Source organism: Paenibacillus popilliae ATCC 14706 (assembly GCF_000315235.1).
GTDB lineage: Bacteria > Bacillota > Bacilli > Paenibacillales > Paenibacillaceae > Paenibacillus_B > Paenibacillus_B popilliae.
On record NZ_BALG01000222.1, the window covers coordinates 1 to 57671 of the forward strand.

50 protein-coding genes and 3 pseudogenes (1 of these 53 running past the window's edge) are annotated in these 57671 nt (G+C 53.7%); 32 read left to right on the forward strand and 21 right to left on the reverse strand.

Annotated features, from left to right (window positions below):
• Together PPOP_RS13860 and PPOP_RS13865 are read right to left on the reverse strand one after the other, a co-directional pair.
• Nucleotides 1-1569: CotS family spore coat protein (locus PPOP_RS13860; RefSeq protein ID WP_006287128.1), on the reverse strand; the 1569-nt coding region annotated here is incomplete at its 3' end.
• 28 nt (nt 1570-1597) lie between these two features.
• Nucleotides 1598-2890 carry a glycosyltransferase gene (locus PPOP_RS13865; RefSeq protein WP_006287130.1) on the reverse strand — a complete coding sequence of 431 codons (1293 nt, stop codon included), beginning with the start codon at nt 2888-2890 and terminating at the stop codon, nt 1598-1600.
• Nucleotides 2891-3154: 264 nt separating this feature from the next.
• Between PPOP_RS13865 and PPOP_RS13870 the strand changes: the two genes are divergently transcribed.
• Nucleotides 3155-4138, forward strand: coding sequence for a phosphotransferase (locus tag PPOP_RS13870; protein ID WP_006287132.1), 984 nt, complete (start codon nt 3155-3157; stop codon nt 4136-4138).
• A 173-nt stretch (nt 4139-4311) separates the two neighbouring features.
• Nucleotides 4312-5907 carry an S-layer homology domain-containing protein gene (locus PPOP_RS13875; RefSeq protein WP_052516625.1) on the forward strand — a complete coding sequence of 532 codons (1596 nt, stop codon included), beginning with the start codon at nt 4312-4314 and terminating at the stop codon, nt 5905-5907.
• Nucleotides 5908-6125: 218 nt separating this feature from the next.
• On the opposite strand, the gene PPOP_RS13880 is transcribed toward PPOP_RS13875, so the two are convergent.
• Nucleotides 6126-7856 (reverse strand): methyl-accepting chemotaxis protein, encoded by a 1731-nt coding sequence (locus PPOP_RS13880; protein WP_042228926.1) that lies wholly within the window; start codon nt 7854-7856, stop codon nt 6126-6128.
• A 456-nt stretch (nt 7857-8312) separates the two neighbouring features.
• Between PPOP_RS13880 and PPOP_RS13885 the strand changes: the two genes are divergently transcribed.
• Both PPOP_RS13885 and PPOP_RS13890 read left to right on the forward strand, forming a co-directional pair.
• Complete coding sequence (locus PPOP_RS13885) at nt 8313-8759, forward strand: MarR family transcriptional regulator (protein WP_006287137.1); 447 nt, start codon at nt 8313-8315, stop codon at nt 8757-8759.
• Nucleotides 8760-8823: 64 nt separating this feature from the next.
• A complete protein-coding gene (locus tag PPOP_RS13890) occupies nt 8824-9690 on the forward strand; it encodes a YitT family protein (protein WP_042228927.1) in 867 nt (288 codons plus the stop codon).
• A 65-nt stretch (nt 9691-9755) separates the two neighbouring features.
• On the opposite strand, the gene PPOP_RS13895 is transcribed toward PPOP_RS13890, so the two are convergent.
• Nucleotides 9756-10280: a helix-turn-helix domain-containing protein gene (locus PPOP_RS13895; RefSeq protein WP_006287141.1), complete on the reverse strand. Its 525-nt coding sequence runs from the start codon at nt 10278-10280 to the stop codon at nt 9756-9758.
• A 388-nt stretch (nt 10281-10668) separates the two neighbouring features.
• On the opposite strand from PPOP_RS13895, the gene PPOP_RS13900 reads away from it, so the two are divergent.
• Nucleotides 10669-10875 carry a hypothetical protein gene (locus tag PPOP_RS13900; protein WP_006287143.1) on the forward strand — a complete coding sequence of 69 codons (207 nt, stop codon included), beginning with the start codon at nt 10669-10671 and terminating at the stop codon, nt 10873-10875.
• Nucleotides 10876-11086: 211 nt separating this feature from the next.
• On the opposite strand, the gene PPOP_RS13905 is transcribed toward PPOP_RS13900, so the two are convergent.
• On the reverse strand, nt 11087-11971 hold the full coding sequence (locus PPOP_RS13905) for a helix-turn-helix transcriptional regulator (protein WP_006287145.1): 885 nt from the start codon (nt 11969-11971) through the stop codon (nt 11087-11089).
• 161 nt (nt 11972-12132) lie between these two features.
• On the opposite strand from PPOP_RS13905, the gene PPOP_RS13910 reads away from it, so the two are divergent.
• Nucleotides 12133-13512, forward strand: coding sequence for an MATE family efflux transporter (locus PPOP_RS13910; RefSeq protein WP_006287146.1), 1380 nt, complete (start codon nt 12133-12135; stop codon nt 13510-13512).
• A gap of 317 nt (nt 13513-13829) precedes the next feature.
• The gene (locus PPOP_RS13915; RefSeq protein WP_042228928.1) at nt 13830-14903 is read left to right on the forward strand and encodes an FAD:protein FMN transferase; all 1074 of its coding nucleotides are present in this window, start codon (nt 13830-13832) and stop codon (nt 14901-14903) included.
• A 77-nt stretch (nt 14904-14980) separates the two neighbouring features.
• Here PPOP_RS13915 and PPOP_RS13920 read toward each other — a convergent pair whose 3' ends face one another.
• Nucleotides 14981-15331 (reverse strand): DUF1360 domain-containing protein, encoded by a 351-nt coding sequence (locus tag PPOP_RS13920; protein ID WP_006287148.1) that lies wholly within the window; start codon nt 15329-15331, stop codon nt 14981-14983.
• A gap of 102 nt (nt 15332-15433) precedes the next feature.
• Between PPOP_RS13920 and PPOP_RS23455 the strand changes: the two genes are divergently transcribed.
• Nucleotides 15434-15592 carry a hypothetical protein gene (locus PPOP_RS23455; RefSeq protein WP_199898977.1) on the forward strand — a complete coding sequence of 53 codons (159 nt, stop codon included), beginning with the start codon at nt 15434-15436 and terminating at the stop codon, nt 15590-15592.
• A 153-nt stretch (nt 15593-15745) separates the two neighbouring features.
• On the opposite strand, the gene PPOP_RS22825 is transcribed toward PPOP_RS23455, so the two are convergent.
• Nucleotides 15746-15916 carry a hypothetical protein gene (locus PPOP_RS22825; protein WP_159101843.1) on the reverse strand — a complete coding sequence of 57 codons (171 nt, stop codon included), beginning with the start codon at nt 15914-15916 and terminating at the stop codon, nt 15746-15748.
• A 232-nt stretch (nt 15917-16148) separates the two neighbouring features.
• Between PPOP_RS22825 and PPOP_RS13930 the strand changes: the two genes are divergently transcribed.
• Nucleotides 16149-18401, forward strand: coding sequence for a heavy metal translocating P-type ATPase (locus PPOP_RS13930; protein WP_234399844.1), 2253 nt, complete (start codon nt 16149-16151; stop codon nt 18399-18401).
• A 19-nt stretch (nt 18402-18420) separates the two neighbouring features.
• The gene (locus PPOP_RS25160) at nt 18421-18555 is read left to right on the forward strand and encodes a hypothetical protein (RefSeq protein ID WP_267879074.1); all 135 of its coding nucleotides are present in this window, start codon (nt 18421-18423) and stop codon (nt 18553-18555) included.
• 22 nt (nt 18556-18577) lie between these two features.
• Here the strand turns inward: PPOP_RS25160 and PPOP_RS13935 are convergent, their stop codons facing one another.
• From PPOP_RS13935 to PPOP_RS13945, 4 genes are all read right to left on the reverse strand, one after another.
• Nucleotides 18578-19579 (reverse strand): Gfo/Idh/MocA family protein, encoded by a 1002-nt coding sequence (locus tag PPOP_RS13935; protein WP_006287150.1) that lies wholly within the window; start codon nt 19577-19579, stop codon nt 18578-18580.
• Nucleotides 19580-19762: 183 nt separating this feature from the next.
• On the reverse strand, nt 19763-20572 hold the full coding sequence (gene pdaA / locus PPOP_RS13940; protein ID WP_042228930.1) for a delta-lactam-biosynthetic de-N-acetylase: 810 nt from the start codon (nt 20570-20572) through the stop codon (nt 19763-19765).
• A 174-nt stretch (nt 20573-20746) separates the two neighbouring features.
• Nucleotides 20747-20878: a hypothetical protein gene (locus PPOP_RS25165; RefSeq protein WP_267879075.1), complete on the reverse strand. Its 132-nt coding sequence runs from the start codon at nt 20876-20878 to the stop codon at nt 20747-20749.
• Between the two features lie 37 nt (nt 20879-20915).
• Entirely contained in the window at nt 20916-21980 is a 1065-nt protein-coding gene (locus tag PPOP_RS13945; protein WP_006287152.1) for an AI-2E family transporter, read from the reverse strand.
• A gap of 288 nt (nt 21981-22268) precedes the next feature.
• Between PPOP_RS13945 and PPOP_RS25170 the strand changes: the two genes are divergently transcribed.
• Complete coding sequence (locus PPOP_RS25170; RefSeq protein ID WP_267879076.1) at nt 22269-22391, forward strand: hypothetical protein; 123 nt, start codon at nt 22269-22271, stop codon at nt 22389-22391.
• A 25-nt stretch (nt 22392-22416) separates the two neighbouring features.
• Complete coding sequence (locus PPOP_RS13950; RefSeq protein ID WP_006287153.1) at nt 22417-22689, forward strand: hypothetical protein; 273 nt, start codon at nt 22417-22419, stop codon at nt 22687-22689.
• Nucleotides 22690-22917: 228 nt separating this feature from the next.
• Here PPOP_RS13950 and PPOP_RS13955 read toward each other — a convergent pair whose 3' ends face one another.
• From PPOP_RS13955 to PPOP_RS13965, 3 genes are read right to left on the reverse strand one after another with little or no spacing between them, the layout of a single operon-like run.
• The gene (locus PPOP_RS13955) at nt 22918-23616 is read right to left on the reverse strand and encodes a hypothetical protein (RefSeq protein WP_148277950.1); all 699 of its coding nucleotides are present in this window, start codon (nt 23614-23616) and stop codon (nt 22918-22920) included.
• A gap of 27 nt (nt 23617-23643) precedes the next feature.
• Complete coding sequence (gene pruA, locus PPOP_RS13960) at nt 23644-25191, reverse strand: L-glutamate gamma-semialdehyde dehydrogenase (protein ID WP_006287155.1); 1548 nt, start codon at nt 25189-25191, stop codon at nt 23644-23646.
• A gap of 44 nt (nt 25192-25235) precedes the next feature.
• Nucleotides 25236-26156: a proline dehydrogenase family protein gene (locus tag PPOP_RS13965; RefSeq protein ID WP_042228932.1), complete on the reverse strand. Its 921-nt coding sequence runs from the start codon at nt 26154-26156 to the stop codon at nt 25236-25238.
• Between the two features lie 155 nt (nt 26157-26311).
• Here PPOP_RS13965 and PPOP_RS23460 point away from each other — a divergent pair, with 155 nt between their 5' ends.
• The 3 genes from PPOP_RS23460 (at nt 26312) to PPOP_RS24410 (ending at nt 29058) form a co-directional block, all read left to right on the forward strand.
• Nucleotides 26312-27475, forward strand: coding sequence for a GNAT family N-acetyltransferase (locus tag PPOP_RS23460; protein WP_006287157.1), 1164 nt, complete (start codon nt 26312-26314; stop codon nt 27473-27475).
• Nucleotides 27476-27662: 187 nt separating this feature from the next.
• The gene (locus tag PPOP_RS13980) at nt 27663-28481 is read left to right on the forward strand and encodes an alpha/beta hydrolase (protein WP_234399843.1); all 819 of its coding nucleotides are present in this window, start codon (nt 27663-27665) and stop codon (nt 28479-28481) included.
• A 421-nt stretch (nt 28482-28902) separates the two neighbouring features.
• Nucleotides 28903-29058 carry a hypothetical protein gene (locus tag PPOP_RS24410; protein WP_006287159.1) on the forward strand — a complete coding sequence of 52 codons (156 nt, stop codon included), beginning with the start codon at nt 28903-28905 and terminating at the stop codon, nt 29056-29058.
• 759 nt (nt 29059-29817) lie between these two features.
• On the opposite strand, the gene PPOP_RS13985 is transcribed toward PPOP_RS24410, so the two are convergent.
• Nucleotides 29818-30315, reverse strand: a complete 498-nt coding sequence (locus tag PPOP_RS13985; protein ID WP_042228933.1) for a stalk domain-containing protein — start codon at nt 30313-30315, stop codon at nt 29818-29820.
• Nucleotides 30316-30618: 303 nt separating this feature from the next.
• Between PPOP_RS13985 and PPOP_RS13990 the strand changes: the two genes are divergently transcribed.
• A complete protein-coding gene (locus PPOP_RS13990) occupies nt 30619-32262 on the forward strand; it encodes a hydroxysqualene dehydroxylase (protein WP_042228934.1) in 1644 nt (547 codons plus the stop codon).
• Between the two features lie 57 nt (nt 32263-32319).
• Nucleotides 32320-33582, forward strand: coding sequence for a sensor histidine kinase (locus tag PPOP_RS13995; RefSeq protein ID WP_042228935.1), 1263 nt, complete (start codon nt 32320-32322; stop codon nt 33580-33582).
• Between the two features lie 76 nt (nt 33583-33658).
• On the opposite strand, the gene PPOP_RS26325 is transcribed toward PPOP_RS13995, so the two are convergent.
• Nucleotides 33659-34306, reverse strand: coding sequence for a helicase domain-containing protein (locus PPOP_RS26325; RefSeq protein WP_006287163.1), 648 nt, complete (start codon nt 34304-34306; stop codon nt 33659-33661).
• A gap of 59 nt (nt 34307-34365) precedes the next feature.
• Nucleotides 34366-34755: pseudogene (locus PPOP_RS26330) on the reverse strand (UvrD-helicase domain-containing protein); the annotation flags it as partial.
• 297 nt (nt 34756-35052) lie between these two features.
• Here PPOP_RS26330 and PPOP_RS14005 point away from each other — a divergent pair.
• The 4 genes and pseudogenes from PPOP_RS14005 to PPOP_RS14020 all read left to right on the forward strand — a co-directional run bounded on the left by PPOP_RS14005 (nt 35053) and on the right by PPOP_RS14020 (nt 39337).
• Nucleotides 35053-35817, forward strand: a complete 765-nt coding sequence (locus PPOP_RS14005; protein WP_006287165.1) for an ABC transporter ATP-binding protein — start codon at nt 35053-35055, stop codon at nt 35815-35817.
• Nucleotides 35792-37681 (forward strand): ABC transporter permease, encoded by a 1890-nt coding sequence (locus PPOP_RS14010; protein ID WP_006287166.1) that lies wholly within the window; start codon nt 35792-35794, stop codon nt 37679-37681. Before PPOP_RS14005 ends, PPOP_RS14010 begins: the two co-directional genes overlap by 26 nt.
• Nucleotides 37682-37799: 118 nt before the next feature.
• A pseudogene (locus PPOP_RS25335) lies at nt 37800-38060 on the forward strand (transposase); the annotation flags it as partial.
• 239 nt (nt 38061-38299) lie between these two features.
• On the forward strand, nt 38300-39337 hold the full coding sequence (locus tag PPOP_RS14020; protein WP_006287168.1) for a Gfo/Idh/MocA family protein: 1038 nt from the start codon (nt 38300-38302) through the stop codon (nt 39335-39337).
• A gap of 127 nt (nt 39338-39464) precedes the next feature.
• Here PPOP_RS14020 and msrA read toward each other — a convergent pair whose 3' ends face one another.
• Nucleotides 39465-40439 carry a peptide-methionine (S)-S-oxide reductase MsrA gene (gene msrA, locus PPOP_RS14025; protein ID WP_006287169.1) on the reverse strand — a complete coding sequence of 325 codons (975 nt, stop codon included), beginning with the start codon at nt 40437-40439 and terminating at the stop codon, nt 39465-39467.
• A 371-nt stretch (nt 40440-40810) separates the two neighbouring features.
• Here msrA and PPOP_RS14035 point away from each other — a divergent pair, with 371 nt between their 5' ends.
• Complete coding sequence (locus tag PPOP_RS14035; protein ID WP_006287170.1) at nt 40811-41530, forward strand: TerC family protein; 720 nt, start codon at nt 40811-40813, stop codon at nt 41528-41530.
• Between the two features lie 203 nt (nt 41531-41733).
• Here the strand turns inward: PPOP_RS14035 and PPOP_RS20760 are convergent, their stop codons facing one another.
• Nucleotides 41734-41976, reverse strand: a complete 243-nt coding sequence (locus PPOP_RS20760; RefSeq protein ID WP_006287171.1) for a LysR substrate-binding domain-containing protein — start codon at nt 41974-41976, stop codon at nt 41734-41736.
• A 507-nt stretch (nt 41977-42483) separates the two neighbouring features.
• Nucleotides 42484-43488: a LacI family DNA-binding transcriptional regulator gene (locus PPOP_RS14045; RefSeq protein ID WP_006287172.1), complete on the reverse strand. Its 1005-nt coding sequence runs from the start codon at nt 43486-43488 to the stop codon at nt 42484-42486.
• Between the two features lie 571 nt (nt 43489-44059).
• Between PPOP_RS14045 and PPOP_RS14050 the strand changes: the two genes are divergently transcribed.
• From PPOP_RS14050 to PPOP_RS14085, 8 genes and pseudogenes are all read left to right on the forward strand, one after another.
• Nucleotides 44060-44428, forward strand: a complete 369-nt coding sequence (locus tag PPOP_RS14050) for a winged helix-turn-helix transcriptional regulator (RefSeq protein WP_006287173.1) — start codon at nt 44060-44062, stop codon at nt 44426-44428.
• 24 nt (nt 44429-44452) lie between these two features.
• Nucleotides 44453-44751: pseudogene (locus PPOP_RS14055) on the forward strand (IS5/IS1182 family transposase); the annotation flags it as partial.
• A gap of 406 nt (nt 44752-45157) precedes the next feature.
• Complete coding sequence (locus tag PPOP_RS14060; RefSeq protein ID WP_006287174.1) at nt 45158-46018, forward strand: DegV family protein; 861 nt, start codon at nt 45158-45160, stop codon at nt 46016-46018.
• Nucleotides 46019-46522: 504 nt separating this feature from the next.
• Nucleotides 46523-47227, forward strand: a complete 705-nt coding sequence (locus PPOP_RS14065) for a response regulator transcription factor (protein WP_006287175.1) — start codon at nt 46523-46525, stop codon at nt 47225-47227.
• A 2-nt stretch (nt 47228-47229) separates the two neighbouring features.
• Nucleotides 47230-48285 carry a sensor histidine kinase gene (locus PPOP_RS14070; protein ID WP_006287176.1) on the forward strand — a complete coding sequence of 352 codons (1056 nt, stop codon included), beginning with the start codon at nt 47230-47232 and terminating at the stop codon, nt 48283-48285.
• A gap of 132 nt (nt 48286-48417) precedes the next feature.
• A complete protein-coding gene (locus PPOP_RS14075) occupies nt 48418-49197 on the forward strand; it encodes an ABC transporter ATP-binding protein (RefSeq protein ID WP_006287177.1) in 780 nt (259 codons plus the stop codon).
• Nucleotides 49169-51106, forward strand: a complete 1938-nt coding sequence (locus PPOP_RS14080) for an ABC transporter permease (protein ID WP_042228943.1) — start codon at nt 49169-49171, stop codon at nt 51104-51106. Before PPOP_RS14075 ends, PPOP_RS14080 begins: the two co-directional genes overlap by 29 nt.
• Nucleotides 51107-51261: 155 nt before the next feature.
• On the forward strand, nt 51262-52002 hold the full coding sequence (locus tag PPOP_RS14085; protein ID WP_042228945.1) for a hypothetical protein: 741 nt from the start codon (nt 51262-51264) through the stop codon (nt 52000-52002).
• Between the two features lie 127 nt (nt 52003-52129).
• Here the strand turns inward: PPOP_RS14085 and PPOP_RS14090 are convergent, their stop codons facing one another.
• Nucleotides 52130-52840, reverse strand: a complete 711-nt coding sequence (locus PPOP_RS14090) for a Crp/Fnr family transcriptional regulator (protein WP_042228962.1) — start codon at nt 52838-52840, stop codon at nt 52130-52132.
• 388 nt (nt 52841-53228) lie between these two features.
• On the opposite strand from PPOP_RS14090, the gene adhE reads away from it, so the two are divergent.
• Nucleotides 53229-55823, forward strand: a complete 2595-nt coding sequence (gene adhE, locus PPOP_RS14095; RefSeq protein ID WP_006287181.1) for a bifunctional acetaldehyde-CoA/alcohol dehydrogenase — start codon at nt 53229-53231, stop codon at nt 55821-55823.
• A 420-nt stretch (nt 55824-56243) separates the two neighbouring features.
• Nucleotides 56244-57671: the 5' portion of a formate C-acetyltransferase gene (gene pflB, locus PPOP_RS14100; RefSeq protein WP_042228948.1), read on the forward strand. 831 nt of this gene lie beyond the right edge of the window; the window shows 1428 of its 2259 coding nt (coding positions 1-1428); it begins with the start codon at nt 56244-56246; its stop codon lies beyond the right edge, outside the window.

A 57671-nucleotide genomic window follows, 5' to 3' on the forward strand; every position in this document is an offset into this window, starting at 1 on the left:
AGGTGCCACCGCAGCAGGTGCCGCTGGATCAGGTGCCACCGCAGCAGGTGCCGCTGGATCAGGTGCCACCGCAGCAGGTGCCGCTGGATCAGGTACCACCGCAGCAGGTTCCGCTGAATCAGATGCCACCGCAGCAGATGCCGCTGAATCAGATGCCACCGCAGCAGATGCCGCTGAATCAGATGCCACCGCAGCAGGTTCCGCTACAGCAGGTACGGGTTCAGCAAGCGCCGGTTCGGCAGGCATAGCCACAGGGATGGAAGGCTCGCCTGTGGCGGCTTCCTGTGGCTCCGCATGCGACTCTGCCGCATCAGTCCCGCTGACCGCAACCATTGGAGGAAGCTCCGGATGTGGAAAGGCAGGAGCCTCGACGACTTGCAGCGTCGCTCCATTGATGAAGGAATCAGGGAGATCCATTTGCCGCGAAGCCGCAGGAGCAGGCGTGCTGTAATCGCCTGGCGCATATTGCTCCGCGTCAGCGGCCAGATCCGTTAAGGCTTGCCACTTCGAGTTCTCGGTCGCAAGCACTCGCTGCAATATCGGCTCCAGTTCCATGGAGAGGAAGGTCACCGGGTCGAACACGACTTCCTTAACATGCTTGTAAAATTCATTCGGGAAAGCCATATCCAAGCAGAGGAGCTCGAACATCTCCCGATCCACCGGATTCGCCTCGTGGTAGGCGCCGATCATTCCGCGAATCCAGGCCATATCCCATACACCCATATCGTCCATCGTGCTCGTGATCAGCTTCCGCAGATCACGGAACGGAAAATCATAAGCGACACCGTCTAAGTCGATGACCCAGATACCGCCGGGCCCCATTTGACCGTTCGACCATCCATAGTCTTGGTGGACGAGCCCCCAATGCGGCTCTCCCATCGCCGTCATGCTGAAATATTTGGAGGCATGCAGCCGTTCCAACGCTTCGCGCGCTTGTCTCTCGAATTCATCGACGACGCCAAGCAATTGCTGGCTGACAGGGAATTCATTATAGGCGTTGGCAAGATCCCGGAACCATCCGATCTTGGCAATCATTTTTTCATAGTATTTCGGCCAGGTGTACAGCCGGGACGATTTGCCTGCCCGCGCAGGGGGGACATACCCTTTGGACAGACGGTGGAATTCGCCAAGTCCATAACAAAGCGTCGCAGCGCCCTCCAGATCGATTTTGGATACAGGCTGCATCGGCTCGATCCAGTCTGTTACAATCCAGAGCTTGCCCCCGGCTTCCACGTAATTCTCATTTCCCGTCGTTGGAATCAGCGCAGGCACACGCGCTCCTTGCTCGACCAGATACTGCTGTGCGCCGATGCTGAACAGACTGCGGGCAGGCCTGCGGTGCAGCACCTTGAGACTGCGGGGGCCTTTGTCGGTGTCGATTCTCCAGATGGCCCCGCCTTTGTCGGGCTTCGATGTAATCAGCACCATGCTGCTGACCAACATGGCATATTGGCTCATGACATGCCGCGCTACTTCCTCCACTTCAGGGGGCACATATTGTTCCAGTACCGTGCCGGGCGGGACGGTATGAATCAGATGCTCCCAAGGACCAATTTGAACTTGTTCCATCGGCTTTCCCTCCATAATCGTTAGTAAGTCACATCACAGACAGAACCAGATGGCGGTAAAGATCCAGCATCCGGCTTGCGGTTTGGGAGACATGGAATCGCTCCGTCACGAAGGACCTGCCGGACAGCACCAACTTGCTAATCTCTGCGCTTCCCATCTGCCGAATCTGCTGAATATGGTTCATTAGCAGTTCTTGCGATACGGGCTGATCTGCATGGTGATCGCCGAACCAGCAATCCCACGCTTGATCATATTTGCTGGCGTCGATAACACCGAGGACCCCTCTGCTTCCTGCGGATATAAGGGGGCGTAGGCAGGCCATGGCTTCCAGCCCGATACGGCCGGTTCCAATTACGCAATCGCTGATGGCGTAGCAAGCTCTCATATTCAATACTTCTCCCGGAAAAATGATAAACGATTCTCCAGCCAACTGCTGCTCTCGCTCTACGAGCTCCGCCACCTTTTCCTGGTCTCGACCGCCTCCCACAATCATGAGAATGAAAGGCAAGTTCCCGAATCTGCGCAGCGTGGCTACCGTGCGAATCGATTCCCCGCATAATTCCGCCTTCTCCCAGGATAGACGGCTGGCATATAATACGACAAAGGCATGATTCGGTATCCCCAGCTTGCTGCGTAAGTATTGCTGGTATATTGGAGTGTAGGCGTCATACTCGGCCACATCGACCCCGTTGGGGATGAGCTGCGACTCGATACCATGAAGGCGCAGCATGCGTTCCACCACGGGGCTGACACTAATGAAGGTCGTGCCGGGTTGCAGCTTCTCAATCACAGGGCCATCGTAATAGCATCCATGAACGGTAAAGACAAAAGGGATATTCATGTGCTCAGCCGCCTTCCTTGCCAGCTCGCCGGAAGGAATCTGATGGGCATGCACAACATGGATTCGTTCGGCAAGGATCACCATTTTCAGCACGTTCAAATGCTGGATCTGGTTTGCCACGTCAGGCGTGAAATTATCCTGCACGAAATCAATCTCATAGTACGGACATCCGAGACCGATAAACGAATCTAACAGCTTCCCTCTTTTGCCGGCAACAGCCACGAACGCACCCCGACGGATGAGCTCTCTTGTCAACGACAGCGTATACGTCTCAGTTCCTCCAATATTGAACTGATCGATGACCATCAAGATACGTAGCAGCCGTAGGGCAGGGGAAAGAACGGGAGAGAAATCGGCAGGTACTGGACGTAGGCTAGCAGGGCTGCCCATTCCTGTCCGTTTGTGGGTTCGCTTCATCAAGGTGTAGGCACGTCTTCCCGTTTTTTTCTTATCGGTCAGCGCCTGTTTCGTTTTCTGCATCGATTCACGCCCTTTATAGAGGGGTTAGCATATATTTTATTCATATGTCATAGGACCAAAAGTGACATGTACACTCGTGTATTTTTGAGGATGCTATTTCTTTTCCGCCATTGACTACCTATTTTTCGGGGGAGGATGAATATATTGCATCAGAGTCTGCCGGGCAGAGGGATCACCGATTCTGCCGACGCGCTATAAGGCTGGATCGGATGATATGATTATGCAATATTAGGAGAATGAATTGATCAAAAAGGAGTGGTTAAGATGGGGGCATCCCTCGGTGTCGGTGTGAACGATGCCTTCCGAACTTCTGTGGAACGGGTTTGCCGTCACTTTTCGCTAGGCGAGCTGCTGGGGGAAGCGATCAAACTTCGGGGATCTTTTAATATCAATGTCAAAATCAGAACGACAAAAGGATGCTATGTCATTCGATTTGCTAATTCTACGGTTCGTGAAGAACATCTTCAATATGTGTCAAGCTTGCTGGATGCCTTGCCGGAGGTAGAGATTCCCGTGCTGCGGCCGCTTAAGGATGAGCAGGGCGCCAGCACAATTTATGATGTGGGTCAGCAAATTCAAGTGACCCCTTTTGTATGGGGGAGAAGCTTCCAGTGCCGGGAGCAGCAAGTGCGGGCGAGTGCAGGCATGCTGCGGAAGTTCCACCACTTGTTGCGGAATATGAAACCGGGGCCGATTCCAGACTGGTCATTTTATCGATCGACCGATGATTTGATCAATACATTCCGTCATCTTGGAACGCTGCCGGGAATATCGGCTGAGGAGTTATCTTGCATATCTTATTTTATGGAGCGGACTCTCAAGCAGTATGGTGAAGCGGAACCGATGCTGCCACGTTCCATTATTCATGGCGACTGGCATTTTTGGAATCAGCGGTATCTGTTCGACAATGTCAATTGCGTGATGGACTTCGATTTCGTTCAGCATGCCGTCCCATTGTTCGACGTTGCCTATGCGCTATGGGTTATCTATTTGCTGCTCCCGCAATATGCGGAGACATTCGATGCCGCCTTTTTATCAGGCTATGGGGAACTGACCGACGAAGAGATTCGTGCTCTTCCTGCAGCGCTCTCTCGAGTAAGCTTGTTCTTCCTCTGTCAGGCGGCTTACGCGCCCGATCCAGAACAAAAGTGGAACCAGCAGTTCAAATGGCAAATGCCTTTTCTGGAATGGATGGAGGGGGAAGGGCGCCGCCGCGTCAGCGAACTGGCACGTATGGCAAGAGGGTAGATCAATTGTTACTTACTTTGTCATAGAATGGAGAGAGCCGGGAATCCCGGCTCTTTTGGCGTGCCTATCGCAAGCGTTGATTACCAATACTTTAACATCTACGGATTTTCTCTTTTTTGCTAGAATGAGGAGGAGCGTAATCTATCATCTCTAGTAAAGGAAGGATATCCGAATTGAGTTTTCGACGCAAATTCGTTATTTTGGCGACGGCAGCCGCCATGTTCATTACAGGAAGTCTGGCATGGGGAGAATCGAAGAGCGCCCCGCTGCCCTTCGACGACATCGAGGGCCTCTATGGCCAGGAAGATATTGTCGCCCTCTATAACAAAGGGATTGTGACCGGCTTCGGCAACCGGACCTATGAACCGGAGAAACCGGTGACGCGGGCCGAGTTCATCTCGATGGTGAACCGTCTGCTCCAGGTGCAAGCCGTGGCCAGTGATATTCCTGCATTCGATGACGTGCCGCGCAAGGCGTGGTACTACGGTGCGGTGCAGGCGGGATTGCTGCTCCAATTGGTGGATGGAACGGGAGATCGTTCCTTTGAGCCGCAGCGGTCAATCACCCGTCAAGAAGCGGCGGCTATTATTATGCGGGCATTCAAGCAAGCGAAGGAGTCGGCAACCGGCGGGCTGACTTACAAGGACGCGTCCCTTATCGCGGAGTGGGCTGTTCCGTATGTCAGCATAATGCAGCAGCAGAATCTGATGAACGGGGATGGAGGCAAGTTCCGTCCGAACGACCCCATGACTCGTCAAGAAACGGCTGTCGTACTGCATCGCGCCCTTCAGCGGCCGGATTGGTCGAACGCGTTGGATGCGCCTTCGCCGCAGCGCATTGAACTGGGATGGCAGTATGAATTGACGACGCAGCAGTACCTAGCACGCATTGCTTCTAGCTCTGTCAATACATTGGCGCCACGATGGTATTTTCTTGATTCTTCCCAGACCGTCGCTAATTATACTGACATGACGATCATCAACTGGGCGAAGCAGAATGGCAAGCAAGTGTGGCCATTGGTGGGCAACCGGTTCGATGCGGATCTGACACATCAAATTCTAACCGATCCGGCACGGAAGAACGCCGTCATATCGAAGCTGACAGGCTATGTCAAGCAGTATGGGCTCGATGGCTTGAATCTTGATTTTGAAAATGTATATGCGAAGGATCGGGAAGCGCTCACCGCCTTCGTCACCGAGTTGGCCGACGAACTGCACCGAGTGAAGGCCGTGCTGTCTGTAGATGTGTCACCAGATCTGGAGACGGATTGGACCGAGGCCTTCGATTATGCTGCCTTGGGAGAAGCGGCGGATTATATCGTGCTGATGGGATATGACGAGCATTGGAATGGCGCCCCGACAGCCGGATCGGTATCGTCGCTGCCGTGGGTTCAGCGCGCGGTGGATAAGCTGCTGATGTCGGTTCCTTCCGACAAGGTGATTGCTGCTCTTCCCTTCTATACGAGAGAGTGGAGCATGCAGGGGGAGAAGCTGTCTTCCCGCGATGTGACGTTGATTGAACAAGGAGAGCTGTTGCGCTCACGCAAGCTTAAATGGGACAGCAAGACGGCTCAGTATGTGGCGGATTTCACGGCCAGCGGTGTTCGGCATCTGGTATGGGCAGAGGACAGCCGTTCCCTCGCCGCGAAATATGCGATGGCGGCGAACCGTGATCTCGCGGGCTTCGCCTACTGGTATACGGGGGCCGAGACCGATGATATTTGGGATGCGCTGGAGAATGCATGGAGATATGCTTCACTTCGGTTCTAGCGCGGCAGGGATCGATGCCCCATGATCAGGGGGGTGAACATGACGAGGGACACCCCCTTTCTAGTATGAAGATGGATATGCCTTGTCGGTAAGGAGTCAGACGTTGCTCAAGTGACAGGGATGAAGTCAAAAGGTCGAGTACGGGAGCCAATATCCCCCCTTACTCGACCTTTTTCGAATCTTATGGGCATCACACAGGAAATAAAAACTACTAGCTTTTATAATTTGAATTGCTGAACGATGGCTTGCAATTCCTTGGACATTTCTCTCAACTGCTCCGTAGAAGCGGAAATTGTCTGGACGGAAGCAAGCTGTGTTTCGGATGCCGATACGACCGTTTGTACGGTCTGGGAAGCTTCTTCCGCGATCGAAGCCACTTCCTGTACAGAGGCCGAGATTTCTTCTGTCCCTGCCGACATTTCCTCGGTAGAAGCAGACGTTTCCTGTATTTCGAAGGTGACTTTTTGGACCGTATCCAAAATGCTCTCGAAAGTCTGTCCGGCCTTGTCTACGATGTCCATACCGGATAATACATCCTCCTGCACAAGCTTCATTGATTTTGTCGTCTGCTGCATGCTGCCCTGAATTTCCTCGATTAAGCTTGCGATTTGCTTCGCGGAATCCGCGGACTGTTCCGCTAATTTGCGAACCTCCGCCGCGACTACAGTGAACCCTCTACCGCTTTCTCCCGCTCTGGCCGCTTCGATGGATGCATTCAGGGCTAGAAGATTGGTCTGGCTGGCGATATTGGTGATGACATCAATGATCTTCCCGATTTGCTCTGAGGCTTCATTTAGTTGTTCAATGGAGGCCCCCGTCGTCTTGACTGAATCATGAATGGTCTTCATTTGGCTGGCCGCCTCATTCAAAATCGCATTGCCCTGTCCTGCCTGCTCGGTGGAGTAGCCCGACAATTCGGTTACGCTTGTCGCTCGATCCACGATCACTTCGATGCCTTTGGCCATCTCCTCGAGTGCGATCGCGTTTTGCTTGGACGCCATCTGCTGGCTTGTCGATCCGGCGGCAACTTGCTCCATGGAAGCGGCGATTTGCTCCGATGTGAGCGCGGTCTCTTTGGCGTTATCAGCTACGAGACTCGAGCTCTCATATAGCACCTTGGCCTGTTTATCTACGGTTCTCATAATCGCGGAAAGGCCGTCTATCATCTGATTGAAATCATTCATAACCTGTCCGACTTCGTTTCTCGATTTATAGGTACCGCGGACCGTAAGATCGCCTTGCTGCGCCTTGTTCATCAGTCGCTGCATCTCCTTGAGCGGAGGCACAATGGCTTTATGGATGAACAGGCCAATCGCGACACTTATAAACAGGGCCAGCCCGCCAATCATAAAGTTTCTGTTGATGGCGCTCTTCCCTACCGCCATCTGCATTTGCTCTTCCTTAGCCGCCGCGCTCAGGTTCTGATCAATCAGTTTCGTGATCTGGTTTTGAATCTCCGTGCGGGCCTTTGTCACCTTTTCATTATACAAAGTAGCTGCTTCCGCCCTTTTATTTTGCATGGCCAGCGCAATCACGTCGTCGATTTGTTGTACATAAGGCGGAATTAACTCGAGGTACTGGTCGAATATCGCTTGTTCCTCTTCATCATCCACAATGAGAGGAGCAAAACTTGCGCGAAATTGTTTGTTTTCATCTAGTAAACGTTCCACCTCCTGTTGCAAACGTTTCTTCTCCTCCGTATCGACACTGTTGATAAGCGTAGATATAACGGTATCTGTTGCACGATTATTTACCTGAATTTGATTCAGCCATTCGATGGGCCTCAGATTTCGGCTAAAAACAAGCTGGGTATTTTGATTGATGTCATGAATGGAAATATAGGAGTTGAACGTACTGATTCCTAACAACAACACGCTAACCCCAACCAAAATATAAATTTTAGTCGCTATTTTTACATTCCGAAAAAGTAATAGAAATCTGTTATTCATGTTGAATTCCGCCCTTTGTCTCAATAAATTTGAATGGAGTGCTTAGTTTGTGACTAACTATATGTGAGCATATGACTACTTATATGAGACTTTAGATTTATGTATTTGACCTGCTTTTCAAGTTTCTTGCTCCCTCCTTATGAAATGGTTGCTTTCGAATGGGGAAACCTCATGTAGTTGCAGGAATCATGCCGAGCAAATCAGGGTAACTATATAATTATCGACATATTTCGATATATTTTTATAGATATCGCCCAAAAAAAATTAGGTACTATTTAGGGGATATATGTGAAGTTCTTAAATCAACTAGGTAAATCAACCTACTTGACTCAATCTTTTTTTGCCTATATAATATTTAAATCATTTAAATAATTGATAACTTAATTAATGAATCATTTAATCATCTTTTTAGGAATGAGATATGCTCATCTCGGTGCCGAAGGAAGGAGTGGAACGATGGAGCGCATGTCATTGTGGGTGGATCGCTATGAACAGGCGATGACGATATTGGCACGCACGCTATGGCATGATATGACGAACGTGAAGGAGTTGGGGCTGACGATGGCGCAGTATTCGCTGCTGAACGTAATTGAGCGGCGGGGACCGGGCAAGGTATCCATGCTCGCCGAACAATTAGGCGTAACTTCGAGCGCGGTTACCGTGATGATTGATCGGCTGCTCGACAGCGGGTTGGTCGATCGCTACCCCGACAAGTCCGATCGGCGGGTCGTGCTCGTCTCGATTACCGAGGCCGGCCTCCGTCTGCTGCGGCAGGCGCAGGACAGGTCGAGGCGGACGTTGACTGCCTATTTGTCCTTGCTGGAAGAGGACGAGCTGGAGCAGATGGTCAGCCTGAGTGAGAAGTTGGCGGCGCAAGCGCTCGTGTATAAGGGCGGCGAATAAAGGGCGGGGGCTGCCGATTCCGCATCAATGGCTACCGATTATTTTTATCGTTTGGAGGAGATTTATGACTCGCACTCATAAGAAAAGAAGGCTGCTGGATCTTATCAACCGAGTTATATTTATTACGATAGGCGCTGTCATGATGGGCGTAGCCCTGGAAATGTTTCTGGTGCCTAACAACATTATTGACGGGGGAATTGCGGGAATATCGATTATTTTGTCCAAGACGACCTCGCTGAAGCTCGGGTTGTTCCTGTTCCTTCTCAACGTGCCGTTTCTAATGCTTGGGTATAAGCAGATCGGCAAGACGTTCGCCCTTTCCACCTTGTACGGCATCGCCGTTATGTCGGTGACGACCGCATTGCTCCATCATGCGGAGGCGTTCACGAACGAGACGCTGCTGGCCGTTCTGTTCGGCGGCATGATGCTCGGCGCGGGCGTCGGTCTCGTCATTCGCTTCGGCGGATCGCTGGATGGAACGGAGATTGTCTCCATTCTGGTATCCAAGAAAATCAACGTTCCCGTCGGACAAATCATCATGATCATTAATGTATTTATTTTTATCGCTGCCGGCTTCGTGTTCGGATGGGATTCGGCCATGTACTCTATCTTCACGTACTATATTGCCTTCAAGATGATCGATATCGTCGTCGAAGGCCTGAACGAATCCAAGTCGGCTACGATCATATCGTCGGAGTATGAAGAAATCTCGCAGGCCATTATCGATCGGCTTGGCCGCAACACGACGTTCATCTATGCCAAAGGCGGTTACATGCGCGAGGATACGCAAATGATCTATTGCGTGCTCACGCGCCTGGAAGTGGCGAAGCTGAAGGCGATTGTGCAGGATATCGATCCGAAAGCCTTTATCGTCGTCGAGTCCGTAACGGACGTGCTGGGCGGCAATTTCAGCAAGGCGAATATTCATTAACAAAAGCGGCCCTTCCCGGGTGAATGCGGGAGGGGCCGCCGCTGCTTTTAGACAAGCGCCGCATGTCAGCGCTCCTCCTTCGGCGCATTCGGAGCGGGACGTCGGCCGGGGAACAGCACCTCGAGCATGGCAAGAACGCGTTCCCGCTCCTCCCGGCTCAACGGCTGTCCATAATAATGGACAGGGCCGCTGTCGTTCAACACCTCCGTCAATTCATAGATCAGTTTTTTCTCCTTGACGCCGTGGGGCGCAAGCTTATTCCCGCCGGCCCGGTAATTCCAGCCTGGGCCGTCCATGCCGTCCATTTGTCTCGCCGGATGCGGCCACTCCCCGTTCTCGTGTGCGGGAACCGAAGGGTCTTCCTTCAGATTCATGTAGCCGGCGGCGCTCATAAGCCACTCGTACGGAACGGAATAGACATGGGCCAGCTTCTTCAGCGTCTCGGGCGTCGGCTTGCGCTCCTTGCCCGTGCGCGGGTCGCGTCCTTTCTCCAGACTGCTTAAATAAGTATGGCTGACTCCAGATTCACGTTCAATCTCCCGCAATGATCGCTTGCCCCGAAGCTCCTTCAATATTCTCTCGATGCTCATCGGCCAGACCTCCTTTCCCATCTTTTTTCGCGTTTCATGACTTGCAAACAGCATAACATTGAGGTATAGTAATAGCAAGCGTTGCTATTCTTGGATACCGTACAAGGGGAGAACAGTCCCTAACACGCACGGACACCGGACAGATGCCTTTGTATGGGCCGAGATTGGCGCGCGCATAGGCTTGGAGGCAGTGCATTTCAGGAATATGCAGGGATTAGAGGGGGGCAGGAGAGGGCCGTTCCCGCAGAGAGAGGAGGGGCAGCATGAAAAACACGGCAGAAAACCATTCATTGAGCGCTATTCATGAATAGCAATAATGACACACATCGCTTGATCAAAAGCGCAGAAACGGAGAGCATACTATGGATGAAGAAGGTGGGGAAGTGAGATGAACATTCATCACCTGGTGCACTGCAGCCAGCTCAAGACAGGTCTGCTGGAGATTGCCTGCCTGCTGGACGACGACGAGCAGTACACGCGGCCGATGGCCGTCCAGGATCTGAAGAAGCTGATCGAGCAGGCCGTGCTGTTGGAGAATGCATGCCAGGGAGAACGGTGCCCGATTTGCCACCGCATGCATGAATGCGGGCATTGAAGCGGGTCTGAACGGCACGGGCCCGATGGAGCAAGCAGAGCCGGACAGCCTGCGGGTGGTTGACGCGCGGGAGCGGCGGGTGTCGCCATGACAACAGGGAGTGGCAGGAAGCGATTCGGCTGGCATACCGCCAAGCCTACGGGCTGGACAAGGCAATCGTCCCGACCGGATGATCCGGCACAGGATCCCAGCCCCGTGCCGGAACAACGCCTTAATCGCAGAAAAACTGCTGCCGGTACCGGCGCGGTGACATACCTTCATACCGGGAGAAGCAGGCGGCGAAGTAAGCCGCTTGGTGGAAGCCGACCTCCTCGGCGATGCGCGAGATTGGCAGATCCGTCTGGTGCAGCAGCAGCTTCGCCTGCTCGATGCGGCAGCGCGTTAAATATTCGATTGGGGAGCATCCGAATTGCTTCTGCATGCAGCGGGCGATATAGACCGGATGGAAGTTCAGGCTGTTACCGAGCGCTTGAACCTTAATATCTTCGCGGTAATGGCGCCGGAAGTAAGCGGCTGCCCGCTCCGCGCACGCGGCGGCGGGGGATAGATCCGTCGGATCCGCCGATACCGACAGGAGATGGAACAGCTGTTGGAACAGCATCTGCTCCTTCCAGGGGGTGTTCGGCTCGGGTATCCCTTCCTGGAACTCCTGGAGCTGAAGCAGCACTTCACGCAGGCGATCCGGCTGCAGCGGCTTGCCGAACTGCGGCAAGGTCACGAGGAACGGCCGCGGGGCGAAGGACGACGGGGAGGCCATGGCTGCCTCGCAACCGTCGAAGGCGTGGGAAGATGGGACGTCCTCGAGAGCCTCCCACGCTCCCTCCGTCTGGAAATGCAGCCAGAAGTACGTTGTCGGCTTCCCGCATTCCTTCGTTCCTCCGTGGGTTTGATCCGGCCGCAGAATAAGGACATGATCCGGATGGACCGCATATTCCCGCTTCTCCTCGTGCATATGAAGACAGCCTCCGGTCACGAACAGCATGTCGAACACTTCGATATTCCGGCGGCTCGCATGCTTCTGCCCGGGTTCCATCATACCCGCTCCGCTGTAAATGTAATAGGGCAATGGCGGTAATGTGAACTGCAGCGCTTTCATTGGGAGATCCTCCTTTATTCGAATTGAACAGGTTGGCATCTTACTAGTTCAAGTTGATATGTTGACACATCTAGATGAGTATACCATCTATAATGATTACGTTCTATCCGTTGTGCAAGAGGATATACAGCCAACATCAGAAGATAACGGAGGTTTCATTTGTGAAAAGAGAATGGAATCGGTATGCATTGGGAGTGCTGGCATGGCCGATTTTTATTGAATTGTTCCTGCAGTTTCTGCTGGGGGCGGCGGATACGCTGATGGTGAGCCGCATCTCCGATGATGCGGTCGCGGTTGTCGGCTTCTCCAACCAGCTGTTCCAGGCGCTAACGACCCTCTTCATGACCGTCGCGAGCGGGTCCGGCATCTTGATCGCGCAGAAGTTCGGTTCGCGGAGGGAGGAGGAGGCGCGTTCCGTGGCGATGATGGCGGTGGCGGCGAGCGCGATGATCGGACTAGCGCTCAGCTTCGTACTCTACGCGAAGCCGCGCGCGATCGCGGCGGTGCTGCAGCTACCGGATAGCCTGCTGCCGTTGGCGGACACTTATATTTCGATTGTCGGCGGCGGCATGGTGCTGACGGCGCTCACATCGACGCTCAGCACGGTTATCCGGAATACCGGGAATACGAAGGGGCCGATGATCATCGCGATCGGGATGAACGTTATCCATGTCGCCATGAACTACGGGTTCATCTTCGGCTCCTTCGGCTTCCCGCAGTGGGGGCTGACCGGGGTCGCCCTATCGACCGTCATCAGCCGGCTGTTGGCGACGGCCGTGCTGGCTTATGTGTTCGTCCAATCGTTCGGACATCGCATCCGCCTGCGGGAGATGTTCGCCTTCGACGGGGCCCGCTTCAAGGAGATCCTGCATATCGGCTGGCCGCTCGGCGTCAACATGTCCTGCTGGGTCTTCTCCCAACTTGTCATATTCGCCTTCATCGCGATGCTGGGGCCGCAGGAGCTGGCGGCGCGGACGTACATGAATACGCTGGAATCGTTCTGCTTCTTGCTCGGATCTTCGATCGCGATGGCGTTGCAGATTCAGGTCGCCCATCTGTTCGGGGCAGGCCGGATGGAGGAGGCCTACACCGGGGCCTATCGCGCGCTGTTGTACGGATTGCCGCTCGTCACGGTCAATGCGCTCGTGCTGCTATTCGCGGGCCGGGCGCTGCTTGGGCTGTTCACGGTCGATCCGGAGATTGTGGCGCTCGGCGTCTCGCTGCTCGGACTCAATCTGCTGTTGCAGCCCGGCAAAATGCTGAACATGGCAATGGGCAACGCCCTCAATGCGATAGGCGATACCCGCTTCGTCATGCTGACGGCCGTATTCTCGATGTGGCTGGTCGCCACGGGCTTGTCCTACTTGACGGGCATTCATTGGGGTTGGGGGCTTGTCGGCATCTACGCCTGCATGATCGCGGATGAATACATTCGTGGCATCCTCGTGCTGTTCCGCTGGAAGGGGCGTCGATTCCTGAAGCGATCCGAAGCGGCGGAGACAGGCGATACAAGGGTAAGGCCCATCTCGGAGCGCGCCTAGAATAATTGCATAATCAATCGTGACATCGGTAGAGGGAGGCGCTGAGGCCGTCACTTTTTTCCGGCTTTCCGTGAAGCGAAGAGCTGGTATAATTATGGCATAGCCGGGCGGGACTCCGCAGTGCGCGGCCCGCCGATACGAACGAAGAGGAGACCGGAGCAACAGGTGGCGAAGGGCGGATGAGACAGAAGGAATGGATATATAATATCGGCCAATACAGCCCGTAAGATGATATAGATCACATACATCCAGATGCCTTATCGAAGCTTATTTTTCATGATTTTTATGGCAAGACGTTGTGAGGGGGTTATCAGTGAATGACGAACAAGACAAAGGTGAAAATCATAGGGGTGGCATTTCTGCTGTTCCTCCTATCTGGTATTGGGTATTTTCTTTGGGCCACCGCGTCCGATTCTGACAAGGAAGATCCGCTTGTGACCAAGACCTTTCTTAAATTCAATACGGTGATTCAATTGAAGTTGTATGGTGATGAAGCGTCGGAGAAGCATCTTGACGAAATCGAGAAGCTGCTGGATCGAATCGATCAGCAAATCAATATGAGCAATCCTGAGAGCGAAATATCCGGGGTGAATTCAGCCGCAGGAAAAGAAGCGGTAAACGTTTCGCAAGATACCTTCGATTTGGTGAAAAAGTCCGTAGAGTACGCCCAAGTTACGGGGGGAACTTTCGATCCGAGCATCGGATCGCTGGTCAAGCTGTGGAGGATCGGAGCTGGCGGGGAGCATCCCCCTGCTGACCATTTCATTGAGCAGGCCAAGTCGCTTGTTAATTACAGGGACATTGAACTGGATGAGAAAAATAGGACGATCAAGCTGGCAAAGGCCGGCATGTCCATCGATCTTGGAGCGATTGGCAAAGGGTACGCGGGAGAGCTGGTGTCTGACTACCTGCGTCAGGAGAAGGTTGGCAGTGCGATTATCGATCTGGGCGGCAGCACGATTATCGCGGTGGGCAGCAAGCCTGGAGGAGAGGTATGGCGCATTGGGCTGCAAGACCCGGACCGGAAGCGAGGGGAACAAATTGCCATCGTTCAGCTTCGAGATGAGACGATCGGCACATCCGGCGTCTATGAACGCTATTTTATTGACAACGGGATCCGATATCATCATATACTGGATCCAACAACGGGAGCACCGGCACAGAACGGGATCAAGAGCGTGACCATCATCGGTCGAACCGCCACAGCCGGCGATGCGCTTTCAACGGCAGCGATTGTGAAGGGTTTGCAGGAGGGACTGGCATATTTGGAGCAGACCCCTGATGTTGAAGCCATGTTCATTATGGAGGATAACAAGGTGTACGTGACTTCGGGATTGAATGGGAAGATGAAGCTCACGAACTCACAATATACCCTTGTTGAAGCGGAATGATCCGACTTGTTGTGCTGGCATAAAAAAACCGGTCCATGACCGGTTGGAGCAAGTACTGCGGGTTGTATTGCTATCATCTACAGTCTATTAAGCACGAACTGCTCGATCAGGGCGGCGATTCCGGCGACGGCCAACATCAGCAGCAGAGGGAACGATGCCGGCACGTACCAGTACAGGGCAGTGAGGAAAGACGCACACCATATGCCGGTACACCAATGACAGCTCAGCAGCGTTCCCATCCAATGCCGGAAGCCCGCCCCCCGGATATCGACTTGCCGGATGACGGTTCCATTGTCTTGGGGGGTGTAGGTGACGGTCATAAAGGGCGTTCGCAGCGGCCAGGTAATATCGTCATAGACGATAAGATGGGTCAGACGGAACGATGCCAGCGCCAGAATGACCAACTGAATCCAGGTCAATTCCTCCATGTCAGCTCCTCCTTCATGAATGCGTGATACCAGCATGTCCAGTCCTTCTCTCTTCCAACGGCATATAATAGATCGAGGTAAGAGAAATGGAGGTGACTGCTGATGTGTTTCTGCAATTCGGTGAATCGGCTCAATTCCAAGCCAGGCAGAACGATAGAGGTCGTGAATAATACGAGAGTACCGTCTCCGCCACAGCAAATTGTCGTTACGGCCCGCAATATCGAAGGCGTGGCAAGCCCGCAAGCTCCATGGCAAAAATAAGAGTACTGTCCCTGCGGAGAGATATCCGTATACCGTATGCTATGTAGCGGTTCCCTTGTTGGTTCACAGCGGGAGCACAAGTGAGGTCAGAAGCGGAAGCCCAAAAGGACCAGACTTGTCCATCTGTTTTTTTGGGGCTGTCTGTCGAAGAGACTACAGCGGCGTGAACATCGCGGCGAGCTTGTGGGCAACGGATCCGACGACGCTCGCAAAGGGGCCACCGCGCATGCATTCCGACTGCTTGCCTGAGATTGCACCAACCTCATATTGCACTTGCGGAAGCCGGTCAGCCTGACCGGCTTCTTTGGCATGCGTCCGATTCAAGCTCCCCACTTGGCGGCATGAACCGATACGCCACTTTCCTTTCCGACTATGGCTGGATTCCGTAAGGCAGAAGTTATCGCGGATAGCCCCTCGGGCCATCCTATTTTGAACGGGACGTGCATAGGTTCTAGTAATGGGGGACAATGGCTTGGGCTCGCCCCAGCAGAACAGTTCGCAGCTAAGGATCGGAATCGGCAGGCACAATTCGAAAATGTACGTACATAGGGATGGGGTGAACTCGTTGGCGAATCGTTCCTCCGGCACATGGAATCGGCATACGCTGCATATTACGGGCATGAACTGTGCCGCCTGTGCGGTTCGAATCGAAAAGGCATTGCGGCGCATGAAGGGGATCGGCAGAGTGTCCGTCAATTTCGCTGTCGAGCGGGCTTCAATTGAGCTGGACCCGGTCCGCCTGCACCTGCGGCAGATCGAGGACAAAGTCGTGCAGCTTGGCTTCGGCATTCGGAAGGATATGGATGCCGGCACTTATCTTGGCACGGATGTGACAGGGCTGTGGATCCGCTTCATCGCTTCGGCCCTGCTCACGCTGCCCCTGCTGTGGACGATGTTCTCCCACTACTGGCTTACCTCCTCGATATGGGTTCCAGAGCTGTTCTTCCAGCCCTGGTTCCAGCTTGCCTTGGCTACGCCGGTACAGTTCATCATCGGCATGCCGTTCTGCTTCGGCGCTTTCCACGCGCTGCGGAACCGGGGGGCGAATATGGATGTGCTGGTGGCGCTCGGCACCTCGTCGGCATATTTCTACAGCCATTATTTGGCCATGAAGGCGATCCGGTCTCCTCCTGCCGAAGGACAGCATATTCCGCTCTATTTCGAGACCGGATCGATGATCATTACGGTCGTGCTGCTTGGCAAGCTGCTCGAAGGGGTGGCCCGCCAACGCACGATGAACGCGATGCGCGGCCTTCAGGAGATGCGGGCAGACTATGTCCATGTTATCCGGATGCAGCGGGAAACGCGGATTCCGATAGAGGAGATGCAAGTCGGCGATCAGGTCGTCATTCGCCCAGGCGAGCGGATTCCGGTGGATGGCGTTATCGTGCGCGGTCATTCGGCGGTCGACGAGTCGATGATTACCGGGGAGGGAATGCCGCAAGACAAGAGCGCCGGGGGCCAGGTGATGAGCGGGACGATAAACCAGCACGGGACCCTCGCCGTGGAAGCGCAGCGGATCGGTTCCGATTCCACGCTGGCGCAGTTGATCCGCTTGATGGAGGACGCCCAATATTCGAAGCCGCCGATTCAGTGCCTCGCGGACACGATCGCGAGCTACTTCGTCCCGGTCGTCGTCGCCATAGCCGGCCTCACCTTCGCCGCCTGGTATGCGCTGCTGCAGCCCGGCGACTTCGGCCATGCGCTCGGGTGCGCGGTCTCTGTGCTTGTCATTGCCTGTCCGTGTGCCATCGGGCTGGCGACTCCGATATCGATTCTGGTCGGTACCGGGCGGGCGGCCCAGCAGGGAATTCTGTTCAAGGAAGGCCGCTTCATGGAACAGCTCCATCATACGGACGTCGTGCTGCTGGACAAGACGGGCACATTGACCGAGGGGAGGCCGGAGTTGACGGATGTTATTCCGCTGGGCGGATACTCGGTACGAAGACTGCTTCGCTGGGCGGCTGCTGCCGAGCAGTCCTCGGAGCATCCGATCTCGCGCGCGATCGCGGCGGCGGCAGAACGGCAGCGGCTGATCGTGCCCGAGGCGAAGCGCTTCTCCGGTATTCCGGGCTGTGGCATTTGGGCGGAGGTGGAAGGGAAGCGCCTCTTCCTCGGTGCGTATGCCAGGCTGAAGGCGCAGGGGATTCGGGCCGAGGGCACCGAAGAGGGCGTAATCGCGGATATGGAACGGGAAGGAAAGACGGTCATCGGCATAGCGGTCGACAACCGGCTCGCCGGCTTGCTCGCCATCCGCGATTCGCTGCGCCAGACCTCGGTCGGGGCGGTGCGGCAGATGAAGCGGCTGGGTCTGGAGGTGATGATGATGACCGGCGATCAGCGCATGACGGCCGAGGCGATCGCGAGAGAGGCCGGGATCGTGCATATCGCCGCCGGAGTGCTGCCACAGGAGAAGGTGGAATGGGTGAGGCGGCTGCAGCGGGAAGGGCGGACGGTGACGATGGTGGGAGACGGCATCAATGACGCGCCCGCGCTGGCCGCCGCCGATATCGGCATCGCGATGGGACAGGGGAGCGATATTGCCGGTGAAGCCGGGGATATTCATCTATTGCGAAGCGATTTGAGCTCCATCCCGAAGGCGATACAGATTAGCCGTCGGACGATGTCCAATATTCGCCAAAATCTGTCCTTCGCCCTCGTCTACAACATCATCGCCATTCCTTTCGCGGTCATGGGCTGGCTCGAGCCATGGATGGCTGGAACGGCGATGGCGCTCAGCTCGGTCTCCGTTGTCGGCAACGCCTTGCGTCTGCAGCGATCAGGCCCGCGTAAGGAGGCGGTCTCGTGATTCGGCAGCAGCCCCATATATGCGGATGGATGCCTTCGGCGGAACATCGGGACAGCAACAACAGGGCAGGCGCCCGGAAGCGCGCTGCCCTGTCGTCATTGCAGTCTATCATCCCCGTCCGTCGTTATGGCTGACGACCATGTACACCTTGTAGTTCTTCTTCGCCTAATGGCGGATTAGGGCTGAAGCTCGTCCAGACGGAATGGCCGGCTATGCCGGACCGACTGATTGGCCGCTTCCATCATCCGTGTCAGCTCAAGGGCCATATGTATGTTGGCATCGGCGGTCGTTCCTTGCTGGATATGGCTCACCCATTGATGGAAGGCGCTTGGCCGGCTGGCTGGAAGGTTGCGTTCGACCCAGCCGCTGCCGCCCTGCGATTCCAAGCGGCTGCTCCGCACGAGCACCCGGCTCTCCGGCGTACCGTACAGCAGCGTTCCGTCGGTACCCTGCAGCTCGATAGTGAACGGGGAACAGCTGTTCACGAAGCCTGCTTCCACGAGCCCGAGGGCGCCGTTATCATATTGGAGTACGGCGACGGCATTATCTTCGACGTCCTTGCCGGTGACATAGCCGTAGTGGGCGCTGATCCGATCCGGCTCTCCCAGGAACAGCCGCGTCAGATACATCGGGTGGCATCCCAGATCAATCAGCGCCCCGCCCTGACACTGCTCAGCATTGAAAAAATGCTCCGGCAGCCAGCCGGCGAACGCTCCGTTATGGGACAGGCGGACCCGAACGAGCGTCAGCTTCCCAAGCAGCCCCTCTGCCAGCACCTGTTGAATCGTCTCGGTGTAACCGTCATTTAGCCGTGGAAGCGAGACGGTTAGAACGATACCAGCCTTCTTCGCCGCGTCCACGATTTCATTCGCTTCATGAAGCGTCGCCGCCAAGACCTTTTCCGTGAAAATATGCTTGCCTGCCGCTGCCGCCTTTACCATCACCTCGCGGTGCATATGGGTCGGCGCGTCCACGATGACGGCATCGATGCCGTCCTGCTTCAGCAGTTCACCCAGCGATTCGTAGAAAGGGACGCCACGCACCTCCGCTTCCTTGCGGCCCCGTTCAGGAATCTCGTCCCATACGGCCGCGATCTCCGTATCGGGATGCTCCTCCGCCTGGCAGGCATAATCATTGGCATGCACATGCCAGAAGCTGACCATTGCTACTCGAATCATCGTCACCCTTCCTTCCCTGTCCTAAGGATAAGAGCTATCTAGAACCACACTCTTACCTTATCAAATCATGGACAAGGTCGCCAGCCTGAATTCGAGCGGCGGAAGGATATGGCGTGTGCGCGGATTGCCTGCTTCTGCCTGCCTCATGAAGCCGGCAGTGCATCGGACTTGGTTCGTCCATTCCTATGTTCCAGGCTTCGACAGCGGACCCGGAGCCGGGGCCGGCTGGCGCTGGAGCCGATCCAGCGGCAGAAATTCGTATCCCTGCTGCCTGGCCGCATCGATGATCGAACCAAGCGCCTCCGCATTGTCCTTCGAGATCGAGTGCAGCAGAATGATCGCACCCGGGTGAAGCTGGCTTGTTACCTTATCATAGGCATAGCGCGCCCCCTTCTGGACACTTACATCCCAGTCCACGTAAGCAAGCGACCAGAAGACGTTCGTGTAGCCCATGTCGCGGGTCAGCTTCAACGTCCGGTCGCTGAAAATGCCGCGCGGGGGCCGCAAGTACGCCATCTCCTTTTGGTGGGTGATGCGGGCAACTTCAGACTTTACTTTATCCAGTTCCTGCCGGAGTTGTTCGGAAGACACCGTCGTCATATCCGGGTGGCTCCAGGAGTGGTTCCCGATAAGATGACCTTCATTGACCATGCGCTTCAGCAGATCCGGCGTGCTTCTCACATAGTGTCCGGTTACGAAGAAAACGGCAGGTACCTTCTTTTCCTTCAGCGTATCCAGAATATGTGGGGTGTATCCGTTCTCATAGCCGTTGTCGAAGGTGAGATACAGCACTTTTTTGCTCGTATCGCCCAGGAAGATAGCGCCGTGCTTATCGACGATATCTTTGAAGCCTTCCTCGTTAATGGACGGCAGTTGGCCGTTCACGCTTTTCTTGAATCCGAAATGAAAGGCAGGCCCGTCTGCGGCAGCCGGCCAGGCATGAATCTGAACCAGCAGGGCGAGGGCGAGCCCGATACGGATGAGTCGCTTCATGTTCATACAGCTCCTTATTACAATCATTTCTTGATTACGGTCATATACTGAAAATTATCCCTCATTCTGCAAATATTATCCCGGCCCGGATCACACGGCTTGTCACGGCGAATGGCCGTACGAATAGACCCGTCTGCGTTCATTTGGAAAAATGCGAATAAGGGCAATCCGCGATCAGCCGCCCCAGCTCCGATGCGGTCCGCAGGATGACCTGATGACCGTGACCGGCATATCTAGGGCCGCCAGGATTCCCTGCTCGCTGCGCTGGCGAAGCGGCGCTTCTACTTCCTCGATATAGATGGCCATCGCAGCTATCTACTCCCCGGACAGCGGGATCTGTTGTTCATGCCTTCGTCTCCTGATTCTGCTCCGCCTTCACCTTCGGCTGCTTGGAGAACACGTTGACCTCCAGCAGATCCAGCAGGAACATAAAGATCGGAATGCCGAGAATAAGCCCCCACACACCCATGAAATGCTCGGATACGATTAGGACGGCAAAGGTATAGAATATCGGCAGATGTACCTTCGAGGACATGAGTTTCGGATTCAAAATATACGATTCAATGGCATGGATGACCATAATCATGATGATGACCATAACTACCGTGCTCAGCCCGCCGACGCTGAAGGCGAGTGCGCAGAGGGGAATTAGCGAGATGATAACGCCCATAACCGGGATGAGACCAAGCACGAAGATCATAATAGCCAGTCCGAACAATTGCGGAAAGCCCATAATCCACAGGGCCAGCGTGGACAGAATACTGTTGATGAGTGCGATCAGGAATTGCGCTTCGATAACTTTGCCGAAGGAGTACAGGAACTTTCTGCCGAAGTACTCCAACTCGTTGTAGAACGAACCGACCTTGCTTTCTCTGAACTTGTTGGTGAACTCTTGCACCCGCTTCTTGTCCAGAATGAAGAATAAGCTCAGTACGAGCGCGATAACCAGATGGGTCCCCCATTGGCTGATGTCCGTAATGGACCTGATCAGGAAGCCGAAGCCCTGATTCAGGTAGTTGCCCAGATCAATCTTCTGCAGTGATTCCATAATGTAGTCCATTATCGGATTGTCATAGACATCCGATTCATCGTAAAATTTGATAATAATTTTGACCAATTGGTTGATCTGGGTGATGACTTTGGGCAAAAAGTTATAGGTTCCCGCCCCTATTATCGTTAACAGTGCCACATAGAGAAGAATGACGGTCACGCGGAAATCGAAGTTGACATATTTCCGGAGACGCGTATAGAGAAAGGTATGAAGCCGGTCGATCAGGAAGGTCAAAATAAAGGTGAGCAAGATAAGATTAAGAATGCTTCTCACTGAAAATAGCAGGACGATAAGAAAGAGAAGGGTTGCTATTCTTCTTACGCCCGGTCCTTTGAAAAAATCTTTCAACATCTGCATCCAACGCATGGCTCCTTTAATGTATGCTGTGAAAATGTCTACTCTACTACTAACCTATTTCAAGGATATGATACCTCATACTTCAAAGCAAGCTTTCTGAGAGGAGTATTTTCCTAGAGTTCCCGTTTTCTTTTCGAGATGACGGGCGGAAGGAATAGAACTGCTTTATAAATGGATAATATGGAAATAAATAGATACATCCGTTCCATCCGCGTAAAAAGGCAAGGTCGTACTCCATCCTTCGCTCCTCGTCTGCCAACCGCGTGGGCCGTGGAATGGCATTCGAGGATGAATTCGTTCTATAATGGAGAGAGCAGAATCTGCAACGGGCTGTTCATCGGTATGGCGGACAAGCTGATCGCCGGGCATGGCAGCGGCAACGCACCGTCAGCGTCTGGGAACGCGAAGTGAACGATACGACAAAGGGGAGAGAGACATGAACGTAACGATTGTACAGGCAGATATGAAGAAGGATGAGGACGGATCCTACCTGGGACATGTGGCGTTCCGGCCGGAAGGGTTCCAGTCTGCCTATGAGGTGACCTTGTTCAGCAAGAAGGGCAAGGAATGGGATTACAGTCTGAGCTTCGCCGGATCATCTGGCAGCGAAGAAGAGATCGTGGTGTTGGACGACAGGCTGGAGGAAGATGACAACCTGTTCGAGGAGCTGCTGGAAGCGGCATGGCGGACGCTGCCGGAAGATGCATAGTGCATTCGTCCCTTCGCTCCATGAGCGCTGGGATCCCTTGGCATCCGCATCTCAGAAGCCCGGGAAGACCCTTATTTCCGAGTTTGGCAGTCGTTGTCCGCTTCAAGTCTACCACAACAACAAAACATAGCAAAAAAGCTACCCTATAGGGTAGCTTTATGCACCATTGTATATTGACTTGTTTTGTCGTATCACTTCTCAAAACTCATAGAATGGGGTATACTTTATTCATCTGATTTCCCGCACTCGTCTTGGGCCCCCAAGCCCGGCGGGTGTTTTTATTTTATTTTTATCCATGAGTTCTTTTTCCTTTTCTATACATTCTCCTAGATATCTTACCTCTCTTGCTCTCGTTATCTTAAGTGCTTCGCGCTCCGCTTGCATCGTATGCAAAACATTCATGTCATCCGTAGTCTTACGCTTTTCTGATAACAAAAATTTAAGCATTTGCAAGTCCATATAACGTTTTCGCTTACGACGTAAATCAGCCGGAAAATCCTTTTCCGTTTCCTCTTCATAGTCCCCACACATGACCACAAACCGCTTGAGGGATTCTATCAAAACATCAGCATCTGGAGGCAACTCTTCATTAAGTACAAGCATCTGTAGACGTCCTCGTATCTGTGCAACCTCTCGACGCTTTTCCGTGTCAATGTCCCTCAACCTAAAAAGATAGTTCTTACACTGCACAAACTTATCCGGGTCACCTTGCTGCAAAACCCGCCAAAATGCAGAGTCATGTACAAAGCGTGTAACCAAGTGCGTCCAGAGCATTGACAAGCCATCATAACGCAAAAGGTAGTTCATGGAGTCAAAAACCCTTGTTTCTCCTGTAGCTCCATTTGCAAAGTCCCGCATGTAATCGCGATGAACCTCAAACTCTACGTTCCAAATTTTATCCGGGTTCATGCCACGCCGTTTGTACAACTCACGAAAGTAATCCTTACGTTTATATTACCATTTCTCCGATACGAGCTTCGCCTGAGTGAACAAGAGCAAATAATCGCGTCCGCCCGCCTTGGAGTCGGTGCCCGACATGTTGAAGCCGCCGAACGGGTGCGCCCCGACGAGCGCGCCGGTGCATTTGCGGTTGAAGTACAGATTGCCACAGTGCATATGACGGCGAGCATATTCAAGATGCTCGCGGTTCCGGCTGAATACTGAACCGGTCAGCCCGTATTCGGTGTTGTTGAAAATATCGATCGCCTTCTTGAACTCATCCGCCTTGCAGACGGCAAGCACCGGGCCGAATATTTCCTCGAGCATGATGCGCGCTTCCGGCAGAACATCCGCGAACACGGTTGGCTGCAAGTAATAGCCTTCGCCTGTGGCGATATCTCCTCCGGCCACAAGGCGCCCTTCCGCCGCGCCGATCGCCATATACTCCCGAATTTTGTTATACGCGTTCTCATCGATCACCGGTCCGATCGGATAGTTCTCTTCCGGTAGGCCGACAGTCAGTTGCTTCGTCTTCTCGATAATGTGGCCAAGCACTTCTTCATAGATGTCCTGATGAATGATGGCGCGGGAGCCCGCGGAGCATTTCTGCCCCTGGAAGCCGAAGGCGGACGCGACAATCGCATCTGCTGCTTCGGCTGGATCGGCGCTGCTATCCACGACGATGCCGTCCTTGCCGCCCATCTCGGCGATAAGACGCTTCATCCAGATCTGTCCTGGCGCCGGACGCGCGATCCGCTCGTTAATCCGCAGGCCGACATCGCGGGAGCCCGTGAACGAGACGAAGCGGGTGTGCGGATGATCGACGAGCAGATCGCCAATCTCGCTGCCCGAACCGGGTACGAAGTTCAGCACGCCGGCCGGCAATCCGGCTTCTTCCACCAGCTCGACGAATCGCGCCGCGATGACCGGTGAAGTCGAGGCCGGCTTGAGCACGACCGTGTTCCCCGCGACGAGGGCAGCGCAGGTCATCCCAGCCATGATGGCGAACGGGAAGTTCCACGGCGGGATGACGACGCCGACGCCGAGCGGGATATACGTAAGCCGGTTGTCTTCGCCCGGCAGCGGAGTCAACGGCTGCGGTCCCGCGAGCCGGATCATTTCCCGGCCATAGAATTCCAGGAAGTCAATTGCTTCGGCGACATCGGCATCCGCCTCAATCCAGTTCTTCCCGACTTCATAGACGAGCCAGGCGGAGAACTCGAACTTGCGTCGGCGAATGGTGGCCGCTACCTTGAACAGGTAGCCCGCCCGGACTTCGGGATCGACATGCTGCCAATCCCGGAATGCGGCATCCGCAGCGGTAATCGCTTGCTGGGCCAGCTTGGCATCGGCCTGGGCAACATAGCCGACAACCTGCTTCAATTGACCGGGGTTAATGGAAGCGAAGCGTCTGTCGGTTGCGATCTCCTGACCGTTGATCTTGAGTGGATAGGTGCGCCCCAGTTGGGCGCGGACATGCTCCAGCGCGGCGAGCATCGCCTGGCGGTTATGCTCCTGCTTGAAATCGGTAAACGGCTCATTGCGGTATTTCACCATCGTCATAATAACGCCTCCTAAATATATATGAATATGAAATGATATAACTCCTACGATTTGAAAAGAGACTTCAGTACAAATCCGACGTTCGCCGGCCGTTCCGCCAGGCGGCGCATGAAATAGCCGTACCAATCATTGCCGAACGGGACATAAATCCGCATCGTATAGCCTTCATTGGCCAGATCGTGCTGGGCCTGGGTGCGAATGCCGTAAAGCATCTGGAATTCGAATTGGCTGCGCGGGATATTGTGCTTGATTACGAATTGCTTGACATGTTGGATGATTTTATCGTCATGGGTGGCAATGGCGGCGTAGTTGCCATTTCTGAGGTGTTGTTCGATGATGTGAATGAAGTTGCGGTCCACGTCTTCCTTTTTCGGGTAAGCGATGTCGGGCGCTTCCTTGTAGGCGCCCTTCACGAATCGAAGATTCGGCTGGAACCGGTGAAGGTTGTCGATATCGTCGGTGCTCTTGTACAGATAAGCTTGAATGACGAGGCCGACTGTGTCCCCGTATTCCTCGCGAAGCTCGCAGAAAATATCGATGGTGGGTTCGTTGTGCGCATAATCCTCCATGTCGATGCGGACGAAATTGCCGCAAGCGGCGGCGGTGTCCAGAATGGCCCGCATGTTGCATATGCACAGCTCGCGGGACAGACCCAATCCTAACTGGGTCATCTTGAGCGAGAGATTCGAGCGGACACCGCTCTTTTCTATCCCCTGTAGCGTGCGAATGCAGAATTGGGTTGATTCCAGTGCCTCTTCCTCCGTAAGTATGAATTCGCCCAGATGATCCAAGGTCGCCACGATGCCGACTTCATTCAGTACCCGGACCGCCGCGATGGCATCCGCGATCTGCTCTCCGGCTACGAAGCGGCGGGCGCCGAAGCGAAGGCCGTACTTCTTCGCGGCGCGGTAGGCCACTCGATTCTTCGACAGAAATAATAGACCTTTTCTCATTAAGCTTTCCATCCGCGATTCTTCCCTTCTTCTGAAGAAAAAGTGTTCAAAAAACAGACATATATTCTATTTATGATTAAATATAATCAAAAATATCAGGAATGTAAACACATTCATTTAAATCAAATGGAAATTGTTCCAAATGGGAGCTTGAGGGGGTACGGACAATGTCTATCCTGATGGAAGAGCCTCTCCATATCGAAGCGTTAACGTGCAATCAGCCGTTTTTCGCCGGCGTCTTCCTCGTACGGGAGAACCGCGTTGTCATGACACTCCATGCGGACATGGATACCGGGGATGGCCAGGCTGCGGTGTCCGATCGCATCCTGCGCATCGGGTGCGTCGGAGGCGGGCAGGAGCCGGGAGAGACGATGCCCGCCTGCGCGCTGCGGGAAGCAAGGGAGGGGCTGGCGATCGAACAGGTACGGTTGAAGTCCTCGCCAGTAACGTATTTTCACGACATGGACGCTGGAGAAATACGACCGGTTATGGTACGCGACGAATTGGCGCCGTTCCTGCTTCAGCAGGCGACGAAGCCGACGCCGTATAAGCCGGATCTGCCTGTCAGCCCCTATATCTATTACGGTATATATACGGCCGAAGCGGACGAGTCCGAGCCGCATGCGCCTGGGGACGATATCGCGGCGCTGCTGTCCATCCCGATCGAGAGCTGGGATAAGATTGAGCAGGGAGTGACGCTGTCCGAAGCGCTGGCGCATGGCTGCATCATTACGGAAGCGGTCTCGCTGCAGCGGGATACCCGACTGTATGTGCCAGACTACGAATCGATGCGCATAATCATGCAGCTGTATCCCCAGTTCATAGAGACTTCAGGCATCGAGCTTCGGCCGCTGGCGCTCACGGATGGCAGCGATATTTACGAGATGCTGCAAAAGATGGGGCCTGGGGAGAACGGGTTCTTCAACAGCGGATACGACATTGGCCCGACACAGTTCAGATCCTATCTGAAATCATGCACACAGATGTCGCAAGGGCGCCGCCTACCTGTGCATCTCGTTCCCCAGAACGTATACTGGCTGTATGTCCAAGGTTGGCCGGTTGGCATCGGCAAGTTGCGGCATGCGCTGACCGATGCGCTGCGGGAACTGGGTGGTCATATCGGCTATGCGATTCGTCCTGAAGCACGCCGGCGCGGGTACGGTACGATCATGCTACGTCTGCTGCTTGCCGAGGCGAGACGGTTCGGCCTGCGTGAAGTGCTCCTTACCTGCGATGAAGACAACACGGCTTCCAGACGCGTTATCCAGAAGAACGGTGGCCGGTTGACCGGGACTGCAGACGGCATCTGCAAATATTGGATTGTCCTGTGAGAATAGAAGATCATAAGGGCGGCAAGGACGGGATTTCCCGCTGCAATCTGGTATGGCGGTGGGATGCGTCGTGCTCCTCGTTATCGCAAGTGCAAATTTGTTGGGAAGCCATGTGTTCCGTCGCATGACGCTGGGCAGGCGCTCGCTTCCGGAAGAGGCGTTAGCCATAGTATAAGGCATGGGATTGATGTCTAGGGGCGAATTCGAAGCACTGTCGAAGGAGGAAGCCTCCATCTTATCGAAGGATGGGTTCCGGCTGCAGGGATATTATATCGAGCCACACCCCGGCGGACGGAAGGTTGTCATTATCGTACACGGATATACGGCAAATCACGGCTTTGCGACCCAATTCATCCGGCTGTTCGCAGACGAAGGCTTCAACGTGCTGCTTATTGACCAGCGCAGCCACGGATGTAGCGAAGGACGCTACGCCACCTACGGCTATTATGAACGGGAGGATCTTGATGCCTGGATCGATTGGGTCCGGCGCCGTGTGGGCGAGGACACCTATATCGGCCTGCACGGGCAATCGATGGGCGGGGGTACCGTGCTTATGCATGCCGGGATGGACCCAGGTATCCGCTTCATCATTGCCGACTGTCCGTACTCGGACCTGGAGAAGCTGATGCGATACCAGTTGAAGGATTTGAACCGGGTGCCGCTGTTTCCCTTCATGGGAATGCTCGATCGGAAGCTGCGGCGCCGGGCAGCCTTCTCCATGCGCGATGTCAAGCCTGTAGACCGGATTCGGGAGAAGGACGTTCCGCTGCTGCTCATCCATGGAGGCAAGGATGATTTCGTGCCCACCTCGATGAGTGTAAAATTGTATCACGCAAAGGGGAAGGGGATTAGACGGCTGCATATCGTCGCCGATGCCGTGCATGCGACGGCCTATCCCACCGATCCGTTGGGGTATCGGGGGGCCGTGTACCAATTCCTCGCCGAGGTGCGGGAGCAAGAGTGCAGAGAACGGCTTCCGGAGAACGCTGCTGCGGTGGAAGGTTGAGATTCGCGGCCGCTTGGCTCCGACTGGGAGCGGAGCAGCATCATCTCGATTCCCGAAGAATTGGAGCAATGGTGCGAGGGAGTGAAGGCAGGTGCCGAAGCGGCGTATTTGTCATACGGTGCGGATAAGCCTTGGAAGCAATCGGGTATGTCGGGACCGGAACAATAACCGCCAGACCAGCGTCGCTGTCATACACCGGGCACGAACAGTAAGCGCTGCGGAGCACCGAACGGGGGCCAACCGATCCCAAGGGGAGGAATTCGGTCGTGAACCGCTCTCTCGGGGAAATACAGGCATTGAAGGAGATTGACGAACATGGCATCCATGCAGGATAGACTGGAAATGCATATCGAATTTATTAAAGAAGTGGATAAGTTGAAATCGGTCTTCCGGCAATCGTATTTGTTGAATCGGAGCCGGCATGACGACCGAAGGGGAATCATGGCAGGAGCATGGGATTACCAGCGATCGGGTGCTGGCCCGCATTGGCGGAATCAAGGAAGGATCACAGCAGTTGGGCAGGTTCGCGGAAAAACTGGTTCAGCAGGCGGTAGAGCGTGGCTATCTGGCCAAATAAGCGGTCCTGCCGCTTCATCATATGAATTTGGGGGATGTATGCATGGGCAACATCGTCATCGGCATCGGCATCGATGGAGGGGGAACGACGACGCGGGTCATGGCAGCTTCTTTGGATGCGACGGCCGCCCGCTTTTTATCTATGATCGTGTGCGACGTGTGAGCAGGCGTCCCAGCTGACGATCGAGCAAATGACTTTGACAACGATGCGTATTCTCGTTCTAGACGGCCGATCAACAGACCTGCTCGAGGCTTCCTATCATTTCATACGCCAGATAAGGACATCGGAAGTATGTTCCTTTTTTTGCAGATTTTCTTGCTGAGTAACGGTATAATGAAAGAGACTTACGGAGAACGTGTATTGGGAGAGAAGAAAGGTTGACTTCATGAAAAGAAAACATGCTGACTGAAGTGACTGGAAACGGATCGAATCACGTGATTTTGCTATTATGTATCAGGAAATCGAAGATTTCTCAGGTTATGAGCGGATGGTGGCTCTGGAGGACGATCTGTACGCGCTGGAGCGCCCCGTGCAAGCACACCGTTAAGCGGCGGCCCTGCCCTGTACCTGGGGAGCGGAACAGCCGCTTGGATCGGGGGAAATAAAATAATTCTCGAACCTCGTAGTAGGCTTCCCCGTCCGGAGCAGCGGCAGAAGTTGGCCTTTCGGTGCATGTCAGGCGAAAAACGTGCAAAAAACGAGACCGGAAGATTCCGGCCCCGTTCGGCGTATGCTACCCTGCTGACGGTGGCATATGGACTATTCGTAATAATAAGGCTGCGGCTCATACCAGAGCGTAACGGTTCTTGACTTGCCTTCCCAGGTGAAGTCGAACAAAAATACGTCGTGCAGCAGTTGAATCGGCACATAGGTTTTGCCTTTGATAACTTTGGGAAGCGTGATCAGCTTCGTATCCTTGCCGTTTACTTTCATCTTATTAGTAAGCGAGTTCCAGGCGATATCATCCTCAGGACCATCGATATATACGGTATGGCTAATGGCTTCCCACCGGACCTTGAACTGGAATGCTTCGCCAATATCCATGATGGGCACGAAGGTCTTGCTGTCGATCAGAAGTCCGTTCTCTGTTATCGGTTCGCCGTCCTTGTCGACGACCAGAACGATGATTGGATCGGGCGTGAGCTTCGCGGCCCGTGACTTGCCTTCCTCCCTGGCGGCCGATGCCGGAAGGCTGAGCGACGCCACCAGAGCTCCTATTACCATTATCATGCCCAATGTACGAAGAGTAGCTTGCATTGAACCGACAACCTCCTTTACTACTAGTTTATAACGCGGAAAACCCGAAAAAGTTACATGTTTCTTCAATTTTTTTCCTTTTTCCAAAAAAAATGTCGCCTCCGGAGCATCGATTGAGACTGCCCTGGGAGAGATTTTCGGCTTTTTAAGAGAACTGGCAATAGGTGGTGTGCAGCGCGATGCACGCTATATATTTTTTTTTACGAGAATGTGGAAATATGTTGAAAAATAAGATTTCTATAGTAATATGATAAATAGTTGTTTTTTTCTATAACTTTTGAGAACAGGAGTGCAGAAGCTTAGATGGTTACATCAGTTCTTCCTTCAGTTGTCGTTCTGGGCGGCGGAATCGCCGGCATGAGTGCCGCGCATGAGCTGATGGAGCGCGGATTTCACGTTACGGTATTGGAGTCGCGTCGGATTCCCGGAGGGAAGGCGCGCAGCATGCCCGTACAGGGGACAGGGACAGAGGGACGCCGGGATTTGCCGGCTGAACACGGATTCCGCTTCTTCCCCAAGTTCTACAAGCATGTCACGGACACAATGAAGCGCATCCCTTATCAGGGAGGGCGCTGCAGCGTCTATGATAACCTCATCGAAGGAACGAATTTGGGACTTGCGTTTTTCGATCGGCCGATGCAGCCTTTTCTGACCGAATTCCCCCAATCCATTAGCGGATGGAGAACCTTACTCAAATCTCTCTTCAGGAACAATCTCAGACTTAGCGAGCAGGATATCGACCACTATGTGTCTGCGTTATGGAAGGTGTTGACCAGTTGTGACGAGCGCAGATTGCTCGACTATCAGCGTATCTCCTGGTGGGATTTTTTGCAGGCAGAGAAGCAGTCTCCGGAATTCCGACAAATCTTTACCGGCTTGACGCGCATTCTTGTCGCAGCCAGAGCCAGAGAAGTAAACGCTTGTACCGTCGGCACGGTTGGAGCGACGATTATGCTGGACATGGTACTGCCGGGAGGCAGTGCCGATCGGCTATTGAACGGGCCGACGAATGAGGTATGGATTAACCCGTGGCTGAACTATTTGTGCCAGGGAGGCGTCGATTACCGCTTCGGCGCCAAGGTGGAGCATATTCACTGCGAAGACAGCAGGATCCAGGGGATTACGGTAACCGAGAACGGCCAGTCCAGGCGGGTGAGCGCGGACTATTACATTGCAGCACTGCCGGTGGAAGTGATGGTCGGATTGCTGAATGACGGACTACTTGCCGGCGATCCGCTCCTAAGAGGGTTAATCGAGTTGGCTGCGCATGTCGAGTGGATGAACGGCGTCCAATTTTATCTCAATGAAGATGTACCGATCATCCATGGCCATGTTATCTACATGGACAGCCCTTGGGCGCTGACCTCAGTATCGCAGGCCCAGTTCTGGCCCGAATTTCGGTTACACGATTATGGCGACGGCCAGGTCCGGGGGATTATCTCGATTGATGTGTCCGATTGGAAGGCTCCGGGCATCTTGTACGGGAAGTCGGCGATGGAATGCTCGCGGGACGAGATTAAGGTCGAGGTGTGGGAACAGATTAAGCGCAGTCTGAATCAGGACAAGATCGTGCTGTCCGACGATATGCTCGTGGAGTGGAATCTGGATGAAGACATTCAATTTGAAGAGGGGCGGGCGACCAATGCGGAGCCGCTGCTTGTGAACCATGTGAACACCTGGAATCTGCGGCCGAACACCTACACGGCGATTCCGAATTTGTTCCTGGCCTCCGATTATATCCGGACGAATACAGATTTGGCCACGATGGAAAGTGCGAACGAAGCCGCCCGCCGTGCCGTCAACTGTATTCTGGAGCAAGCCGGATCCGATGCGCCCCCATGCAAAATATGGGACATGTATGACTACCCGATTCTGTCGGCCTGGCGTTCTAATGATCGAGCCCGCTTCCACAAAGGCTTGCCCTGGAACGGGAAAATAATCGGTTAACTCGCTTTTTGCGTGTACGGTGAATGGCTAATACGTTTCGGAAAGGAACGGTTAACTTTGATCGATTCTATACTATCCCAGGAATTTAGGGGACTGCTGTATATTATGTCCGCCTGTCTGATGTTCTTGCTGATTACGCCGCAGTTCATGTTTACTAATTACCGGAGAAAGATACTGTTCATCGGCATCCTTCTGGTGCTTACGTTTTTCTATATTTGTTATGAAAAGATACATCCGTTCGTGTACGGCATTCATCTCACGCCGATCTCGCTAACGCTGGCGGCGCTATTCGAAGGTTTATTGCCGGGCATCGTCACCTGGCTTGCCTTCAATTTGTGCACCGTGATGATGGTGGGAGGGAATGTGCTGGCGACTGCAGTCGGCTCGACTCTGCTGCTCATAATGGGCCTTTTTTTCCATTACCGGCATATGCTTCAGAGCACCTATTGGCAGATTTGCATGCTGGCCGTTACTTTGACGACGACCTATTTACTCGGGTTTTTGCTATGTTTGACCCGATGGGACAAAATGGAGGGCGTTGATGCGGGAGTGGCGGTCGTTGGCACGTATTTGTCGGTGATGTACGTCAGTTATATTTATCATCATGTCAAGAACCAGGAAAAAATGCGGGAGGAGCTGTTCCGTGCCGAGAAGTACCAGGTCGTAGGCCAACTGGCCGCTTCCATCTCCCATGAGATTCGCAACCCGCTCACAACATCCCAAGGCTTTCTCCAACTGATGACGAAGGAGAATCTCACCCCCGAGCAATTCGAGAACTATCACCGCCATGCCGTAGGGGGAATCGAGCAGGCGAATGCGATCATCACCGATTATTTGAACTATGCCAAGCCTGTCGTCGAGCTGGCGCAGCCGCTTCACGTTCAGAAGGAGGTGGATGATGTCGTCGCCATGATCGCCCCGCTGTGCGCCTTGTCCGAGGTGAAGGTGAACACGCAGCATCTGACCAAATCTCCGCGCTACGTATCGGGGGAATCGAAGAGGCTGCAGCAATGTCTGCTGAACATTTTGAAGAACGCCGTCGAATCGATGCCAAGTGGCGGCGATCTGACCGTGACGACATGGTCTGACAACGAGGGCGTCCATATCCATATCAAGGATACCGGGGTCGGCATGAGCGAGAGTCAGATCAAGCGCATCGGCATGCCGTTCTACACGACGAAGGAGAAGGGGACCGGCTTGGGCCTGATGGTTGTCATCGGATTGATGAAGGCGATGAACGGCAAGGTATCCTATTATAGCCGGCCGGAGGAAGGGACGACCTGCGTACTGCAGTTCAAGCAGGTGAGGCTGTTCCGGTAGCGCCAATTCTCCGGCTCCACTTTACGCCAACAGCCAAGAGTACAGTACTCTTGGCTGTTGGCGGCATATCTCGTGATCATGATATGCCGTCCCGATGAGAGAAACTGGGCCTTTGTTCTGTATTACGAATGCTCGTGCACGGTCCGTTCATCATCCGTCTGCAGGAGCAGTGGGCTGATGGCGTCGCGCATCTCCTGCCAGTCTTCGATGCCGACATAGGCATGAATGCCTTGGGACAGGTCCCGCAATATCGTGACGAGTGGCTCTTCGCGATCCGGTCGAGCAGGGCGACTTGAAGCGGGGAGAAGTGCTGCGCTTCGTCGATGACGACATGAACGAACCGCTGGGCGGAAGTTACGCCATGAAGCAGCAGGTGCAGATAGACGAGCGTGGCCACATCCTCCTGCTTCACGATGCCGCGCTTCAAGCTCGCCAACGTCTGCTTCCTTACGGATGACGGAAGATGTCCGGCATACGCCTCGTCCAGCAGCAACTGCTTGTACACTTCCATGACCCCCGCTCTGGACCAGCGCTTCAGAACCGATTTCAATTTGGCGGTGCCTCTGCGCTTCTTCTCCTGCTGGCGGGACTTGCTCAATTCCTGCTTCAGCTCCATCTCCAGCCAACGCTGCATGCGGGCCGCCACGCGCTCCAGCCGCTTGGCCGGCTCATAGGAGCGGTACTCCTGCCGGAACCAGTGCGCGATCGTCGCGTGCGGAAGCAAGCCGCCATCCCACGGGCAAGCTGTACGCGCTCTTCCAGTCCGGTCAGCTCCAGCGCTCAATCAGCGAAGGTGCGCTGCTGGATATTGCCGACCCCCAACTCGGGCAGCACGTCCCCGATATAGTCGAGGAACATGCGGTTCGGTGCAAAAATAATCATGCGCTCGGCGTGAATCTGTTCTTGATATTGATAGAGCAAATAGGCGAGGCGATGCAGGGCGACGGTCGTCTTGCCGCTGCCGGCGACCCCTTGGATGAACAGCGCCTTGTTCTTCGGCGCGCGGATGATTGCGTCCTGCTCCGATTGGATGGTCGAGACAATGTCGCGCAGCTTGCTGTCTTTGTTCTCCCCTAAGCGATAGACGAGGAATTCATCGGTTGCGTTCTCCTCACCCTGCTTGCGGTCGAACGTATCGACCACCCGCAGGAGCTGTTCGTTGCGGATGACGAGCGGATAAGGATCCGGCCCTGACTTGGAGGCTTCCTGCCAGGGGGGATTGAGAAGTAGCAGAGGCACCGGCTCCACAGATGCGCGAAAAATAATGCTGTGGGGGCACTAGGTAGGCCTATTTGACGATTACGCAGGAACAGACAGTAAAGTACACATAGGATTTAATCGCGCAAGCCCATGTTTGCGGTGCAGTGTTACAATAACGAAAGCTTGGTGTAAGGTAGAAGAATAGCCCCATTCCCCGTTTCGGTTTACAGTTATAACGACAAAATATTGCGAAGGAGCGTGCAAGTTACAATGTTAGAAGTACGGAACGTATCCAAAGTATATGAAGGCAAGCAGTCCTATCAGGCGCTGACCCATTTGAATCTGAAGGTGAACACGGGGGAATTCGTCGGCGTGATGGGGCCGTCCGGCAGCGGCAAGACGACGCTGATGAATGTCGTCTCCACGATAGACAAGCCGACCTCCGGAGAAGTCTATGTCGGCAATGAACAGATGAACAAGCTGAGCAAGCGGAAGCTGGCGCTGTTCCGCCGGCGCGAGCTTGGCTTCGTGTTCCAGGATTTCAACCTGCTGCAGACGCTGACAGTCAAGGAGAACATTATTTTCCCGCTCGCCTTGGACGGTATCGGCATTAAGGAGCAGGATGCACGGGTACATGCGATTGCCGAGAAGCTGGGGATTACAAGCATCCTCAATAAGCGGACCTACGAGATCTCCGGCGGCCAATGCCAGCGCACGGCGATTGCGCGGGCAGTCATCCACCAGCCGAAGCTGATACTGGCCGATGAGCCGACAGGGAACCTCGACTCCAAATCCGCCCAGGACGTGCTGCTGACGCTGGAAAGATTGAACAAGGAAGAAAGCGTGACGATGATGATGGTTACGCATGATGCACAGGCGGCAAGCTACTGCGACCGGGTCATCTTCATCAAGGACGGCATGCTGTATCAGGAACTACACAAGACGGGAAGCCGCCAGATCTTTTTCCAAGGCATCATGGATATCCTATCGTCAATAGGAGGCACGCGGGATGAATATTCGCCAGTTCGCGCTTAAAAACGTATTTCGCAACAAACGGCTGTACGCCGGTTATTTTTTCAGCTGTGCGTTCTCCGTCATGATCTTTTTCGTCTATTCGATGCTGGCGCTGCATCCGACGCTCGATTTCAGCGGTAACGGCCCTTACGGCAAAGGCGCGCAAGCAGGCATGGATGTCGCCCAATACATCATCTATCTGTTTACGTTTTTCTTCATTTTATATTCAATGAGTTCGTTCCTGAAATCTCGCAAAAAAGAATTCGGCATCTGTATTATGCACGGCATGTCTGATATGCAGCTGAGACGACTCGTATTTACGGAGAATATTGTCATCGGCCTGGCAGCAACCGTATCCGGCATCGGAGCGGGGCTCGCCCTGTCGAAATGGCTGCTCATGATGAGCTCTTTCGTTCTTAATCTGGAGCAGGCGCTGCCGTTCTACTTCCCAGTAAAGGCGATGGCGTTGTCAGGCGGGGCGTTCGTGCTGCTGTTCCTGATCATCTCGCTGTTCACCGCGACGATTTTGCGCAGCAGCTCGCTTATCGATCTGTTGAAGGGAACGGTGAAGCCGAAGCCGGAGCCGAAGGCGTCCCGCTGGCTTGCCTTCCTGGCGGTCTTCCTGCTCGCTTTAGGCTACGGCGTTGCGTTCTGGGTACGGGGAGGGCTGGTCATTTTCGCGCTGCTGCCTGTCGCCACGGTCGTCAGTATCGGGACTTACTTTCTGTTCACGCAGCTTAGCGTATACATCATTAACAGACTGAAGGCGAAGAAATTGTACCGCCGCAGCACCAATCTGATTACATTGTCGGATCTGGCTTACCGAATGAAGGACAATGCCCGCATGTTCTTCCTCGTCACGATTATCTCAACGGTCGCGTTCACGGCCATCGGCACGCTGGTCGGCCTGAAGGCGGTAATCACCAAAACAGTGACATCCACTGCTCCGGTCATGAGATACGAATCCCACGCAGGCAACAAGCTGGAGGCGAAGCATGCCGAGCTTATTGAGCAGTCCCTGAACAAGGCGGGGATAAGCTTTGAGCCTATCGTATTCCCGACGAAGCTCGTTCAGGATGCGAAGACGGAGAAGTCCTATCAGGTTATTCGTGTGTCCGACTACAATCAACTGATGAAGACAAGCATAGCCTTGCATGGTGATGAAGCACTGTTATTCTATCAAGTTAATCCTATGGTTGTCGGCCAGGAAAATTCGATGGAACAGGCAACGGCGGTTGAATTCGCCACGGAATCGCTCGCGGTTACATCCAATAAGGAGATGCCGGAGACCATCGTCCAGAATGTAGGCGGCCAGCAAGTCGTCGTCGTGTCTGATGCGGCGTTCCAGCGCTTGCCTGCATCCGAGAGAGACGATATGATCTATACGTATTTGATCGAGGACTGGAAGCCGACGCTGGCCGTGGCGAAGCAGGTAAACGAGCAATTAGGCGACCCGGACGGCAATTATTTATTCGGTTCCAGAGCGCTGATGCTGAACGATATGAATCAGGGCTTCGGCCAGATTTATTTGTCCGGACTGTTCATTGGCGCCGTATTTTTCGTCGCGGCCGGAAGCTTCCTGTACTTGCGCTTGTATTCCGATCTGGATCAGGATACGGTACAGTATCGGTCCATCAGCAAGCTGGGACTGACGGAAGGGGAGTTGTCGAAGATCGTCTCTACCCAGATCGGGCTCTTGTTCTTCATTCCGATTGTCGTCGCTATCGTACATGGCGCGGTCGCGTTGAACTCGCTGCAGAACACTTTCATCATGAGTCTGGTGAAGGAATCCGCGATGGTCCTTGGATCGTTCGTGGCGATTCAGGTTATCTATTTCATCTTTATCCGTGCGAATTACGTACGCAAGCTCAAAAAAGTGATCTAATCCTATCCGACAGGAGCAGGCCGGTTTTCCGGTTTGCTCTTTTTTGCTGTATGGGCTCCCGGCAGGCCTGGAGGACGGGCCCCAATCGATGGCTACGGCAACTAGCGCCACTTCTTAGAATGCGTTTGACCGTTTTTTCAAGAAACAAAATGATACACCACGCTTCAAGTCTAAAATCAGTGAAGTTAGAATGGATGTCGGACTGAAAGATTTCGCCATCCTTTCCACAGGTCAAGTATTTGGCAACCCCAAGTTTTTTCGCACATTGGAAAAGAAATTAGCTAATGCCCAGCGTATTCTTTCAAGACGTAAAGAACGAGCCTTGAAACGGAAATGCAAACGAGATGAAGCAAAAAACTATCAGAAACAAAAAAGAAAAGCAGGCGTATTTGCAGTTTTCATCGGTGCTGTGCGGAACTAGGCACGTCCTCAATGCCGGCAGGAACAGGAACTCCCTATGACCGATACATCGCAGGACTAGGGATTTCGAGGACTAAAAGGGCGGTTTGCACATTTCGACGATAGCACAGCGACATTGGATCCATGAATCTATTCGCTGTGGAACGGGATTGGGGTATAATCGTAACAAATCCTGTGGAATAAGGAGCGTGTCCCATTATGACAACATGGAAGGTCGTTGTGGCCGGATGCGGCCAAATGGCCAATACGTGGATCGAGTATGCCAGGCAGCGTGATGATACGGCGATCGTCGGCCTCGTCGATATTCGACCGGAAGCCGCCTTGCAGATGGCGGAGAGGTACGGCCTAACTTGCGGGCTGTATTCGGATCTGCGTGAAGCGATCCGGCGAAGTGGGGCCAATCTCGTCTTCGACGTGACGACGCCGAATGCGCATTGCACAACCTCGGGCATGGCATTGGAGATGGGCTGTCATGTGATAGCGGAAAAGCCGATGGCATCCAACCTCGCCGCGGCGATAGAGTTGGCCGAGCTATCTCGGAAGACAGGATTGTCCCTGGCCATTATGCAGAACCGCCGTTACTTGCGGAGGGTTCGGGCGTTCCGTGACCTGGTGCAGTCGGGCGTCATCGGTTCGATCGGCTTCGTCGGGGCGGATTTCTTCCTGGCGCCCCGGTTCGGGGGCTTCCGCGAGCAGATGGCAAGTCCGTTGATTCTGGATATGGCGATCCATACATTTGATCAAGCGCGCTTCATCACTGGGGCAGATCCGGTATCCGTGACCTGCCACGAATGGAATCTTCCCGGATCCTGGTATAAAGGCCATGCCAGCGCGGTCTGCACTTTCGAGATGAGTGACGGGTCCGTGTTCAACTATCGTGGCTCCTGGAGCGCTCAAGGCTTCCCGACATCATGGGAGGCGGCTTGGCGCGTGGCGGGGAGCCAAGGCACCGCTCTATGGGACGGCGTAGACCGGCTCGAAGCCGAATCTTTCAATGATGCCGGGGAAGCAATACGTACGGAGGCGTCGATCGATTGGAGCGGCCGGGAGGGACATATCGGCTGCCTCGATGCTATTTTCGCCGCAATGGCGGAAGGCCGACCGGCAGAGACTTGTGCCGCCGACAACGTGAAGAGCATGGCGATGGTGTTCGGCGCCATGGAGAGCTTCCGCCGTCAAGAGACGGTGCGGATGAACCCGCTGCTGCAGGACTACGCTCCTTATCGGAAGCTGTAATACGTTAAAGTATGGAATTGCGAAAGGCTACCATGATTCAGACCAGCGGGCGCCGATTCCAGCCAAGCGGCAGCCGGCCCTTGAGCGGAAGCGCTCTGCAGCGTTGGACCGAGGGCCGGCTAGACAATCAATCGGCAAATAAGATGGCATATTCGCCGTAGCCTTCCTCTTCCAGCTTCTCTTTCGGGATGAAGCGAAGAGCGGCGGAATTGATACAGTAGCGCAGTCCGTTCGGGCCAGGACCGTCGTCGAACACATGCCCGAGATGAGAGGCGCCGTATCGGCTGCGCACTTCGGTGCGCACGATGCCATGGGACAGGTCAAGCTTCTCTTCGATATGATAAGTCCGGATTGGTCTCGTGAAGCTTGGCCATCCGCAGCCTGCATCATATTTGTCGCGCGAGCTGAACAGGGGTTCGTCCGAGACGATGTCGACATAGATGCCGTCTTCCGTATGGTTCCAGAATTCATTCTGGAACGGAGGCTCAGTCCCGTTCTTTTGCGTGACATGGAACTGCATCGGGGTGAGCTGTTCTTTCAGTAGAGCTGTGTTCTGCTTGGTTACGCTCCAATGCTTGGCGATGAAAGTGTCGCGGCCAGAGTCGGTGCGATAATGCTTGTAATGGGCCGGCTGCTTGCGATGATAGTCCTGGTGGTATTCCTCCGCTGGGTAGAAGGCCGTCGCCGGGACAATTTCGGTCGCGATCGGCTTGTCGAAGCGCCCGCTACGCTCCAGCTCCCGCTTAGATTCCTCTGCTTCTTCCCGCTGCTCCTCGTTATGATAGAAGATCGCTGTCCGGTAGGACGAGCCCCGATCATAGAATTGTCCGCCCGGATCGGTCGGATCGATCTGCTGCCAGAACAGATCCAGCAGCTTCTTATAAGGAAATACGGCGGGATCAAACGTAATTTGCACGGCCTCTGCATGTCCGGTTCGGTCGGTACACACCTCTTCATAGGTCGGGTGTTCCGTATGCCCGCCGGTATAGCCGGAGACGATCGAATGGATGCCGGGTAGCTCCTCGAACGGAGTGACCATGCACCAGAAGCAGCCGCCTGCGAATGTCGCTTTTTCCAGAGAAGGTTGGGTATGATCGCTCATTGGATATCAGCTCCTTTGCATAGCCATATCATAACCAATTGGAGGCTGCGTGACAACACAGGCCGCATGCAATCATGGGCGGCCCCGCTGAAAAATGAGGGTTGTATCTGCTGCCGAACCGTGCTAGTATGAAATATATCGAAAACGATACTCCACAAAGGGGAGTAGCTAGCACAGTATTCGTCGTCATTACGGGCTCGAGTCACCTCGTCCTCGGCGGTACTGGCAACGTACACGTTGTTTGCGAGACCTTTGCCACGAGTTGCGATGGTAAAGGTCTTTTGTTGATCCGTTAGGGCCGTCACCTCGTGGTGACGGCTTGTTTTATTTTCCGAAGCATTACGCATATTATAGTATGGGAGGAAGTCATTGTGGAACTATTCTCAATTGAATTCTGGACGGCATTGTTGTCGATCGTGGTCATCGATCTGGTACTGGCAGGAGACAATGCGATTGTCATTGGCCTTGCTGCACGTAATGTTCCGAAGCAGGACCAGAAAAAAGTGATTATTTTGGGAACTGGCGGAGCGATTGTGGTCCGCGTGATCGCTACCTTTCTCGTCATCTACCTGCTGATGGTTCCCGGACTTCAATTATTCGGCGGTCTTCTTCTGCTCTGGATTGCGGTGAAGCTGATGATTGAAGAGAAGGAGCATAACATCAAGGCCGGCAGCAGTATCGGTGCGGCCGTCGGCACCATCATCGTCGCTGACGCGGCCATGGGGATCGATAACGTGCTGGCTGTGGCGGGCGCCGCCAAGGGACACTTGTTTCTGGTCATTCTCGGATTGATGATCTCGCTTCCGATCATCGTCTGGGGAAGCACGATTGTGCTCAAGTTTATCGAGCGGTATCCGGTAATTATCGTGCTGGGCTCCGCTGTGCTTGCCTGGACCGCCTCAAAAATGCTCGTGGCCGAAAAATTTGTCGCCCCGTATGTCACCAATCCGTTCATCAAATACGGATTCGAGGCGCTCATCGTGCTGGGTACCGTTGCCACCGGGCTTATCATCAAGCGGAATCGGGAACAGCGGGCTCGGGAAGCGGCCGATCATGCGAAACTTCATCACCATCGTGCCCAGGGCGAGTAATCGCCCGAGCATGGCAAAAGCCGAAGGCAGAGCCTTCGGCTTTTGCCATGAAGGAATATACACGGAGATCCGCGATAGGGAGTGATGCCTCCCCAACAGAGTGCCCGTTGGTATCATCCTATAAAGGGAACGGCCGATTGGTGCCATTCCTCCCGCGCGAATTGTTCAAGAGAGCTGCCGGACCTGCTGGATCAGCATTTTCATCACCATGGTCGACTGTGAATGACCCAACGGGACAGCAGAGTGATGCCAAGACCAGCGAGAACGGCCTCCTTCCCCCCTTGGCTGCTGTTGAACACATAGGTGCGCTTCGGCTCCACACCGAGTTCGCGAATAAATTGCTCGCTGTAGGAGCGGGTTCCCGAACCGCTCTCACGCAGAATCCAAGAGCAAGCCTTTGCTTTATCCTGCTCGGGATGAGGCTGAACCTGACGGATATTGTCCATGCGGGGCCGAAAGTATTCCTGATTGCGTTTATCGTCATTATATTCACCATGAGGCGACAATGATTACGATCGATGCCGCCGTGAGTAGGGACTGGCAACGGGCCTAATGGCACCGCGCCAGTCCTTTACCCGATAGGTTTTCTTTCGCTGGATCAAGCAGCATTTACATATTTCTACGTTATTTGGCACGACAGAAAATCCGTCCATGGGCCACGGTTTGCGGCGCTGATGGTCTTTGTGCTGCTCCAATGGCTGTTTGATGCTGCCAAGCATGCATTGCCCCGCTATGCGATGCTCTCTATTGTACGGTTTGCTCGCTTGTTGGTTCTCCATCGACTCCTCACGAAGTGGATACTGCGAATTCAGAACGTGCTCTAACCTTCATACCCACCTAATGTAACGATATAGCTGTGGAAATACCGGTTCAAGGGCGTTGCAGGACGTAGAGTCGGGGACATGGGTTATGTCCTTCCTCCAATGTGCTGTGCAGCACATTGGTGACAAATCTTATATTCTCCCCACGGATTGCCGCATTAAGATATCGCAAGGGAGAACAATGTGGCACGGATTATCTTCCCGGTTTTTCATCCGGCCCAGCAGCAACTGCATGCCTTTCTTTCCGAATTCGTAAGCTGGCTGGGAGGCGACGGAGAAGAACGGGTTCGCTTCCTCCACCCATCCGAAGTCATCGAAGCAGGCAATCGACAGATCCACCGGCACGCGTAGGCCCAGGCTGCGAATCGATTTCAGCACGGACAGCGCCAGCATATTATTGGCCGCAAAGATGGCGGTCGGCCGGGCTTCTGGAGCGAGATCCATCCAGGGCGCGACGGACAAGTCCTGCTCGCGCGGATAGCTCGTCTTCATAACCAGCGACTCGTCGAATTCGATGCCGGCTTCCTGCAAGGCATCGATATAGCCGGCTTGCCGCTCGCGGGCGGTCGATACATCCTGAGCGCCGTTCACGAGGGCGATGCGGCGGTGTCCGTACCGGATCATCTCCGCCACCATCCGCTTCGCCCCGTCGCGGCTATCTCCCAGCACGGCGTCGCAGTTGATACCGGGTACCTCGCGATCCAGCAGCACGAAAGGCACATTTTGACGCTGCAGCCACTCCAGATGCTCCATGGACTGATCCCCGCTTGGCGCGAACAGCACGCCATCCACGCGCATGGACAGAATCATTTCCACGTAATCTTTTTCCTTCGAGAAGCTCTCGTCACTATTCCCGAACATGAGCCGATAGCCATGCCGCATGGCGGCATCCTCGGCGCCTCGCGCCATCGTAGTGAAGAACGGGTTCGTAATATCCGAAATGAGGAGCGACACGATCTTGCTCTCTTGTGTGACGAGGCAGCGGGCGACCGAGTTCGGGATGTACCGCATTTCCTTCATCACCTGCTTGACCTTGTCACGTGTCTTTTCGCTCACTCTTCCGGTATTGTTGATGACTCGGGATACGGTCATTGCCGAGACGTTGGCTTTCTTCGCGATATCATAAATGGTAGCCATTGGCGTTATCTCCTACAATGATTTAATGGGCACCTGCGGCACAGGATGCAAGCAGCTTCAACGAACAAAGCGCCGCTGGAAGGCGGCATCCGGGGCTGATGCCGGGACAGCGAGCCGTTCGCGGGCCGGGCGCCCGCTGCGGCGGAACCAACCGACGCAGCGAGGCTGAAGAAGCATGTACTTTTTTCAATGAAGAGGTGGTTCACAAAGTCAGATTTTGGTTATGAAGCGTAATAGAAACTGACCCGGTGTCTAGTCTTGCACTTCCTCCCGAAGTCCTAATTATACCAGTTTCGCCAGAACTTAAAAATAGATGACTCCGATTATATTTTATGCTATATCGAACATTGACATCAAGAGGGAACGCAAGATATTGTAAAGATATCGATAATAGTTCCAATAATGTTATCTTAACACAGAGAAATTTAGTTTCAGGAAATGAGTTTCAAAATATTTGAAATATACTATAAATTTTGTTACAAGACATACTTCTTTCCCATTTTCTTTTTGAAAACGCTATGGTAAAATAAACTTGCTTACATTTTGTAAGCTATGAAGGAGGGATGATGAGATGGAATCCCATCATTTGGGGATGTGTCCCCGTTTTGAATCCGCGTTCTGTATATTAGGGAAGCGGTGGAACGGGCTTCTCATTCAGGTTCTGCTAAGCGGGCCAAAGCGGTTCAAAGATATTTCCGCGCTCATTCCTGCGATGAGCGACAAAATGCTAAGTGAACGAATGAAAGATTTGGAGGCAGCCGGCATTGTCGTGCGCAGCGTCTATCCGGAGACTCCGGTGCGCATTGAGTACGAGCTGACCGACAAGGGGCGGGCACTGCAGCCGGTCATGGAAGCCATTCAACACTGGGCGGAGAGATGGGTAAGCGAGCCGTCGGACTGCGGACAGTCGGATGAATCGGCTGCTTCCGGTGATTCCTGACAAGGTAGCGATTGGGTGTTAGTGTACACTAAAAGCAATAACATTGAGCTCATTGCCAAGCTGAATCCGCAGATTACACAAGGGGGCCGAAAGAAAGAAGACGAATGCCAATTCAATAAGGATGCGGGCATGTATGTGTGTAAGGGAGGCCATATGGCGATCCGGAAAGCGAGTACTTTAAGGAAAAGGCGCAGGAACGCTATAAGATTGAAGCAAAGAACAGCGAACTCAAACACAGGCACGGTTATGACGCAGCGTCATCTTCGGGTCTTGTTGGCATGGAGTTACAAGGTGCGATGGCTATCTTTGCTGTAAATATATAGAGAATATTAAAACAGATGAAGTAAGAGACTCGTCGTAAAAGAGCTCGTATAGCCCTCCCTGAACAGCCAAAGACGACCCCATCCTACAAAATCGGGAGAAAATTTTGTAGGATTATTTAATGGATTAATACGAGTAGGAAAAAAAGTTCGAGAAGTGTCGAAGGGGGCGATGCGGGACGACGCCCTTTTTTACCGTTGTCAACCTTCCCGGTAAACCTTATAATTAAGCGGAATGATTGGGGTAAACACGTACTCAAGAGGTTGTCCAAATCGTCGTTTTTTGATCATGAAGCAGAAGGGAAGGCATATTCGACATCGAAACTTGCGTTCACCTTCGAAGAGCGTATGCTTCCGACGATTTGAACACGCATCATCATCACATTTCACTATAAGACAGGAGACTGACATGACCATTCACATCATCACGGACGGTAGCTCGGACTTGACGCCGGAGCTGGTAGAGCAGTACGGTATCCACGTCGTGCCGCTGTACGTTCGATTCGGGCAAGACGTATTGACATCCGATATGAATACGGATTCCTTCTACGAACGGATGCGAGAGAAGCACGATCTGCCGAATACAGCGAGTCCATCGCCTGCCGACTTCTATCATATGTACAGATCTCTCGGAACCGACCGGGATATTCTCGTCTTATCGCTGACCTCTCAGCTGAGCAGCACCTACAATCACGCGCTGATGGCCAAGACCATGTATGAGGAAGAGGGGCATCCGAACCGGATCGAGGTGTTGGATACGAAGACGGCGTCCATGGGGCTTGGACTGCTGGCCGTGCGGGCGGCCCAATTGGCCCGTGCGGGGGAAGAGCTACAGGACCTGATGGCGAAGATGGTTTATTTTATTAAGCATACACGGACTTATTTTACATTGGATACGCTGGAAAATGTCATCCGCGGCGGCCGGTTGAGCCGGATTAAGGGGACGGTCGCCTCGATGCTGAATATTAAGCTGCTGATGGAAGCCAGCGAAGAAGGCTCGATTGAAGTGCTGGAAAAAGTCCGAGGCACCCAAAAGACGCTGCGGCGGCTGCTCGACAAGGTGGGCGACGCGTGGCATCAGGTCGACAAGAACTGGGTTGCGCTCGCTCATTCCAACTGCGAGGAGCGCGCCAAAGTGTTTCTCCGCGATTTGCTGGACAAGTATCCGTTCGATCAGGTGCTGTTCGTCAACATGGGGCCGGTGATCGGAACCTATGCGGGGGAAGGCGGTGTCCTGATTTCTTACCAGGAAGCGCCTGGACTGTCGTAGATTTGTCTATTTTCCGGTGATCGTAATCACTCTCTTGTCTCATGCCCGGGCGTATGATCGGGTTACAGCGCAAGCTTGGCTGCGACGCAGCCGTGCCGAAACGCTGGATGAGGAAGGGAGAGGTGTTACATGTTTACAGAGGAAATGGCGGTGCGCGATTTATTCAAACGGTTGACTTTCGAACATGTACATTTAGAAAATAATGTTTTGTTCCCGCGTATTGCCGGTTGACGGACATATGACATATGGCATAGGACAGCCCCCCGCGTCAATCGATGACGGTGGGGCTGCTTCGCGTGGAGCGGTCGCGCTGCCGGTTACATATGAATGCCGGTGTTGGCTTTGACCAAGCCGTATTGAAGCCCAGGAACGAAGACGCGGACGTATAATCCCCACCAATAGTCAGCAGAATCAAAAAAATCCGGCGGTTTGTCCGGCGGTTTGTGATATGATGAAAAATATGGCTATGCATTGGTATACAGACAGAGTCGGGGGATGATAACAATGTATCGGATTATGATCGTTGAAGATGATGACAAGATTGCTTCCATTCTGCAATCTTCGCTCGAGAAGTATGATTATAAAGTGACGCGGGCCACCGATTTCAAGGCGCTGAAGGAAGAACTGCTAGCACTCAACCCGGATTTGATTTTACTCGATATTCATTTGCCGTCCTATGACGGATTCTATTGGTGCCGTCAGTTCCGGATGGTGACCAATGCCCCAATTATTTTTGTATCTGCGCGCACCGGAGAGATGGAGCAGGTGATGGCGATTGAGAACGGGGGCGACGATTTCATCACGAAGCCGTTCCATCTGGAAGTGCTGCTGGCGAAGGTCAAGGGCGTTCTGCGTCGAACATATGGGGAGTATGCTTCCAGCAGCGGCGGCGAGGAGTTGGTTGTGCATGGCTTGAGCCTGCACCGCTCCCGGAATACGCTGGAATGGAAGGGAAGCCGCGTCGATCTAACGAAGAACGAGGCGCTGCTGCTCGCTGTGCTCATGGAGCGCGCCGGTCATATCGTATCCCGGGAGACGCTGCTGGAGACGCTGTGGGATGATGTCGACTTCGTGGACGACAACACGCTCACCGTAAATGTGACCCGCGTGCGCAAGAAGCTGGAGGAGATTGGCATTCATAAAGCGATCGAGACGATGCGCGGACAAGGATACCGCTTGCAAGCCTCGTGGACGGAAGACGGGGATTAGGCATGACCTTTTGGCGCTTTGTGAAGGATCGGCTTCTCCTTGTGCTGACCTGCTTCGCCGCCCTGTTCGTCGCCCTGCTTGTCGTATGGCTGGATCTCGGGATCGGGCAGCGCTATCTGTACAGCGGGAGCCTGACCTACGTATTCGTGCTGGGCGGGGCCGTCATCCTCGGCGGCTTATTCTATGACTATTCGCGGCAGCGGCGCTGGTTCCGCGAGATGAAGAATGCGGAGGAGAATGCGAGCAGCAATGATTTCACGCTCTGTCTTCACCATCCGCAGACGCAGGAGCAGGAGCGGGTTCACGGCTTGATCAGCCGCCAGTATCGCTCCTATATGGACGAACTGCTGACGATGGAGAAGAATAGGGAGCAGCATCTTCATTTTACGAACCAATGGGTCCATCATATGAAGACGCCGGTGTCGGTGCTGCATCTAATCTCGCAGCAGACACCTCAGCCGCTGGCGCTGGAGGAGACGGAGCAGTTGCTGCGCAGCATCGCGGAAGAGACGGATAGGCTCGCGCGTGGCCTCGACATGATGCTGCATACGGCCCGCATGGAGAAGTTCGACCTTGATCTGCACGTGACGGGACTGTCGCTGCAGCACGTCATCCGGCAGGTCATCAATCAGAATAAAAAAGCACTCATTCGTTACCAAATCTATCCGAAGGTCACGCCTGGCGACACGATGGTCGAGAGCGATGAGAAATGGCTGGCGTTCATTCTGACCCAGCTGGTTACGAATGCGATTAAATATATGAAGGATAAGGAAGGAGCCAAGTCGCTCCAGTTCACGGTGCAGCAGACGGACAGCGCCGTGCGGCTCCGGGTGCAGGATGAGGGAATCGGCATCGAGCCGCATGATATCCCGCGCATTTTCGATGCCTTCTTCACCGGGGAGAATGGACGCCGGGAAGGGGATGCCACCGGGATGGGACTGTATTTGGTCAAGCAGGTGTGCGGCAAGCTTGGGCATACCATAAGCGTCGAATCGGAGCCGCATGTTGGCACGACCTTCACGCTTGGCTTCCATTCCGACGGCATCCACCGCATATGAGCCGGGTGTGACATGCGCTCTCCTCATTCCAATCACCGCTTGCAACGCGTGCATGGCAATTGGCTGCCGTAGTAACGAATGAACGGATGAGTGTATTCGCCCGCATGACTGGACTGGAAAGGGGATAGAAATATGGAGGTTCTAAGAGCGGAGCAACTGTCCAAAGTATACGGCACGAAAGGAAGAATGACGTATACGGCGCTCAAAGACATTCATCTGCATGTGGATGAGGGGGAATTCGTGGGCATTATGGGCCCGTCGGGCAGCGGGAAGACGACGCTGCTCAATATCCTCGCGACGATAGATAAGCCGACTTCCGGCAAGCTATGGATTAACGGAACCGAACCGACGAAGCTGAGCAACAAGAAGTTGGCGCATTTCCGCCGCCGGGAGCTCGGCTTCGTGTTTCAGGATTTCAATCTGCTGGATACGCTGAGCATGAAGGAGAACATCATTTTGCCGCTGGCGCTGGATCAGATCTCGGTGCGCGAAATGGAGCAGCGGCTCGCCGATACGATTCGCTGGCTCGGCATCGAGCCGATTCTGGACAAGCGGACGTATGAGGTCTCGGGGGGACAGAAGCAGCGGACAGCCATTGCGCGTGCAGTGATTCATCAGCCGTCCCTGCTGCTGGCGGACGAATTGACTGGGAATCTCGATTCGAAGGCGGCGAAGGAAGTGATGAACGCCCTTCAAGATCTGAATGAGAACCAGAACCGCACCATCCTCTTGGTGACACACGATCCGTTCGCAGCGAGCTACTGCAAGCGGATTTTATTCATCAAGGATGGACAAATCTTTTCCGAGCTGCGCCGCGGCTCGAACCGGCAGACGTTCTTCCAGCACATACTAGACTCGCTCAGTCTGTTAGGGGGCCAATTCGATGACGTACCGACAGCTCGCTATCCGTAATATTAAAGGCAGCTGGCATCGGTACAGCGCATATTTTTTCAGTTGCGTCTTTGCCGTTATGATTTTTTTCGTGTACGCGTCGATCAGTTACCATCCGGAGGTGGGGGATGGCAAGAGCCAGGCAAGCGACTATGTGCGCCAGCTCGTGATGGTATGCGAAGTTCTCATCATGATGTTCTCGTTTTTTTTCATCCTGTACTCGAGCTCCGCTTTTCTGAAATCCCGGCAAAAAGAGCTTGGCCTGCTATCGCTGTTCGGCTCGACCAAAGGGCAGCTCCGCATGCTCGTATTCTATGAAAACATGCTGATCTCCATCATGGCGATCGTCGTAGGCATCGGAAGCGGCATGATGCTGCTGAAGTTGTTTCTGCTGGCGATGTCCCGGTTGCTGCGGGTAGGCGCGCCGCTGAGCTTCTATGTCAGTCCGTCCGCGATCGGGCTGACATCCATCGGCTACCTGCTGCTGTTCGCCTTTATTACGCTCTTCTCGTTACGCCATGTAAGCCGGGTCGAGATTATCCATCTGCTGCGGGCGGATAAGGGGCCGAAGTCACCCCCTACGTTTTCCTGGTTCCTCGTGGTCCTGACGGTGCTTATACTCGGCAGCGGATACGGACTGGCTTTTGTGACCGATCAGAAATTGTTCCTTCTTTCGGCGCTGCCGATTATCGGGTTGACTGTGCTCGGTACGTATTTTTTATTCACACAGCTTAGCGTGGCGGTCATTCAGGCGCTGCAGAAGAACAAGCGGTTCTATTACCGGGGCATGCATCTCCTGAATGTCTCGCAAGCGGCATACAAAATGAAGGATAATGCCCGCGTGCTGTTCAACGTATCGATTTTATGCGCTGTCGTGCTTACCGCCACCGCTACCGTATACGCCTTCGATCAAGGGATGCGCATCTCGGTCAGACTCAACAATCCGTTCGTATTTACGATGTCCGCTGGCAAGGCGGATCAACCCCCGGTATCACCGGATCGCATCGAGCGGCTGGCGGAGCAAATGGAGCATCACGTCACCTTCTCCGCCAAGGCCCGCGTCGTCGATGCGAAGGTAGAAGGATCCGGGCTGGAGTATGGTGGGTCACTGGTTGGCGAATCGGACTACAACCGGCTGGTCGGAGAGTTGAGTTATGACTCTGTCCGTATTGAGGAAGGCAAAGGAATTTTTGTTAATCAGCGCGATATGCTTGCCAAGTATTTATTGCAAGCAATGCGGGAAGGCGATCTTCTTTTCATTAAGGTAGAAGGTCAAGCGAAGCCGTTTCCGCTTGAGGTTCAGCAGGTGCATACGAATCAGAACGTATTGACTTGGGGCGTCGGCTACCGATTGTTGGTCATTCCCGATGCCTTGCTGGACCGGCTGTATCGGCTGGCGCCGGCGAATCAGGCGCAGACGTGGTATGTTATGAACTGGACCGGCTGGGAGGAAGCGATGCCGCTGCTGGAACGGATCCGGGAGATGCGGGATCCGGCTTCGGAATTCGATATATACAGCCGGACCGAGGACTGGAACGATATCCGGCAATCTTCCTCGCTCGGACTGTTCATCGGCCTATTCATCAGTCTGCTGTTCTTCATCGCGAGCGGCAGCGTCATCTACTTCAAGCTGTTCACGGAGCTGCAGAATGACCAGGCGCATTTCCGCGCGCTCACCCGCATCGGACTATCGGTTGCGGAGATTCGCCGCGTCGTAACCTTCCAGGTGGGGCTTATCTTCTACGCCCCATGTATCGTCGGCAGCATCCATACGCTGTTCGCGATGAAGACCTTAACCAATCTGATCAATATCAATGTAATGGGCTACGGCGTTACTGTGGTCGGCCTGTTCGTTCTGATGCAGACGCTCTACTTTTTCATGGCGCGGCGCACTTATATGGGCAAGATATTGGAGGAGGCGGTCGTCTAGATTGACACTATCTTCCATCAGTGTCGAATCATGGATAATCCCGTTGGTATTGTTACTGGATTGACACTTTTTCTCGCCATCTTTCATGCATAATAGAGGCAAAGTGTCTCAAGTGAATGCGTTAACCTTGAAGGCGGGAAAGTGAGTGGACGGCAATGGGGAATCATCATGTCAGCTTCAGGAGGAGCAGCAGGCTCGGCTTAGGACTGCTGCTGCTGGGCGTTCTCTTTTTGGTGTCTTCAGCATGCGCATCAACCGTTTCCCACCGGGGAGAGCAAGAGGACACGGAGCCTCCTGGGAAGAAAGTCATCGTCTCGATTGACGGAGGCACATTCGTTCCAACGTTGTCGGAGCGTATCGTAGTCAGCTATCAGTCGCCTATGAAGCTCGTCGACGTGCTGAAGCAGTCCGGTACCGTCAAAGTATCGGAAGATAAGTCCACCATCGTCTCGGTTGGCGACGTGGCCCTCGATCCGAAGATGGAATGGGGCCTGCTGCTGAACGGGAAGGAATATGTGCTGCCATTCGCGATGGATAAGAAGCTGAACCCTGACGATGTCGTCGGCGTCTTCATCAAGAAGCTGGATGTCCGCACGAACCATGTGGCGGCTCCCGGCGTTACACTTCGCATCGACGGAGGCACGGTTGCGCCGAACATCACGAATTCCTATCTGGTCCGATGGACGGAGGAGTTGACGCTGAAGGAGCTGGTTCGGAACTTCGCCCAGTTCAGTCTGGACGAGGACCAGAAGCACGTCCTACGCATCGGCGAGAAGGAACCGGAGGCCACAGCGGTTCTTACCTTGAAGCTGAATGACAAGAAGCTGGATTATAGTCAGAATGCCGAGCGCAAGCTGAAGCCGGATGACGAGATCGAAATCAAGATTACACCATAAATAAAAGGGGTAGAGTGGGGACAAGCCCTTGCGCCGCAATAATGATTGCGCCGCAAGGGCTGTCTTTATAATAAACACCCGTCTTACGATTGGATAGGGAAAGGAGGGGGCCGCCATTATCGAATGATTAGATACGGCAGATCTCCTTCGGACACATTTCACACCGGCAGACATCCCGCAGATGATCCAGCTTGCGGATGACAATCATGCCGCTCTCGTATTCGAGTACGCCCTTCTTGCGAAGATCGCTCAGCATCCGATTCACGCTCTCTCGGGTAGCGCCAATCATATTCGACAAATCGGTGTGCGTAATCTTCTTGTTGATAAGCAAACCGCCGTTATCCAGTTCTTCTCCGAATGTGTTGGACAAGCGGATCAACGTCGAGCACAGCGCGCCCGGCTTGCCGTACATCATGAGATCGCGTAACTTCGTTTGCGTCAGACGATGATGGATCCCGAGCCATTTCATGAAGTCGATCGAAAAATCAGAGTATTGACAGACCAAAACCTCAATATCCTTCTGATTGATAAGGCCGAGCTCGGCTTCCTCGATCACTTCCGCTGTGAAGCTGTGCTTCGTGCTGTTGAACGGGTCGACTTGTCCGATCATGTCTCCGGCTTGATACATATAAAGAATCAATTCTTTACCTTCATCCGTCGAATTCGTTATTTTGACGCGGCCGCTTTTCAGAATGAAGAGCTTATCGGATACGTCGCCTTCCCAGAACAGATGTGAGTTCTCAGGGTAGGTTCGCTCCTTCGCAATCTCCAATAGCCGCTGCCGGTTCTGTGCTGAAAAACATGATAAGTTGCAGTGTTCGTCGAGTTGTTCCATCATGTTGGGCACTTCATTCGCCTCCAAATGTCTATTTCAATATGTTGTTTATTGGGTTTTATGAACCATTATGTGACATGTTTCACTAAAGCGTTTGATACTACTATCATGTACGTTTCAGCGAGTATTGTCAATTTAGAATGGTTAAAATTTTTTACAAATTAGCGACAAATTGTGATGAACGTCACAAAGTCTGGGGGTACTGTAAAAGAAAGACGAAAAAAGAAATCATCATGGTATGATATATATCACATACAGGGCGAAGGCAATTCGTTACACTTGAATTGTGAAAAGTTTCACAAATAAAAACCGTGGAACATCGGAACCCCGGAATGACTTAGTCTACGGAGTGGAGGCGGAGAAGATGGCAACACAACCGAAAGCAAAGGCAATGGAAAAGCAAGATGTCCCGAATGCAGCAGAGCATATTGATCAACTGGTGGCACGCGCCAAGAAGGCGCAAGCCGCATTTATGGACATGACGCAGGAACAGATTGACACGATTGTGCAGCAAATGGCGTTGGCCGGTCTCGACAAGCATATGCACTTGGCGAAAATGGCGATCGAAGAGACAGGCCGCGGCGTATATGAAGACAAAATCACGAAAAATATTTTTGCCACGGAATACATCTTCAACTCGATCAAATACGAGAAAACCGTCGGCGTCATTGAGGACAATCCGAATGGCGCGTATATGAAAATCGCGGAGCCGGTCGGCATCGTAATGGGGATTACCCCGGTGACGAACCCGACATCCACGACGATGTTTAAGGCGCTCATCTCTATGAAGACGCGCAACCCGATCATTTTCGGATTCCATCCGTCGGCACAGAAATGCAGCGCGGAAGCAGCCCGCATTTTGCACGACGCAGCGGTCAAATACGGGGCTCCCGAGCATTGTATCCAATGGATTGAATATCCGTCCATGGACGCGACCAACGCGCTTATGAATCATCCGGACGTGGCGCTCATCCTCGCGACAGGCGGGGCGGGAATGGTCCAGGCGGCGTATAGCTGCGGGAAGCCGGCGCTCGGCGTAGGCCCGGGCAACGTGCCTTGCTTCATTGACAAGACGGCGGATCTGGAGCAGGCGGTGACGGACTTAATTCTGTCGAAAACGTTCGACAACGGCATGATCTGCGCATCCGAGCAAGCGGTCATTATCGAAGAACCCGTCTTCACTGAAGTGAAAAAGCGGATGCAGGCCAAAGGCTGCCGCTTCCTGACGAAGGAAGAGACCGGCAAGCTGCAGGGCATGGCGATGAAGGCTGAATCCTGCGCCGTCAATCCGGCTATCGTCGGCCAATCGGCGAAACAGATTGCCGAGATGGCAGGCATCTCCGTGCCGGATGATACGAAGATACTGGTGGCCGAACTGACAGGCGTCGGACCGAAATATCCACTGTCCGCCGAGAAGCTGAGCCCGGTGCTCGCCTGCTACAAGGTGAGAAACGCGCAGGAAGGCATTGATCGGGCGGCCGAGGTCGTCGCCTTCGGCGGCATGGGTCACTCCTCCGTCATTCATTCTCATGACGACGACGTGATTCGCCGCTTCGCGGACCGTCTGCAGACCGGGCGGATTCTCGTCAATTCGCCGTCGACGCATGGCGCGATCGGGGACATTTATAACACAAATATCCCTTCGTTGACCTTGGGCTGCGGTTCGTACGGACGCAACTCGACGTCTTCCAACGTAACGGCGGTCAATCTGCTCAATATGAAACGGGTGGCGAAGCGAACAGTGAATATGCAATGGTTTAAAGTGCCGAACAAAATTTATTTTGAAAAGGGTGCAACGCAATATTTGGCCAAAATGCCGGACATCCACCGGGTGATGATTGTTACCGACGCCATGATGGTGAAGCTGGGGTACGTCGAGAAGCTGGAATACTATCTGCGCCAGCGCCGGACGCCGGTTGCGATCGAAATATTCTCTGACGTCGAGCCGGATCCGTCCACGAAGACGGTTGAGCGTGGAGCGGAAATGATGCGGAGCTTCGAGCCCGACTGCATCATCGCCTTGGGCGGCGGCTCGCCGATGGACGCGGCGAAGGGCATGTGGCTGTTCTACGAATATCCGGACACCGACTTTGACAATCTGAAGCAGAAATTCCTGGATATTCGCAAGCGTACGTTCAAATACCCGCGCCTGGGCCAGAAGGCCAAATTCGTCGCCATTCCGACTACGTCCGGTACCGGATCCGAGGTTACCTCGTTCGCGGTCATCACGGATAAAGAGAAGGGCAACACGAAATACCCGCTGGCGGACTATGAGTTAACGCCGGATGTGGCTATCATCGACCCTGAATTCGTCTACAGCTTGCCGAAGACTGCCGTAGCCGACACCGGTATGGACGTATTGACGCATGCGATTGAAGCATACGTCTCTGTCATGGCGAGCGATTATACGGACGGACTGGCGATGAAAGCCATCCAGCTCGTCTTCGAAAACCTGGTGAAGTCTTATCGGGAAGCATGCCCGAAAGCGCGTGAAAAAATGCATAACGCTTCGACCTTAGCGGGAATGGCGTTCGCGAATGCGTTCCTTGGCATCAACCACAGCTTGGCGCATAAGTGGGGGGCGCAGTATCATACGGCGCACGGCCGTACGAATGCGATTTTGATGCCACATGTCATCCGCTACAACGCGAAGAAGCCGACGAAGTTTGCTTCCTTCCCCAAATATGACCATTTTGTTGCAGATGTGCGCTATGCCGAGATCGCCCGTATTCTCGGGTTGCCGGCCCGCACGACGGAGGAAGGCGTAAAGAGCCTTATTGAGGCCATCCGCGGCTTGAACCGCGAGCTGAGCATTCCGGAGTCGTTCCAGGAGTTGGGCTTCGATGCGAAGGATTTCGAATCCCGCGTCGACTATCTGGCCGATCGCGCCTTCGAAGACCAATGTACTACCGCGAATCCGAAGCTGCCGCTTGTGTCCGAACTGGCGGAAGTATACCGCGATGCTTTCTATGGCCGCTTCGAATAAGAAAAACAGCGCATCAAAATGATAGGTACAGGCAGCGAAGAGAAGCGTCTCTTCGCTGCTTTTCGCGTTTCCGGGAAGGGAGAGCCGAAATAAGCGGATGTTTGTCTACTTTATGTTATTATTTTCATATGAACGTCATTTATTTGTGACTAATATCACAACGAAAGTACGTGATAGGAGGTACAATTAGGGTGCAGCAAGATAGAGGCTGCAGTGCAGCGGCGACGCTGCGTTAGCCACTCAGGCAGGAAAAAGGCGGGCAGTTATCGAAGTAGAAGGCGGAACATAACGGCCGCATACCCTTAAACGTGAAATTCATCACAGCATAGTAAGGTTAAGGTTAAGGATAGAAAGAACCATGTTGGGTGGCGCCTTCTGTTGTCAGCACATACGAAAAGTAAACAGTATGGAGGGATTACGATGTCGGTGATGGAACGTAATAACACAGAAGCAAAAGGATGGCGTGGATTCAAAACGGGAAAATGGCAAAATCACGTGGATGTGCCAAATTTTCTGGAGAACAACATCCAGCCTTATCATGGTGATGAATCTTTCTTGGTCGGACCAACCCAGAACACGAAAGATCTATGGGATATCGTAAGCCAATTGTCGAAGGAAGAGCGTGAACGCGGCGGCGTGTGGGATGTCGATGTCCATACGCCATCGACAATTACCTCGCATAAGCCAGGCTATTTGGATAAGGATAAAGAGAAAGTGGTCGGCGTGCAGACCGATGCTCCGTTCCGCCGTTCCATCCAGCCGTTCGGCGGCATCAAGATGATGATTGACGCTTGCAAAGCGTATGGCTTCGAAATGCCGGAAGAAATTATCAAGATGTTCACAGATATTCGCAAGACGCATAACCAAGGCGTATTTGATGCATATACTTCTGACATGCGCATGGCCCGCAAAGCCGGCATCATTACTGGCTTGCCGGACGCATACGGGCGCGGACGCATTATCGGCGACTACCGCCGCGTCGCATTGTACGGGGTAGATTTCCTTATTAAGATGAAGCAGAAGGATCTAAAGGATCTGGAAGTTGACGTCATGACAGATGACGTTATCCGCGACCGCGAAGAGCTGTCGGAGCAGATCCGGGCGCTGCAGGAATTGAAGCAATTGGCTGAAATGCACGGTTTCGACATTTCCAAGCCGGCGCAACATGCGAAGGAAGCTTTCCAATCGGTCTACTTCGGTTACTTGGCCGCGATCAAAGAGCAGAACGGTGCGGCAATGTCGCTCGGACGCGTATCGTCTTTCCTCGATATTTATGTCGAACGGGATCTGGAGGAAGGAACGCTGACCGAAGAAGAAGCCCAAGAGCTGGTCGACCATTTCGTCATGAAGCTCCGTATCGTCAAATTCCTGCGTACGCCGGACTATAATGATTTGTTCAGCGGCGACCCTACATGGGTAACCGAATCGATCGGCGGCATGGCCGTGGACGGCTCAACCCGCGTCACGAAGAACAGCTTCCGCTTCCTGCACACCCTGTACAATCTCGGACCGGCCCCAGAGCCGAACCTGACGGTGCTGTGGTCGACGAAGCTTCCGGAAGCATTCAAAAAATATTGTTCCAAAGTATCGATCGAGACGAGTTCGATTCAGTATGAGAACGATGATCTGATGCGCCCAATCTATGGCGATGATTACGGTATCGCCTGCTGCGTATCCGCGATGCGCATCGGGAAGCAAATGCAATTCTTCGGCGCCCGCGCCAACTTGGCGAAATGTCTGCTGTACGCGATTAATGGCGGCAAGGACGAGAAGATGGGCGTGCAGGTCGGACCGGAGCTGCCTCCAATTACGAGCGAAGTGCTGGATTACGACGAAGTCGCCAAGCGG

Coding starts and splice junctions, on each gene's coding strand:
- PPOP_RS13865 (WP_006287130.1), bottom strand. CDS start 2,890: ATGCAGAAAACGAAACAGGCGCTGACCGATAAGAAAAAAACGGGAAGA.
- PPOP_RS13870 (WP_006287132.1), top strand. CDS start 3,155: ATGGGGGCATCCCTCGGTGTCGGTGTGAACGATGCCTTCCGAACTTCT.
- PPOP_RS13880 (WP_042228926.1), bottom strand. CDS start 7,856: ATGAATAACAGATTTCTATTACTTTTTCGGAATGTAAAAATAGCGACT.
- PPOP_RS13885 (WP_006287137.1), top strand. CDS start 8,313: ATGGAGCGCATGTCATTGTGGGTGGATCGCTATGAACAGGCGATGACG.
- PPOP_RS13890 (WP_042228927.1), top strand. CDS start 8,824: ATGACTCGCACTCATAAGAAAAGAAGGCTGCTGGATCTTATCAACCGA.
- PPOP_RS13895 (WP_006287141.1), bottom strand. CDS start 10,280: ATGAGCATCGAGAGAATATTGAAGGAGCTTCGGGGCAAGCGATCATTG.
- PPOP_RS13900 (WP_006287143.1), top strand. CDS start 10,669: ATGAACATTCATCACCTGGTGCACTGCAGCCAGCTCAAGACAGGTCTG.
- PPOP_RS13905 (WP_006287145.1), bottom strand. CDS start 11,971: ATGAAAGCGCTGCAGTTCACATTACCGCCATTGCCCTATTACATTTAC.
- PPOP_RS13915 (WP_042228928.1), top strand. CDS start 13,830: ATGACGAACAAGACAAAGGTGAAAATCATAGGGGTGGCATTTCTGCTG.
- PPOP_RS13920 (WP_006287148.1), bottom strand. CDS start 15,331: ATGGAGGAATTGACCTGGATTCAGTTGGTCATTCTGGCGCTGGCATCG.
- PPOP_RS23455 (WP_199898977.1), top strand. CDS start 15,434: ATGTGTTTCTGCAATTCGGTGAATCGGCTCAATTCCAAGCCAGGCAGA.
- PPOP_RS25160 (WP_267879074.1), top strand. CDS start 18,421: ATGCGGATGGATGCCTTCGGCGGAACATCGGGACAGCAACAACAGGGC.
- PPOP_RS13935 (WP_006287150.1), bottom strand. CDS start 19,579: ATGATTCGAGTAGCAATGGTCAGCTTCTGGCATGTGCATGCCAATGAT.
- pdaA (WP_042228930.1), bottom strand. CDS start 20,572: ATGAAGCGACTCATCCGTATCGGGCTCGCCCTCGCCCTGCTGGTTCAG.
- PPOP_RS25165 (WP_267879075.1), bottom strand. CDS start 20,878: ATGGCCATCTATATCGAGGAAGTAGAAGCGCCGCTTCGCCAGCGCAGC.
- PPOP_RS13945 (WP_006287152.1), bottom strand. CDS start 21,980: ATGCAGATGTTGAAAGATTTTTTCAAAGGACCGGGCGTAAGAAGAATA.
- PPOP_RS25170 (WP_267879076.1), top strand. CDS start 22,269: ATGAATTCGTTCTATAATGGAGAGAGCAGAATCTGCAACGGGCTGTTC.
- PPOP_RS13950 (WP_006287153.1), top strand. CDS start 22,417: ATGAACGTAACGATTGTACAGGCAGATATGAAGAAGGATGAGGACGGA.
- pruA (WP_006287155.1), bottom strand. CDS start 25,191: ATGACGATGGTGAAATACCGCAATGAGCCGTTTACCGATTTCAAGCAG.
- PPOP_RS13965 (WP_042228932.1), bottom strand. CDS start 26,156: ATGGAAAGCTTAATGAGAAAAGGTCTATTATTTCTGTCGAAGAATCGA.
- PPOP_RS23460 (WP_006287157.1), top strand. CDS start 26,312: ATGTCTATCCTGATGGAAGAGCCTCTCCATATCGAAGCGTTAACGTGC.
- PPOP_RS13980 (WP_234399843.1), top strand. CDS start 27,663: ATGTCTAGGGGCGAATTCGAAGCACTGTCGAAGGAGGAAGCCTCCATC.
- PPOP_RS24410 (WP_006287159.1), top strand. CDS start 28,903: ATGACGACCGAAGGGGAATCATGGCAGGAGCATGGGATTACCAGCGAT.
- PPOP_RS13985 (WP_042228933.1), bottom strand. CDS start 30,315: ATGCAAGCTACTCTTCGTACATTGGGCATGATAATGGTAATAGGAGCT.
- PPOP_RS13990 (WP_042228934.1), top strand. CDS start 30,619: ATGGTTACATCAGTTCTTCCTTCAGTTGTCGTTCTGGGCGGCGGAATC.
- PPOP_RS14005 (WP_006287165.1), top strand. CDS start 35,053: ATGTTAGAAGTACGGAACGTATCCAAAGTATATGAAGGCAAGCAGTCC.
- PPOP_RS14010 (WP_006287166.1), top strand. CDS start 35,792: ATGAATATTCGCCAGTTCGCGCTTAAAAACGTATTTCGCAACAAACGG.
- PPOP_RS14020 (WP_006287168.1), top strand. CDS start 38,300: ATGACAACATGGAAGGTCGTTGTGGCCGGATGCGGCCAAATGGCCAAT.
- msrA (WP_006287169.1), bottom strand. CDS start 40,439: ATGAGCGATCATACCCAACCTTCTCTGGAAAAAGCGACATTCGCAGGC.
- PPOP_RS20760 (WP_006287171.1), bottom strand. CDS start 41,976: ATGGACAATATCCGTCAGGTTCAGCCTCATCCCGAGCAGGATAAAGCA.
- PPOP_RS14045 (WP_006287172.1), bottom strand. CDS start 43,488: ATGGCTACCATTTATGATATCGCGAAGAAAGCCAACGTCTCGGCAATG.
- PPOP_RS14050 (WP_006287173.1), top strand. CDS start 44,060: ATGGAATCCCATCATTTGGGGATGTGTCCCCGTTTTGAATCCGCGTTC.
- PPOP_RS14060 (WP_006287174.1), top strand. CDS start 45,158: ATGACCATTCACATCATCACGGACGGTAGCTCGGACTTGACGCCGGAG.
- PPOP_RS14065 (WP_006287175.1), top strand. CDS start 46,523: ATGTATCGGATTATGATCGTTGAAGATGATGACAAGATTGCTTCCATT.
- PPOP_RS14070 (WP_006287176.1), top strand. CDS start 47,230: ATGACCTTTTGGCGCTTTGTGAAGGATCGGCTTCTCCTTGTGCTGACC.
- PPOP_RS14075 (WP_006287177.1), top strand. CDS start 48,418: ATGGAGGTTCTAAGAGCGGAGCAACTGTCCAAAGTATACGGCACGAAA.
- PPOP_RS14080 (WP_042228943.1), top strand. CDS start 49,169: ATGACGTACCGACAGCTCGCTATCCGTAATATTAAAGGCAGCTGGCAT.
- PPOP_RS14085 (WP_042228945.1), top strand. CDS start 51,262: ATGGGGAATCATCATGTCAGCTTCAGGAGGAGCAGCAGGCTCGGCTTA.
- PPOP_RS14090 (WP_042228962.1), bottom strand. CDS start 52,840: ATGATGGAACAACTCGACGAACACTGCAACTTATCATGTTTTTCAGCA.
- adhE (WP_006287181.1), top strand. CDS start 53,229: ATGGAAAAGCAAGATGTCCCGAATGCAGCAGAGCATATTGATCAACTG.